Origin of the sequence: Paracoccus sp. MBLB3053 (genome assembly GCF_031822435.1) — a bacterium.
Classification (GTDB): domain Bacteria; phylum Pseudomonadota; class Alphaproteobacteria; order Rhodobacterales; family Rhodobacteraceae; genus Paracoccus; species Paracoccus aurantius.
The window spans coordinates 111,665-166,889 of record NZ_JAVQLW010000004.1; the positions used below are offsets into that span (position 1 = coordinate 111,665).

58 protein-coding genes and 3 pseudogenes (2 of these 61 cut by a window edge) are annotated in these 55,225 nt (G+C 60.6%); 35 read left to right on the forward strand and 26 right to left on the reverse strand.

What is annotated here, in order from left to right:
• The 5 genes from RGQ15_RS19090 to RGQ15_RS19110 all read right to left on the reverse strand — a co-directional run.
• Positions 1-204, reverse strand: the 5' portion of a protein-coding gene (locus tag RGQ15_RS19090) for a VirB3 family type IV secretion system protein (protein ID WP_311162376.1). It extends 84 nt beyond the left edge of the window; only the first 204 of its 288 coding nucleotides appear in the window; it begins with the start codon at positions 202-204; its stop codon lies beyond the left edge, outside the window.
• Positions 205-207: 3 nt separating this feature from the next.
• Entirely contained in the window at positions 208-531 is a 324-nt protein-coding gene (locus RGQ15_RS19095; RefSeq protein ID WP_311162378.1) for a TrbC/VirB2 family protein, read from the reverse strand.
• A gap of 13 nt (positions 532-544) precedes the next feature.
• Positions 545-1,195 (reverse strand): lytic transglycosylase domain-containing protein, encoded by a 651-nt coding sequence (locus RGQ15_RS19100; RefSeq protein ID WP_311162379.1) that lies wholly within the window; start codon positions 1,193-1,195, stop codon positions 545-547.
• Positions 1,196-1,229: 34 nt separating this feature from the next.
• Positions 1,230-1,604 (reverse strand): hypothetical protein, encoded by a 375-nt coding sequence (locus tag RGQ15_RS19105; RefSeq protein ID WP_311162380.1) that lies wholly within the window; start codon positions 1,602-1,604, stop codon positions 1,230-1,232.
• 257 nt (positions 1,605-1,861) lie between these two features.
• The gene (locus RGQ15_RS19110) at positions 1,862-2,098 is read right to left on the reverse strand and encodes a hypothetical protein (protein ID WP_311162381.1); all 237 of its coding nucleotides are present in this window, start codon (positions 2,096-2,098) and stop codon (positions 1,862-1,864) included.
• Between the two features lie 135 nt (positions 2,099-2,233).
• Between RGQ15_RS19110 and RGQ15_RS19115 the strand changes: the two genes are divergently transcribed.
• The 7 genes and pseudogenes from RGQ15_RS19115 to RGQ15_RS19145 form a co-directional block, all read left to right on the forward strand.
• Complete coding sequence (locus tag RGQ15_RS19115; protein ID WP_311162382.1) at positions 2,234-2,860, forward strand: helix-turn-helix transcriptional regulator; 627 nt, start codon at positions 2,234-2,236, stop codon at positions 2,858-2,860.
• A gap of 505 nt (positions 2,861-3,365) precedes the next feature.
• Complete coding sequence (locus RGQ15_RS19120; protein WP_311162384.1) at positions 3,366-4,217, forward strand: dioxygenase family protein; 852 nt, start codon at positions 3,366-3,368, stop codon at positions 4,215-4,217.
• A gap of 56 nt (positions 4,218-4,273) precedes the next feature.
• Positions 4,274-4,915 carry a glutathione S-transferase family protein gene (locus tag RGQ15_RS19125; RefSeq protein WP_311162386.1) on the forward strand — a complete coding sequence of 214 codons (642 nt, stop codon included), beginning with the start codon at positions 4,274-4,276 and terminating at the stop codon, positions 4,913-4,915.
• 29 nt (positions 4,916-4,944) lie between these two features.
• Positions 4,945-6,048, forward strand: coding sequence for a mandelate racemase/muconate lactonizing enzyme family protein (locus RGQ15_RS19130; RefSeq protein ID WP_311162387.1), 1,104 nt, complete (start codon positions 4,945-4,947; stop codon positions 6,046-6,048).
• 18 nt (positions 6,049-6,066) lie between these two features.
• A complete protein-coding gene (locus tag RGQ15_RS19135) occupies positions 6,067-6,837 on the forward strand; it encodes an alpha/beta fold hydrolase (RefSeq protein WP_311162389.1) in 771 nt (256 codons plus the stop codon).
• Between the two features lie 69 nt (positions 6,838-6,906).
• Entirely contained in the window at positions 6,907-7,791 is an 885-nt protein-coding gene (locus RGQ15_RS19140) for a LysR family transcriptional regulator (RefSeq protein ID WP_311162391.1), read from the forward strand.
• A gap of 117 nt (positions 7,792-7,908) precedes the next feature.
• A pseudogene (locus RGQ15_RS19145) lies at positions 7,909-8,004 on the forward strand (IS481 family transposase); the annotation flags it as partial.
• A gap of 165 nt (positions 8,005-8,169) precedes the next feature.
• Here RGQ15_RS19145 and RGQ15_RS19150 read toward each other — a convergent pair.
• Positions 8,170-9,323, reverse strand: a protein-coding gene (locus RGQ15_RS19150; RefSeq protein WP_311162393.1) for an IS3 family transposase whose coding sequence is annotated in 2 segments (ribosomal slippage) — positions 8,170-9,074 and positions 9,074-9,323 — 1,155 coding nt in all. Because the reading frame shifts where the segments join, the coding sequence is not laid out codon by codon here.
• Between the two features lie 77 nt (positions 9,324-9,400).
• Here RGQ15_RS19150 and RGQ15_RS19155 point away from each other — a divergent pair.
• The 7 genes from RGQ15_RS19155 to RGQ15_RS19185 all read left to right on the forward strand — a co-directional run bounded on the left by RGQ15_RS19155 (position 9,401) and on the right by RGQ15_RS19185 (position 13,543).
• Positions 9,401-9,652 (forward strand): hypothetical protein, encoded by a 252-nt coding sequence (locus tag RGQ15_RS19155; RefSeq protein ID WP_311162394.1) that lies wholly within the window; start codon positions 9,401-9,403, stop codon positions 9,650-9,652.
• Positions 9,637-10,350, forward strand: a complete 714-nt coding sequence (locus RGQ15_RS19160) for a maleate cis-trans isomerase family protein (RefSeq protein WP_311162395.1) — start codon at positions 9,637-9,639, stop codon at positions 10,348-10,350. Before RGQ15_RS19155 ends, RGQ15_RS19160 begins: the two co-directional genes overlap by 16 nt.
• A 393-nt stretch (positions 10,351-10,743) precedes the next feature.
• A complete protein-coding gene (locus tag RGQ15_RS19165) occupies positions 10,744-10,935 on the forward strand; it encodes a hypothetical protein (protein WP_311162397.1) in 192 nt (63 codons plus the stop codon).
• Between the two features lie 52 nt (positions 10,936-10,987).
• Complete coding sequence (locus RGQ15_RS19170) at positions 10,988-11,578, forward strand: hypothetical protein (protein WP_311162398.1); 591 nt, start codon at positions 10,988-10,990, stop codon at positions 11,576-11,578.
• A gap of 215 nt (positions 11,579-11,793) precedes the next feature.
• Positions 11,794-12,972 carry a replication initiation protein RepC gene (gene repC, locus RGQ15_RS19175; RefSeq protein WP_311162399.1) on the forward strand — a complete coding sequence of 393 codons (1,179 nt, stop codon included), beginning with the start codon at positions 11,794-11,796 and terminating at the stop codon, positions 12,970-12,972.
• Between the two features lie 71 nt (positions 12,973-13,043).
• Entirely contained in the window at positions 13,044-13,304 is a 261-nt protein-coding gene (locus tag RGQ15_RS19180) for a hypothetical protein (RefSeq protein WP_311162400.1), read from the forward strand.
• The gene (locus RGQ15_RS19185) at positions 13,301-13,543 is read left to right on the forward strand and encodes a hypothetical protein (RefSeq protein ID WP_311162401.1); all 243 of its coding nucleotides are present in this window, start codon (positions 13,301-13,303) and stop codon (positions 13,541-13,543) included. The genes RGQ15_RS19180 and RGQ15_RS19185 overlap by 4 nt, the downstream gene beginning before the upstream one ends.
• 7 nt (positions 13,544-13,550) lie before the next feature.
• On the opposite strand, the gene RGQ15_RS19190 is transcribed toward RGQ15_RS19185, so the two are convergent.
• On the reverse strand, positions 13,551-14,672 hold the full coding sequence (locus RGQ15_RS19190; protein ID WP_311162402.1) for a Fic family protein: 1,122 nt from the start codon (positions 14,670-14,672) through the stop codon (positions 13,551-13,553).
• A gap of 330 nt (positions 14,673-15,002) precedes the next feature.
• Between RGQ15_RS19190 and RGQ15_RS19195 the strand changes: the two genes are divergently transcribed.
• The gene (locus RGQ15_RS19195; RefSeq protein ID WP_311162403.1) at positions 15,003-15,227 is read left to right on the forward strand and encodes a helix-turn-helix domain-containing protein; all 225 of its coding nucleotides are present in this window, start codon (positions 15,003-15,005) and stop codon (positions 15,225-15,227) included.
• A 3-nt stretch (positions 15,228-15,230) separates the two neighbouring features.
• Positions 15,231-16,535, forward strand: a complete 1,305-nt coding sequence (locus RGQ15_RS19200; protein WP_311162404.1) for a HipA domain-containing protein — start codon at positions 15,231-15,233, stop codon at positions 16,533-16,535.
• A gap of 318 nt (positions 16,536-16,853) precedes the next feature.
• On the opposite strand, the gene RGQ15_RS19205 is transcribed toward RGQ15_RS19200, so the two are convergent.
• On the reverse strand, positions 16,854-17,144 hold the full coding sequence (locus RGQ15_RS19205) for a BrnA antitoxin family protein (RefSeq protein ID WP_311162406.1): 291 nt from the start codon (positions 17,142-17,144) through the stop codon (positions 16,854-16,856).
• Entirely contained in the window at positions 17,141-17,389 is a 249-nt protein-coding gene (locus tag RGQ15_RS19210; protein WP_311162407.1) for a BrnT family toxin, read from the reverse strand. The genes RGQ15_RS19205 and RGQ15_RS19210 overlap by 4 nt, the downstream gene beginning before the upstream one ends.
• 161 nt (positions 17,390-17,550) lie before the next feature.
• On the opposite strand from RGQ15_RS19210, the gene RGQ15_RS19215 reads away from it, so the two are divergent.
• Both RGQ15_RS19215 and RGQ15_RS19220 read left to right on the forward strand, forming a co-directional pair.
• Positions 17,551-18,183: a tyrosine-type recombinase/integrase gene (locus tag RGQ15_RS19215; RefSeq protein WP_311162408.1), complete on the forward strand. Its 633-nt coding sequence runs from the start codon at positions 17,551-17,553 to the stop codon at positions 18,181-18,183.
• 243 nt (positions 18,184-18,426) lie between these two features.
• Positions 18,427-18,822, forward strand: a complete 396-nt coding sequence (locus RGQ15_RS19220) for a RidA family protein (RefSeq protein ID WP_311162410.1) — start codon at positions 18,427-18,429, stop codon at positions 18,820-18,822.
• 54 nt (positions 18,823-18,876) lie between these two features.
• Here RGQ15_RS19220 and RGQ15_RS19225 read toward each other — a convergent pair whose 3' ends face one another.
• Positions 18,877-19,689: a class I SAM-dependent methyltransferase gene (locus RGQ15_RS19225; protein WP_311162412.1), complete on the reverse strand. Its 813-nt coding sequence runs from the start codon at positions 19,687-19,689 to the stop codon at positions 18,877-18,879.
• A gap of 441 nt (positions 19,690-20,130) precedes the next feature.
• Here RGQ15_RS19225 and RGQ15_RS19230 point away from each other — a divergent pair, with 441 nt between their 5' ends.
• From RGQ15_RS19230 to RGQ15_RS19245, 4 genes are all read left to right on the forward strand, one after another.
• A complete protein-coding gene (locus tag RGQ15_RS19230) occupies positions 20,131-20,547 on the forward strand; it encodes a transposase (RefSeq protein WP_311162413.1) in 417 nt (138 codons plus the stop codon).
• A complete protein-coding gene (gene tnpB / locus RGQ15_RS19235) occupies positions 20,544-20,900 on the forward strand; it encodes an IS66 family insertion sequence element accessory protein TnpB (RefSeq protein ID WP_134682484.1) in 357 nt (118 codons plus the stop codon). Before RGQ15_RS19230 ends, tnpB begins: the two co-directional genes overlap by 4 nt.
• Positions 20,901-20,967: 67 nt before the next feature.
• A complete protein-coding gene (gene tnpC / locus RGQ15_RS19240) occupies positions 20,968-22,533 on the forward strand; it encodes an IS66 family transposase (RefSeq protein WP_311162414.1) in 1,566 nt (521 codons plus the stop codon).
• 87 nt (positions 22,534-22,620) lie between these two features.
• Entirely contained in the window at positions 22,621-23,445 is an 825-nt protein-coding gene (locus RGQ15_RS19245; RefSeq protein WP_311162415.1) for an SDR family NAD(P)-dependent oxidoreductase, read from the forward strand.
• Positions 23,446-23,470: 25 nt separating this feature from the next.
• Here RGQ15_RS19245 and RGQ15_RS19250 read toward each other — a convergent pair whose 3' ends face one another.
• Positions 23,471-23,869 (reverse strand): dihydrodipicolinate synthase family protein, encoded by a 399-nt coding sequence (locus RGQ15_RS19250; RefSeq protein WP_311162416.1) that lies wholly within the window; start codon positions 23,867-23,869, stop codon positions 23,471-23,473.
• 87 nt (positions 23,870-23,956) lie between these two features.
• Between RGQ15_RS19250 and RGQ15_RS19255 the strand changes: the two genes are divergently transcribed.
• On the forward strand, positions 23,957-27,259 hold the full coding sequence (locus tag RGQ15_RS19255) for a calcium-binding protein (RefSeq protein ID WP_311162417.1): 3,303 nt from the start codon (positions 23,957-23,959) through the stop codon (positions 27,257-27,259).
• Positions 27,260-27,797: 538 nt separating this feature from the next.
• Here RGQ15_RS19255 and RGQ15_RS19260 read toward each other — a convergent pair.
• Entirely contained in the window at positions 27,798-28,688 is an 891-nt protein-coding gene (locus tag RGQ15_RS19260) for a LysR family transcriptional regulator (protein ID WP_311162418.1), read from the reverse strand.
• 103 nt (positions 28,689-28,791) lie between these two features.
• Between RGQ15_RS19260 and RGQ15_RS19265 the strand changes: the two genes are divergently transcribed.
• The 5 genes from RGQ15_RS19265 (at position 28,792) to arsH (ending at position 32,647) form a co-directional block, all read left to right on the forward strand.
• A complete protein-coding gene (locus RGQ15_RS19265; protein ID WP_311162419.1) occupies positions 28,792-29,688 on the forward strand; it encodes a DMT family transporter in 897 nt (298 codons plus the stop codon).
• A gap of 380 nt (positions 29,689-30,068) precedes the next feature.
• A complete protein-coding gene (locus RGQ15_RS19270; RefSeq protein WP_311162420.1) occupies positions 30,069-30,419 on the forward strand; it encodes an ArsR/SmtB family transcription factor in 351 nt (116 codons plus the stop codon).
• A gap of 2 nt (positions 30,420-30,421) precedes the next feature.
• Positions 30,422-30,847 carry an arsenate reductase (glutaredoxin) gene (gene arsC / locus RGQ15_RS19275; protein WP_311162421.1) on the forward strand — a complete coding sequence of 142 codons (426 nt, stop codon included), beginning with the start codon at positions 30,422-30,424 and terminating at the stop codon, positions 30,845-30,847.
• A gap of 16 nt (positions 30,848-30,863) precedes the next feature.
• The gene (gene arsB, locus RGQ15_RS19280) at positions 30,864-31,940 is read left to right on the forward strand and encodes an ACR3 family arsenite efflux transporter (RefSeq protein WP_311162422.1); all 1,077 of its coding nucleotides are present in this window, start codon (positions 30,864-30,866) and stop codon (positions 31,938-31,940) included.
• Entirely contained in the window at positions 31,937-32,647 is a 711-nt protein-coding gene (arsH, locus tag RGQ15_RS19285) for an arsenical resistance protein ArsH (protein ID WP_311162424.1), read from the forward strand. Before arsB ends, arsH begins: the two co-directional genes overlap by 4 nt.
• On the opposite strand, the pseudogene RGQ15_RS19290 reads toward arsH, so the two are convergent.
• Positions 32,617-32,982, reverse strand: a pseudogene (locus tag RGQ15_RS19290) (integrase core domain-containing protein); the annotation flags it as partial. The gene arsH and the pseudogene RGQ15_RS19290 overlap by 31 nt on opposite strands.
• A gap of 70 nt (positions 32,983-33,052) precedes the next feature.
• On the opposite strand from RGQ15_RS19290, the pseudogene RGQ15_RS19295 reads away from it, so the two are divergent.
• Positions 33,053-34,140 (forward strand): annotated as a pseudogene (locus tag RGQ15_RS19295) (IS3 family transposase).
• A gap of 381 nt (positions 34,141-34,521) precedes the next feature.
• Here the strand turns inward: RGQ15_RS19295 and RGQ15_RS19300 are convergent.
• The 9 genes from RGQ15_RS19300 to RGQ15_RS19340 all read right to left on the reverse strand — a co-directional run bounded on the left by RGQ15_RS19300 (position 34,522) and on the right by RGQ15_RS19340 (position 42,501).
• The gene (locus RGQ15_RS19300; protein WP_311162425.1) at positions 34,522-35,157 is read right to left on the reverse strand and encodes an isochorismatase family protein; all 636 of its coding nucleotides are present in this window, start codon (positions 35,155-35,157) and stop codon (positions 34,522-34,524) included.
• 100 nt (positions 35,158-35,257) lie between these two features.
• Entirely contained in the window at positions 35,258-36,289 is a 1,032-nt protein-coding gene (locus RGQ15_RS19305; protein WP_311162427.1) for a M29 family metallopeptidase, read from the reverse strand.
• An 11-nt stretch (positions 36,290-36,300) separates the two neighbouring features.
• A complete protein-coding gene (locus RGQ15_RS19310; protein ID WP_311162428.1) occupies positions 36,301-37,077 on the reverse strand; it encodes an alpha/beta fold hydrolase in 777 nt (258 codons plus the stop codon).
• Positions 37,077-37,829, reverse strand: coding sequence for a maleate cis-trans isomerase family protein (locus tag RGQ15_RS19315; RefSeq protein ID WP_311162430.1), 753 nt, complete (start codon positions 37,827-37,829; stop codon positions 37,077-37,079). Before RGQ15_RS19315 ends, RGQ15_RS19310 begins: the two co-directional genes overlap by 1 nt.
• A 69-nt stretch (positions 37,830-37,898) precedes the next feature.
• On the reverse strand, positions 37,899-39,095 hold the full coding sequence (locus RGQ15_RS19320) for an FAD-dependent monooxygenase (RefSeq protein ID WP_311162431.1): 1,197 nt from the start codon (positions 39,093-39,095) through the stop codon (positions 37,899-37,901).
• 22 nt (positions 39,096-39,117) lie between these two features.
• Positions 39,118-39,924 (reverse strand): ABC transporter permease, encoded by an 807-nt coding sequence (locus tag RGQ15_RS19325; RefSeq protein WP_311162432.1) that lies wholly within the window; start codon positions 39,922-39,924, stop codon positions 39,118-39,120.
• Positions 39,917-40,714, reverse strand: a complete 798-nt coding sequence (locus RGQ15_RS19330; protein WP_311162433.1) for an ABC transporter ATP-binding protein — start codon at positions 40,712-40,714, stop codon at positions 39,917-39,919. The genes RGQ15_RS19325 and RGQ15_RS19330 overlap by 8 nt, the downstream gene beginning before the upstream one ends.
• Before the next feature lie 36 nt (positions 40,715-40,750).
• Positions 40,751-41,494: an ABC transporter permease gene (locus RGQ15_RS19335; protein WP_311162434.1), complete on the reverse strand. Its 744-nt coding sequence runs from the start codon at positions 41,492-41,494 to the stop codon at positions 40,751-40,753.
• A gap of 5 nt (positions 41,495-41,499) precedes the next feature.
• Positions 41,500-42,501, reverse strand: coding sequence for an ABC transporter substrate-binding protein (locus tag RGQ15_RS19340; protein ID WP_311162435.1), 1,002 nt, complete (start codon positions 42,499-42,501; stop codon positions 41,500-41,502).
• 216 nt (positions 42,502-42,717) lie between these two features.
• Here RGQ15_RS19340 and RGQ15_RS19345 point away from each other — a divergent pair, with 216 nt between their 5' ends.
• On the forward strand, positions 42,718-43,404 hold the full coding sequence (locus RGQ15_RS19345) for a TetR/AcrR family transcriptional regulator (RefSeq protein ID WP_311162436.1): 687 nt from the start codon (positions 42,718-42,720) through the stop codon (positions 43,402-43,404).
• A 359-nt stretch (positions 43,405-43,763) separates the two neighbouring features.
• On the opposite strand, the gene RGQ15_RS19350 is transcribed toward RGQ15_RS19345, so the two are convergent.
• The 3 genes from RGQ15_RS19350 to RGQ15_RS19360 all read right to left on the reverse strand — a co-directional run bounded on the left by RGQ15_RS19350 (position 43,764) and on the right by RGQ15_RS19360 (position 46,668).
• The gene (locus RGQ15_RS19350) at positions 43,764-44,783 is read right to left on the reverse strand and encodes a DUF1214 domain-containing protein (protein ID WP_311162437.1); all 1,020 of its coding nucleotides are present in this window, start codon (positions 44,781-44,783) and stop codon (positions 43,764-43,766) included.
• A 369-nt stretch (positions 44,784-45,152) separates the two neighbouring features.
• A complete protein-coding gene (locus RGQ15_RS19355) occupies positions 45,153-45,302 on the reverse strand; it encodes a hypothetical protein (protein WP_311162438.1) in 150 nt (49 codons plus the stop codon).
• 172 nt (positions 45,303-45,474) lie between these two features.
• Positions 45,475-46,668 carry a Fic family protein gene (locus tag RGQ15_RS19360; protein WP_311162439.1) on the reverse strand — a complete coding sequence of 398 codons (1,194 nt, stop codon included), beginning with the start codon at positions 46,666-46,668 and terminating at the stop codon, positions 45,475-45,477.
• Positions 46,669-47,222: 554 nt separating this feature from the next.
• Between RGQ15_RS19360 and RGQ15_RS19365 the strand changes: the two genes are divergently transcribed.
• Positions 47,223-47,528: a hypothetical protein gene (locus tag RGQ15_RS19365; RefSeq protein WP_311162441.1), complete on the forward strand. Its 306-nt coding sequence runs from the start codon at positions 47,223-47,225 to the stop codon at positions 47,526-47,528.
• A gap of 790 nt (positions 47,529-48,318) precedes the next feature.
• On the opposite strand, the gene RGQ15_RS19370 is transcribed toward RGQ15_RS19365, so the two are convergent.
• A complete protein-coding gene (locus RGQ15_RS19370) occupies positions 48,319-49,221 on the reverse strand; it encodes a LysR family transcriptional regulator (RefSeq protein ID WP_311162442.1) in 903 nt (300 codons plus the stop codon).
• A gap of 189 nt (positions 49,222-49,410) precedes the next feature.
• Here RGQ15_RS19370 and RGQ15_RS19375 point away from each other — a divergent pair, with 189 nt between their 5' ends.
• From RGQ15_RS19375 to RGQ15_RS19390, 4 genes are all read left to right on the forward strand, one after another.
• Positions 49,411-50,133 (forward strand): isochorismatase family protein, encoded by a 723-nt coding sequence (locus RGQ15_RS19375; protein WP_311162443.1) that lies wholly within the window; start codon positions 49,411-49,413, stop codon positions 50,131-50,133.
• Positions 50,134-50,221: 88 nt separating this feature from the next.
• Positions 50,222-52,300, forward strand: a complete 2,079-nt coding sequence (locus RGQ15_RS19380; RefSeq protein WP_311162445.1) for a hydantoinase/oxoprolinase family protein — start codon at positions 50,222-50,224, stop codon at positions 52,298-52,300.
• A 12-nt stretch (positions 52,301-52,312) separates the two neighbouring features.
• Positions 52,313-54,097, forward strand: coding sequence for a hydantoinase B/oxoprolinase family protein (locus RGQ15_RS19385; RefSeq protein WP_311162447.1), 1,785 nt, complete (start codon positions 52,313-52,315; stop codon positions 54,095-54,097).
• 109 nt (positions 54,098-54,206) lie between these two features.
• Positions 54,207-55,225, forward strand: the 5' portion of a protein-coding gene (locus RGQ15_RS19390) for an NCS1 family transporter (protein WP_311162449.1). Its footprint extends 484 nt past the window's final position; only the first 1,019 of its 1,503 coding nucleotides appear in the window; it begins with the start codon at positions 54,207-54,209; its stop codon lies off the right edge, out of view.

Consider the following 55,225-nt stretch of genomic DNA (forward strand, 5'->3'; position numbering starts at 1 on the left):
ATTCGGATTGGCGGCGGCGGCAATGCGGGCAAACCCGTACCAGACCGGCCCGAGGGCAAGGAAGCTGAGCGACAGGATCAGGTGCTGCGAGCTCCACATGAAGGGCAGCACGGTGAGCGATGCCACCGCCAGCATATAGGGCATCGGCAGGCCCCAGAGCTTCGCCTGTCGCGTCAGCCCGAGAATGACCGGAGTGCGCTCCATGGCTCAGAGGAAGCTGTTGAGATTACTGACCAGCGTCGAAGCCGGCATGGCAATGATGGCGCCGATGATGATGTAGAGAAGCCAGGCCCAAGGCGCGCGGTTCAAGGCCGCCATGATGCCGACGATGACGAAGGCGGTGGAGAAGAACCAGACCACGGGATTGCCCATGATCCAGGTCGTCCAGTTGTTGCCGAGCGTATTGGCCTTGGTGAAATCGATGCCCTGATTGGCCTGAGCAAGGGCCCGTGACGCAAAGCCCGCGATAGGCAGCGACAGGGCAAGCGGGATCGCCCGGCGAAAGCGCCGGAGAGCAAGGTTCGGGAACATGAGGTGGATCCTTCTACTGCGTCTTGAGGAGGAGGCGGTTATGTTCGGAAAGCACCCGGATCACGTAATCGCGGGTCTCAGGATAGGGCGGTACGCCGCCGTATTTTTGCACGGCCTTGGGGCCGGCATTGTAGGCGGCGAGCGCCAGCATCGGGCTGCGAAAGGCCTGAAGTTGCGTCAGTAGATAGCGCGCCCCGCCATCGAGGTTTTGCATCGGATCGGAGGCATCGACGCCGAGCATCGAGGCGGTCCCTGGCATCAATTGCGTCAGGCCAAGCGCGCCTTTCGGGCTGCGCGCCTTGGGGTTGAAACGGGATTCCTGCCAGATCATCGCCCGAAACAGCGCATGCCATTCTTGCGGTGACAGTTCAGCCGCACGCAGAGCAGGGTGATGCTGGTAGCGCGACGCCACCCGGTCGATCCCGGGCATGATCGCGGTAGAGGGTCGGGAATGCCGGGAAGATGTGGTGGCGCGCAAAGCGGCGCGGATCAGATCCTCTTCGGCCTCGGCAGAAACATCTATGCGCTTCGCGGGCTTGGGCAGGATGCGTCGGCCCGAGGCGTCATAGCGCAAGACCGAGGAGGCATCGCTCTCGTGAACCAGGGCTGCCGCGGCAAAGCGAATTACATCGGCCTGAGTTGGCAGGGCACCGCCCAGCAGCATCAAAGGCAGCAGGGCGGCAATGAGGGCAGGGGGCTTATTCGGCCTTGCTGTCGATAATGACGGATTGGCCGGCGACCATGGGCGCGGCCGGGATGGTGTAGCCGAGCTCCTTGCACATGGTGAAGACGGTGCTGAGGGTGCGGATTTCTCGGAAGACGAGATCGGCTTGTGGCTCATTGCCAATGGCGGCGGATTGCCGGGCACGCCTGGTGCGCTGGGTGATGAGGGCGGCCCAACGCGAGCGTTCTTTCGGCTCGATCGCCAGCACATACCAGATGCCATGGTAATGCGGGCCGCGCAGTTCCGGCAATTCATGGCAATAGATGCAGAGCAACCAGCCTTCTTCCAGAAGTTCCTTGAGTCCGTCGACCGTGACCACATTCGGGGGCTCTTTTCTCAGATCAATCACCGGCCCGCGTCTCCATAGCATGGCCACGCAGCACCTTCCGAATGCCAGCGTGTCAAATTTGCAAATCTCGGTCAACATGCAAATTTAACACGTGCCGAGCTTTTCTCTCTGAGCTTTGTAAACGCTGGGCAGATGTCTTCCAAGGCCGAAGCAAGCTCCGGCCCTGGCGAGGTTCACGGGTTTTTCGGGCCCCTCACGCGGCATCGAGGGGGCCGTGATCCTGGCCGATCAGCGCTGCCAGGGATCAAGGACAGGGATCAGGAGGGCAGGCGCTGCCCATCCTGGCGATCTGCACGCTTTTCCATCGAGCCGATGAACATGCGCACACCTTCCTCGGTGACCGCCCAGATCCCGAAATCACGCAATTCAAGCGTGACCGGCCGATCGCCCTCATCCACCATCATCGACAGCATCTGCACCATTCCGGCATCGAGTCGCGCCGAGGCGCGCAGAGGGTTCTCGCGCAAAGCGGCCGTGGGGCTGCGCATTTTCATGAGGTCTCCTGCACAGATTCGAATTTCGGCAGAAGATAGCCGATCCGGCGCAAGAGGCCAGATACCTGTCTTTTTAGACAGGCTGATCAGCTATAGGTTGCCGGCGCCAGAAGAATGAAAAAATGAGGCAGCATCGTGCTTGAAACCGTCCTTCCCGATCATGAGCGCTATCTTGGCGAACTCGAAGAGCTCGCGCCCGGAGGGTTCTTCCTCGGTCTCGGGCTGCATCTCGGCAAGCCGCAGGTCATGGTCAATCGCTTTCCCGAGCCCTGGGTCCGACATTGGGAACAGGATGTTTTCCTGGGCCGCGATCCGATCGCCCTTTGGGTCATTTCCCAGGCGAATGACGCGGTCGCGAGATGGTCCGAGATCTCTGTTCCCGACAATTTCGGCATTCTCGAGAAGGCCTGCGAGCACGGTCTTTGCTACGGCGCGACGCTCGTCACCCGGATTGGCCGGCGACGCTCCTGCCTGTCAGCCGCCCGGCCTGATCGCGAGTTCACGGACGCGGAATTGAGCGAGCTTGGCGGAAGGCTCAACCTGCTCGCGCATCTCTTCGCCAAAAGCGATCTGGTCCTCACCGAGAAGGAGATCGAGGCCCTGCGCCAGATGAAGCACGGTCTTACCCATACCGAAGCAGGCGAGAGCTTGGGGATCAGCGCCTCGGCCCTGAAGTTGCGGCTCTCCAGCGCACAGAAGAAACTCGGCTGCCGCAATATCGTCTCGGCCGTGGCGCGGGCGGTCGAGGAGGATCTGATCTAGCCACAGCGCGAACAGGCTAGCGGGAGAGGGGCGCCGCTGCGGCGAACTTCTTGTGCAAACCAGCCTAAAGAATCCACATTTTCTGTGGGTGGATCTGTGGACAACCGGACGATCCTGTTGGATTCTCTGGCGGGGGCGAACTGCCTGCATTCATGGCAAGTTGCACGGACGGTACTGCGGCGTTCACTTCCGCACCGTCGATGTTCGTGCATGTAGCCAGCGCCGGTGCCACAGACCCGAAGCTGTTGCCGTGCGACGCTTTCGAACAAACAGAATGTGTCGGCGGGTGTCTTGCTGAACATCGTCGCGCTGAATGTCACGATTGCAATGGTACAAACGCGCATAGTCATTGACCGCTGACTCAAGGGGTCCATCGTCCAAACAACAGCAGCTTTGCGCGAAAAAGGTATGGGCCGATACCTAGACGGCCGAGGCCCATATCATTCAAATCGCCTCACTGATTTTCCCCGGTCAATCGGCCGGGGAACCCTGAGGAGGACCCCACATGTCAACAGTAACGATCGACAACGTCACAGACGTTGTCATTGCAGCCATGGGTCAACACGGCGACGTGACCCCGCGTAACCGCGAAATTTTGACCGCGCTAATCCGCCACATCCACGATTTCAGCCGCGAAGTGAAACTGCAGCATAGCGAGTTTCTTTATGCCTGCGACTTCCTTGCCCGCGCAGGTCAGCTTTGTGACGACAAGCGTCAGGAATTCATCCTACTTGGCGACATCATCGGCCTTGAGGTGCTGGTCGATATGCTGACCCACCATGCCGAGGCAGGCGCCAGCGAATCCACCGTGCTTGGCCCGTTTTATCGCGAGAACCCGCCCGTTTTGCCCAAGGGCGCCTCGATCGTTCAAATGCATTTCGACAATGAGGAAAGCATCTATTTCGAGGGCTTTGTGCGGGACACCGCCGGCAACCCGATCGAGGGTGTTCTGGTCGATGTCTGGGAAGACGCACCGAACGGGCTGTACGAAAACCACGACCCGAACCAACCCGACTATAACCTTCGCGGGCGTCTGCAGACCGATGAAAACGGCCACTATGCGTTCCGCGCCGTGCGCCCGGTCGCCTATCCAATTCCCGATGATCACACTGCCGGCGAACTTATCCGCGCTATGGGACACCACCCCATGCGCCCCAGTCACATGCATTTCATGCTGCAACGAGACGGCTATCGCCGTCTGATCAGTCAGGTCTTCGACTCACGTGATGAATATCTGGAAAACGACTCGGTCTTTGCCGTCAAGGAAAGCCTGATCGGGCAGTACCACCCCGCAGCAGCAGAACTGGGCGTCGATCTGCACATCAAGTTTGATTTCGTGCTGGCCAACGCCGCATAACCCCAGCGGCCCCGGACCTAGCGCCGGGGCCGCCTCCACGGGAATAAGGTGAAAATATGTCACTGACTCTGCACTGGTCGCCAAGGTCACCCTATGTCCGAAAAGCCATGGTCGCGCTGCATGAAAAGGGCCTTGCAGATCACGTCACGACAGTCCGCACAGCCGCCGATCCGCTGATCCCTCACGAGGGGCTGATGCGGACCAACCCGCTTAGCAAAATTCCGACGCTAGAGCGTGACGGTGCCAAGCCGATCTTTGATTCGCGCGTGATCATGGAATGGGCTGATGCCACCGGCACCCAGGGCCCGCGCCTTTTCCCGTCTGAGCCAGAGGCCCGCTGGCGCACGTTATCGCTTGAAGCGGTTGGTAACGGCCTGCTGGACATTGCCCTGCCGTGGTTGGTCGAGGTGCGGATGCGCCCAGAAAACCTGCGCTATGATGTCCAGATCGACGCGTGGCGGCGCAAGCTGAACAGCGTGGTCGACTGGCTCGAGGCCGAGATCCAAGCGATCGCGGAGCGCCCCTTTGACGCGGGCCATATCGCGATCGGGGTCGCTCTTTGCTATCTGGATTTTCGTTTTGACAGCGAAAAATGGCGGCAGACCCGGCCCCTGCTGACTGCTTGGCACGCCGAATTTAGCCTTCGACCTTCGGTTCTGGCAACCACGTTCCGCGATGATCCCCGCCCGACCGCATGACTAGCTTAAACTGCAAGGACTGATCTCCCATGAAAATTACCAAGGTAGAAGCCATTCCCTTCGCCATTCCTTACTCCCACCCGTTGAAATTCGCGTCGGGTGCGGTCCACATGGCTGAGCACATCCTTGTACGCGTTCATGGCGAAGACGGAATGGTCGGCGTGGCCGAGGCACCTCCGCGTCCGTTCACCTATGGCGAAACGCAGGCCGGCATCAAAGCGGTGGTTGAACAAATCTTTGCCCCCCAAGTCATCGGTCTTGACGTGTTCGAGCGTGAAAAGGTGCTAAGCCGTATGAACCGCACCGTCGGCAACCCCTGTGCCAAGGGTGCGCTGGACGTGGCCATCTGGGATCTAATGGGCAAAGTTCTGGGTCAGCCGGTCACACGCCTGCTGGGGGGCTATACCGACCGTCTCCGTGTAAGCCACATGATCGGCTTTGACGACCCTGCCAAGATGGTGGACGTCGCGCAGGAATTCTTGGACCGCTATGGCATCTCGACCTTCAAGGTCAAAGTCGGCCGCCAGCCGTTTATGCTGGATGTTGAGGTGTGTCGCGCGCTCAGGCAACATTTCGGCGACAAGGTGGACCTGTATATCGACGGCAATCGCGGTTGGACTGCCACCGATGCCGCACGAGCGCTGCGCGCGATGGAAGACCTGGACCTGCTGTTTGCCGAAGAGTTGAATCCGGCAGATGACGTGATGGGTCGTCGTTGGTTGGTCCGGCAGGCCAAGATTCCGATGTTCGCGGATGAATCCGTTTCCCGCCCGGCCGAGGTTGTCCGCGAATTGCTTAACGGCGGGGCAACGGCAATCTCTATCAAGACGGCACGTACCGGATTCAGCATGTCCCAAAGGGTGTTGTTCCTGTCTGAATCCATTGGGGTCGAAAACTATATCGGTAACCAGATCGACGGTCAGGTCGGCACCATCGCCTCGTTGGTCTTTGGCGCGGCTTATCAGGCGACATCGTCACGCGCGGCCGAGTTGTCGAACTTTCTAGATATGAGCGACGATCTGTTGGCCGATCCGCTGGTCATCAGCGGCGGCGAACTAAAGGTGCGCGACCTGCCCGGAACCGGTGTCGTCGTCGACGAAGAAAAGCTGTCTCATTTCCGCCTGGACAAATAGGAACTGGAAGGATCGGACATGAATAACCTCAAACTGTCCGCGACGGAGCTTGCGGGAAACGCGTCGATGCCACTACTGGTGGTCCTGCCCTCACTTGGAACCTCGGTTGCGGCCTTGTGGACGCCTGTGGCCGAAAGACTGGCGCATCGTTTCCATGTCGTGGGCGTCGATTTGCCGGGGCACGGGCAATCGGCACCGGCGACAGGACCGTTCCGCATGCCGGATCTTGCGCAAGCCGTCCTTGCAGCAGTCGAGCTGTTTTCGCGTGACCAATTCCGTATAGCCGGTGTGTCTATCGGGGGCTGCATCACCCAGCAACTGACGGTTGATGCGCCACAACGGCTTGCGAAGGCCGTAATCCTGAACTCTGCCGCCAAAATCGGTCAGGCCGAGGCTTGGGACCAGCGCGCCGCACTAGTCCTGGCCGAAGACACCGCGGTGCTGCGCGAAGGTTCTGCCGCCCGATGGTTTGCTCCGGGGTTCGCCGAACGGGACGGCAAACGGGCCGATGCTCTGCTGGCGTCACTGTGTGAAGCGGACGCAGCAAGCTATGCGGGCCTGTGTCGCGCCCTTGCGCAATTTGACCTGCGCTATCAACTTGGCGACATCACGGTGCCCATGCTTGTCATCGGTGGCAAGGATGATGTCGCCACCCCCCCCGAGCAGCAAATCGCTCTCGCGGCCGGATTTCGCGATGGTCGCGTACATATCGTGCCACAGGTGGGTCACCTAGCCCCGGCCGAACAGCCGGATCAGGTCGAAGAGCTTATCGCGGCTTTCCTTGATTGAGCCGGCGCGTCTGCGCCGCTAAACAAGAAAAGATCAAGACGCGACCCGACGGGTGTGACTGGAGGTGTGATGAATTTCCGGCACCTGACCTATTTTTTGGCGGTAGCAGAAGAGTTGCATGTGGGTCGCGCCGCTGATCGGCTGGGAATTGCCCAGCCACCGCTAAGCCGCCAAATTAAGCAGTTCGAAATTGAACTGGGCGTGCTGCTGTTTCATCGTGGGCGCAGCGGCATCAGCCTGACACAAGCCGGTCAGCGTCTGCTTGAGCGGGGCAACGAAATCCAGCGCATGGTCGCGGATAGCGAACGCGAAATTCGCCGTATCGGCCAGGGCATGGAGGGGCGACTGCGCCTTGGTTATGTCGGCTCGGCGGTCTATGGAATCCTGCCTGGCATCGTGAAATCGTTCAGGGCGAACTATCCTGATGTATTTCTAAGCATGATGCCGATGAACAACGCCAGCCTCAAACAGGGGTTGATACGACGCGAAATCGACCTTGCCATTGCCCGGCCGGACCTGCGGGACGGAGAAATTATTTCCCGTCCACTGATGATGGAACCGCTGGCCCTTGCCGCTCCTGATACGGTGTTCCCGGGCCGCTTTGCCATTTCGCCCGAAGAGGTTTCAGGACAGCTATTGATCCTTTACCCCGAGTATCCGCGACCCAGTTTCGCCGATATTGTCCTTGGCTGTGCGAAACGCCACGGGATCAGTGTTGACCGAACCATTTTTACGATGGACGTCAACACCGCCCTGGGATTGGTCGCGGTCGGTGAAGGGGTGGCGATCGTGCCGCATTCCGTCAGCAGCTCAAGGATGAACGGGATCCGCTTTCACCCCTTTGCCACCTCGATCGGGGAAACCGGCCTGTCCATCAATCACCGTATCGACGATCAAAGCATCCTCGTTAGCAATTTTGTCTCGATCGCGCGCACCTTGGTTCGCAAGCTCTGATCACACCAGTTTGACCCAGATCTGCAGTAACCGATCGAGAGAGGGGCGCATAAGCTCTAGGTGTTTGATCCCACGGTTTGATGGTGCGATCCTTTCTTTGGAATGGAAGGATGCCCTATGGGACAAGTTCGTCACGGAAGCGCCACGACCACGCACGCTGTCCGAGCAGCAATACAGCGATCGCAAGCTTCGCTCGCGCAACTAAGCACTCGCTTGCCATTTACCGCGACCATGATCCAGCCGTATCAGCGGGGACAAAACGCGGCCCTTTCGATTCGAGAATAGCCCGGAACCAGACGGGTTCCGGGCTATTCTAGGTATCTATTCTCGGGCAGGATCGTGCTATCCCGCCTGACCTGCCCCCCGGTCGTCCCTCGTTCATAACGAGAGTCCTTGGGGTTGATAGTGGTCGGCTTCGGGTTGGGCAAGCGCGCCGGGCGCGGAGCCCTCAGATTGCTCAAGCGCCCGGCGCGCTTCTGCCGGGGTCTTGTTTGCGAGCGAGGAATGCGGCCTGACGTTGTTGTAGTCGTAGCGCCAGAGGGCCAGCTTGCAGCGGGCATCGGCTAGGCTGTCGAAGATCTCCTCGTTCAGGCATTCGTCGCGCAGGCTGCCGTTGAAGCTCTCGATGAATCCGTTCTGCTGCGGCTTGCCCGGATCGATGTAGTGCCATTCGACGCCGTTCTCGTTAGCCCATTTGAGGATGGCCTTGCTGGTGAACTCGGTGCCATTGTCCGAGACGATGCAGGCGGGTTTGCCGTAGATCCTGACCAAAGCGTCCAGTTCGCGCGCCACTCTGGCCCCCGAGATGCTGGTGTCGGCGATCAGGGCAAGGTTTTCGCGGCAGCAATCGTCGTTGACGGCCAGGATGCGGAACTTGCGGCAGGCACCGAACGTGTCGGACAGGAAGTCCAGGGACCACCGCTGGTTCGGGCACAATGGCACCGGCATCGGGGTTCGGCTGCCGCGCGCCCGTTTGCGGCCGCGACGGCGGCGCACCGACAGGCCCTCTTCCCGGTAGATGCGGTAGAGCTTCTTTTCGTTCATGATCATGCCCTTGCGCTCCAGCATGATGCCGACGCGCCGATAGCCGAAGCGTCGGCGCTTCTCAGCAATCTTGTGCATCTCCTCACGGATCTCCGGATTGTCCGGTGGCCTCTCGCGCCGCACCGTCTTCGGATCGACACCGATCAGGACGCAGGCCCGGCGTTGAGAGATCGGATGATCCTTCATCGCCCGCAGCACCGCGTCCCGCCGCGCCATCGGTGTCGTCAGGGCTTTCCCAGGAGATCCTTGAGCACGACGTTGTCGAGCATCGCATCCGCCAACAAGCGCTTCAGCTTCGCATTCTCGTCCTCGAGCTGCTTCAGGCGTTTGGCATCGGACAGGTCCATCCCACCATACTTGGCCTTCAGCTTGTAGAAGGTTGCGGGGCTCAACCCGTGCTTCCGGCAAAGCTCCGAGGTCGGCAAGCCAGCCTCCTGCTCTTTGATCATCCCGATGATTTGCGCCTCGGTGAAACGGCTCTTCCTCATGTCGTCTGCTCCTTCAGGTTGGGCAGACTCTACATCACGGCGAGGGAACTTCCGGGGGGCAGGTCAACCCGCAGATCATGAAGGACTTCCCCCGCATCCGCGAGATCGAGATCTATACCCGCGTCGGCTGGCGTGAGGCCCTGCCGTGGCAACGTGTCGATTTCATGCAGCGCAACCGCCTGATCTTCGACAGTCCCGCCGCGCTGGAGGCCGCTCTGAACGGCGAGGTTCGCCACCGCATGCGCGCCGATTTCGAGGCATTCCCCCCGTTCAGCGGTGAAAACATCCATTATCCGATGCTGAAGGAGGACTTGTGTCTGACCACCTGATCGCGCGCCGCGTCGGCCATCTCTATCCTTCCGGCGGCATTTCGGACCATGAATTGCAGCGCATGGCCCCCGAGGGGCTTCGCTTTCTGGTGACGCGGATGCCCTTCCGCGATACCAGCCGCGAATCCGACATTCTGATGGCTCGCGATGTCGAAAGCCATGCCGGATTGCTTGCCGACGCGAAGGTCGAGTTGATCGCCTTCAACTGCACCGCCGCCAGCATGTTGGCGGGGCCGGGCGTGCTGGAACGCCGGATCGAGACGGCCACCGGCATTCCCGCGGTCACCACGATAGAGGCCGTGATGGCGGGGCTGTCGCGATTTGATGCCCGGAAAGTAGCGCTTTTCACAGCCTATGATCCGGATGTCGTCGAAGAGGAGCATAGGTTTCTTGCGACGCGCGGAATCTCGGTCGTTGCGGAGGGCCATGTTCCCTGCTCCGATCCGATCAGTCAAGGCAACATTCCGCCGCGCCGCTGGTTCGAGCTGGTCACAGGAACCGACTGCCGCGAGGCGGAGGCGATCCTCTGCAGTTGCGCAGGGATCGAGATCTCGCCTGTCCTCTCGGCGATTGAACACCTTACTGGAAAGCCCGTGATTGCAAGCAATGCTGCCTTGCTCAGGCTAATCCTGACAAGGCTAGCGTGGAGCTCGCCTGTGGAAGGATATGGTAGACTTTTAATGGAGAACAATGGGTAAGCGACATTTGCTTCGTCCATGGCTTGGCGCGGTTTCGACGTGCCTCGGCGAATGCGGTTTCTTGAATTCTTTCACCCCGTTGGCCGTCCGCGCGCGTATCGATCGAAGCAGAACTGAGCTTGAAATCGAAGCCCGATGGCAGAGGCGTCACGCCCCTCACCCGTGCCGGAGCGGGCGAGCCCTCGGGGAGGTCAGATTCGCCCTCAAGTTGCGGCGCGCGGGCACGCCTAGGAGATTCGGCTGCTGCAATGGATCAGCGGCAGGACTTCGGTTGATCGCGGAAGAGCTGAACTGGCTGATTAGCCAGCCCAATTCGACAGGATGTCACTTCGGGCTTTATTTTGTAACGGGCAGGCGCAAGAAGGTCCGGGAACGCATGAAGGGAGTTCCGCCATGGCCATCATGAAACAGGACCAGCGTCGCATTGCCCAACCTGTACAAGGGCTTGGCGGCACCGAAAGCCAGGTCTGGCTCTATTCCTGGAATACCGGCGAGCTCTCGGTTCTCGAACTTCCCGCCGGAATGAGCTTCGATCCGCGCGCCGATCTGCCGGTTGTCACGCCGGTTGCCCTGACCCTGGGTTGATCCCGCCAGTTCGGCTCTGTACATATTTGCAAATGACATATGGATTGCAAATATGTACAGAGCCCCCAGGAAGCTTCCGAAATCCTGCCGTCTCTCGGCTTTGGCCGCAGCCCTTGTGGCATCTTCGCTGAGCGCCATCCCGGCCAAGGCCTATCCGATCGATTGTGCCATCCTGCTTTGCCTGGCCGGGGGCTTCCCGGCTTCCCCCGAATGCGCGGCCGCCAAGGCCGAGATGATCCGGCGCGTCACGCCCTGGCCGATCGAGCCCCCCTTGCAGCTCTGGCGCTGCCCAATGGGTTCTCCGGGCGTGGGAGGCGCCGGGACCGCAATACAGGCCCTGCCGCCAGAGCTTGCGTATTATCGCGATGGCATCGAGCTCTATCACATCATCTACGGTCAGCGCCGGCATGACGGGACGACCGAGATCACCGACCGCTCGCGCATCGGCACCTATGCGAGGGACGGCCAATTCACCTGGAAAGGGACCCGGATACGGGATGCGCCGGACTGGGTCTTCTCCGCCAGCGGAGTCTCCAGAAACGCCGTCCTGGCCGAGCTTGGCTCGGTCCGGCTCTGGCGCGGCATGCTGCTGCGCTGGCGCGACCATCAGGGCAATACTTCGGAGGAATGGGTCCGCTACTGAGTGAAAAAGACCAGTCCAATAAAAACAAAAAACCCCCGCGCGGGGACCGCACGAGGGGATTTGTCAGGTTACGCAGGTCTAGCCACCTGCATCGCCGTCACCACATAGCGGCATAATCACCTGCTTCTCCCACGGATTCAAGACCAAAGCCGCAGTTTATGCGAATGGATCCGGCTGGCCTGCGGCCCTGCGCCTCGAAAAATGAGGAGCAGAAGATGAGGACCCCAATTGTCCGAGTGATCTACCCGGTGCTGCCCGATGGCATGACGCTCGGCCATGTCATCGAACTCGTCGAGCGCCTGGCCCGGCAGCTCGGCCTTGGCGCTGCGCGCCGCGCCGTGCTCTTGCGGATGATGCGGCACACGGCGCCGGCAGATTGGCGTGATCCCGGCTGTGATCCGGTCTGTTTCCGCGCCCAGCAGGACCTGGCGCGCGATCTTGGCGTCAGCGACCGGACATTACGTCTGCATGAGAAGGGGCTGGAAGCGCTTGGGTTCATTCGGGTCGATACTGCCGCCAATGGCCGGCGCTCCGGCCGGCACCTCTCCCATGGTCGGCGGCTCGGGATCAACTTTCGGCCGTTGCTGGAAAATCTCGGGCGGCTGCTCGAAATGGATGCCGAGCATCGCGAGGAGACGCATCGTATCTCTGTGCTGCGGCTCGAATGCTCAGCCGCCAAGCGAGACGCGAAGCAGGCGATCGGAAACTTGCTGGAGCAGGATCCGAAGCATGCCGCCTTGCCGGATCTGCTGCGACGCTTCTCCTCCTGGCCGCGTCGCTATGCCGGTTTCCGCTGCTCCGAGGATCTCGCCTGCCATCTCGCAGCTATCGACGCGCTTCTGGCCGAGGTGCGGGGCTATCTCGCATGTCGTCCAGAAACTTCCGCCATGGCGGAAGCCGAGCTTCCGGCAATAGGAAAGACAACTCCAAAGAATCTTGTAAGAGCGGGGTCAGATCAAGCGGCAGGACGACCGCCGGTCACGCCCCGACATTCGAAGAGGGGAAATGCAGAAGAAACAAGAGACAGGGATGATCTGAACTGGCTCACGCCGGAGATGGTCAGAGAGATGGCGGGATCGGATTTCCGCTTCTGTCTCGAGGCGCTTTGCCCGACCGGCGAAATCACCGGGCGCAGCTTGCGCAGCGCAGCGATCATGTTGCTGCGCGATCTCGGAATTACGGAGCCTGCTTGGGAAGAAGCCCTGGACCAACTGGGATCGCTTCGCGCGTCCCTCACGGTGCTGTTGATCGAGGCGAACCGGGACCATCCCCAGGCGCCGGTTCGGGTTCCTGGTGCCATGCTGCGCGACTTTGTCGCGCGGGACCGACGGGGCGAGTTCAACCTCTCTGGCGCGCTGAAAGGCTTGTGGCGGCGGAAGCGGGACGCAGCATGATCCGGACAGGTTTCCTAATGTGGGTTCTGGCCTCATGCCTCTGGTCTTTTCCGGCACTCGGGCAGGGGGCTGTGGCCACAGGCGACTGCCTGCCGCCAGAAGAGCCGTTCCTACCGGGAGATGATGCGGCACTGGCGCGCTATGCCGATCTCATCGCGGCAGATTTCGAGCGCTATTTTGCGGCGAGTTCGGATTATTTCGCCTGCATGGACGCCACCCGCCAGATCGAGTTCGCGCGGGCGCAGCAGGTCTCGGACCGGCACCGGCAATTTCTTGATCGGCTGGATCTGTTGGGGCTCAGTGCCAGGGCAGCACTGGGGCAGAAACCGTGAGCGACAGGCGCCACCCGACCGGTTTCTTCGTCAAGCCAGCCTATCGGACGAAATCCGGAAAGGTGCAGCTCGCGATCTATGTTCAGGCGTTGCCGCGGCGCGGCGAGAACGGCGAATTGCTGACCGTGCGCGCCATGCCGCTGCTCCTGGCCAGCAATGCCCTCGACGATCCAGAGCACTTTCTCGGCATCGTGGCGGAAATCCTGAATACGGTGATTTCGGAGGAGGGCGGGTGCTGACCGATTCTTATGCCAGTTTGGTCATGTCGGGGAGGTTCAGCCAATAGCGTGTATGCCGACGTTCGCCGGTTCGAAACAAAGCGCCTTGTTCGACCAGATCATGGAGGTCGCGGGTGGCGGTGGCACGAGAGGTCCCGGTGATCGAAAGGTATTTTTCGGCGCTGAGCCCCCCTTGAAACCCGGACGGGCCTTCGCGGAACATGCGCTCGATCGCTTTGCTTTGGCGATCATTCAACTGGTTCCGATGCAAGTCGTAGAAACGGGCTTTCGCAATATAGAAGTCGACACGATCGAGGGTGACCTTTTGGGCATCGAGAACCGTCTGCCCGAACCAGACCAGCCAGTCGGTGACCTGCAGCGTCTTTTGATGGGTTTCCAGTTGTCCGTAATAGTTCTTCCTGTCTCTTTCTATCGTATAGGCGAGTGCAATCAGGCTTGGCTGGCCAATGCTTTGCGCCAGCGATTTTTCCGCCAGAGCTCGGCCGATACGCCCATTACCATCCTCTAAGGGATGGACGCTTTCGAAATAGAGGTGCGCAAGACCCGCGCGTGTCAGTGCGGGCAGGGGTCTCTTCCCCTCTGGGCCCGTCTGATTGAACCATTCGATGAGGGTTTCCATTTCGCCGGCCATCTGACGCGAAGGCGGGGCCTCGAAATGAATGATCGGGCGCTCGGCGCGGCCAGAGACGATCTGCATCGCCTCGTCATGCCAGCGATAGGCACCGATCTTGTCCAGACCACGATCATGCGACAATAGCATGCCGTGCCAGCGCCAGAGAGTTTCGTGATCGAGGGGAGTTGCGAACTCGGAATAAACGTCCACCATCATTTCGGCGATGCCTTGCTCACGAGGTCTTGGCCGATAATTATCAGGTGCGAGTCCGAAGTGCCGACGTAGCGACGACTGAACGCTCGAACGATCCAAGACCTCGCCTTCGATCGCGCTCGTCCGCATCGCCTCTTCGCTCAAAAGCTCGATCCGTAGTCGGCTGCGGTCATCGCCCGCGACATGCTTGACTGCGCCCAGGATCTCGCCGGAGGCCAGCAGGAACTGCCTTTCGAGAGCTTCCATCGCGGGCGCATCATAGGCAAAATGAGGCCATCCGGGCTGGGCCCAGTTCCAAGGCATGACCAATAGAACTCCATTCTATAGCTCAAAATATCCATAAATCATGATTTATGGAAGATCTTCCTATCGCTCAGGAACGCGCCAGAAGCTGTCTCAGGCAGTTCGCCAGTGTGCGGCATCTTTCTCGGATCGGGAGATCGTCCATGCAGTTCCGCGCCTTGATTGTAAGGGCATACCCGGTCGGTGTCAGCTTCTGCATGGCTTGGCAAAGGCAAAAGGCATCTCGGTCGCAATTTGTTTCGATTCAATGAGGTTTTCAACGATCGTTGACGCCAAGCTGTATTCGTGCTCAAACTGCGCACCAACTTCAACGATCATTGATGACGCGCCATGGCGAGCACCTCACAAACCACGATTGCCTCTCCGTCAGATTTGGGGAGAGCGATCCGCGCAAGACGGTTACTGCTCGGCCTGACGCAAGCCGAAGTTGCGATGCAGAGTGGCGTCTCGATCCCCACTGTCAGCGCAATTGAAAATGGCAAGGAAACGGCTCACATCGGGCTGGTCATGCAAATCTGCCGGGATCTGGGTCTTCACCTCATGGCCGAGGGTTGATCCATGCCCCAGCTTGATCTTGCTGTCTTTCTGGAGACCCTGCCCGCGCCAATCGGAAGGCTGACGCGTTTCGATGACGGCTCGACTTCGTTTCGCTATCTCACGGACGCGCTCCCGCACCCTCTCTCGCTGTCCCTGCCTTTGCGCGAGGAGCCTTTCGATGACAGCGTGACGCGGGCCTTCTTCGCAAATCTCCTCTTCGAGAATGCACAGCGCGAGCAGATCATGCAGCGCTATGGCCTCGATTTCGGTGATGTAGTGGGACTGCTCGAACATCTGGGCAGCGACTGCCCCGGCTCGATTTCATGCGTCCCCCTCGGCGCTGGTCCGGCCAAGATGCCAGGAGACCTGCTGAGCGACTATGACGCCCTAGATGAGCAGGAATTGCAGCGCATTATGGCCTCGCTGCGCGATCGGCGGCGTCTCCCGGACGATGCCCGAGACCCCTCGCCCTTGGCCGGTGTTCAGGGAAAGGTCGCCTTGGCCAAGCTTCCCGATGGACGTTTTGCCATGCCAAAGCGCGGCCTCAACGTGCCCACCACGCATATCCTGAAAGTGCCGCGTCCGGCTGATATGGTCACGGTGGATCAGGAGCACATCCTGATGGGCATCATGGCCCAGGTCCAGCGCCACCCGGTCGCAACCACCGCCATCCTTGGGGAAGGACCGCTGCGGGGCCTGCTCATCACGCGCTTTGATCGCACCGTCGAGAGCACCTCCGTCCGACGCCTGCACCAGGAGGACTTCGCCCAGGCTCTCGGCCTCGGCCCCCACCTGAAATACGAGCGAAATGGGGTGGGGGAGCGACGCTTCTCAGCCGCGGCAATCCGCCGGATCTTGGCGCAAACCGCAAATCCTGGTCAATCACGCCAGGCCTTCCTTGAGGTGACTCTGACAAATATCCTGCTCGGCAATACGGATAATCACGCCAAGAACCATGCGCTGCTCTATGAGGGTTCTCGCCCGCAATTTGCACCAATCTACGACGTCGCCCCGATCCTGTTGGACGACCAAGTGACCCATCAACTGTCCTTCGACATCGGAAAGGCGCGCATTGCCGACGAGATCACGACCGAAGACCTGGCCACATTCATCACGGCTCTCGGCTTCCCACGCGTGACGCCGGGGCAGAGAAAGCGTCTGCGAGAGCTGGTGATCGGCGTGGCCGCCAAAATTCCAGAGATGTCCGGACCGATCCGGAAACGAATTGGCGACGCCATCGCAGAACAAGCACATGCACTGGCCGAAGCACTGGGTTTGGAGATGGACATTCCTGAGCGCGACGCCATCATCATCAATCGCCCCTGACCACGGTCATCGAAAATCTCAGCATCGTGTGAATGCGGCAGAGAACGACACGGCGGGTTGCCGCGCCGTGAACGACAGAAATTCAGGCTCGACCGGCATGGTTGGACCCGACGCCACTTTGCGCTACGTTCACCATGAATCGTAGACGAAGTGCGGGCCATTTGATCAGGGCGGCCCTTAGCCGCCTGTCGAGCACAGTGCATTCTTCGCGGCGGCGTTAGCCGAAGCGGCCCGTCAAACTTGGCGCAGCGAAAGCCGCGCAGCCGATAGGCACGCGCATTTGCAGTGAAGTCGGCCAATCACGCCATGGAGCAGACATTATAGTCCGGCCGCTGACCTTAGCGCCTCGTTCATTCGGCTCTGCCAACCAGGGCCCTGTGCCTTGAAGCGCGCCACCACCTCCTGATCAAGTCGAAGAGATACGGCCACCTTGGGATTTTCGGACCTTGGACGACCACCGAGATTCTTGCGCAGGTTACTTGCCAACTCGGGAAACACTTCCTGAAAAGGCTTCGCCTGGGCAATTTGGTCGTCCGTGGCTTCCGGAGCGTCAGGATCACTCGCGATCATGCGCTGGATCTGCTCTTCGGTCAGGTGCTTTTTCGTCATAGCAGGCTCCTTTCCTTTTTGCTCGCCGGGCGCATCGAAATCACTGAGACCCCCTCGCTACCCAATGTGGCAAAGACCACTGCGATCGTGCCATCAGAAAGTCGGCCAATTGCCATGTGCCGACCTTCCTTGCTTGGGACTACCATGGACGACAGAAAGAATTCTTCGTTCAAATCGGCAAAGTCCAACCCATGCTTTGCTAGGTTGATCTGCCGCTTTGGTTCATCCCAAACGATCATCAGCATATGTTTATGTATGTACGAAAACCTGAAACTGTCAAGGCATTGATGGGGGTCGTTCCAGACATAGCGCGCAAAATGAGGCGAAAGACTCGGAAGCTTGGTGGTACCTTCTTCCCTGTCGGATTAGCCGAAGCAGGGAGGGCAGGTGGTCAGGAGGTAACACCATGTCCACCGATTCACTTCCTGCTCTCCGTCCGGAGCGCCCGCCATGGAACAAGGGACGCATCATCGGTCAGAAGCGCCCTCTGCTGCCAAAGCACGTCTGGTCGATCCGCGTCCGTCTGGAGATGGCGGGCAACCAGCGGGATCTGGCACTGTTCAACCTGGCCGTAGATAGCAAATTGCGCGGCTGTGACCTTGTCTGTCTGAAAGTCCGCGATGTCTTCGCCGCGGGACGGGTGAAGGAGCGCGCCTCGGTGACCCAGAGCAAGACTGGTAAGCCGGTACGCTTCGAAATCACCGAGACGACGCGTCAGTCCCTTGAGCGCTGGATTGCCGACCCTGAGATGATTGGCCTCGAGTATTTGTGGCCCAGTCGCCTGCACCACAGCCCGCACCTGTCGACACGGCAATACGCGCGGATCTTGCGTGAATGGGTGATGTCGATAGGGCTGGAACCAAGTGCCTATGGCACCCACTCAATGCGACGCACGAAGGTGGCGCAGATCTACAAGAACACGGGAAATTTGCGAGCGGTGCAGCTTCTGCTTGGTCACGCAAAAATGGACAGCACCGTCCGCTATCTTGGCGTTGATCTTGATGACGCGCTCACCCTGTCGGAGGGGATTGATCTCTGAACCACAATACCGGCCGGCTGGCCGGACGCTTGTCGGCCGGCCCATGGACGAAGCCGCTCGCGCGGCAATCACTAGTCTTGCTGCATAACCTCATCTCCCCTAGCCGCCGTTCGGCCAGTGCGCGACGAACCCCTCGGTAGGATTGCATTGACGCTGCGCTAAGCGACCACCAATCTGTCATTCTGGAAGACCTGGACCGACTCCTATGTCAAAGTACACTGCGGAAACCTCCGAGGCGGCGGCATGGACCATAAGCGACGTCTGATTTCGAACGGCAACCCGATGGAGACAATCGTCGGCTTCAGCCGCGCGGTTAGGGTTGGCAATTTCATCGCGGTCGGTGGGACAGCGCCGGTTGATGCAAATGGTAAAACGGTCGGCGTGGGCGATGTTTTCGAGCAGACCAAACAGTGCTTCGAGATCATCAAGTCCGCACTGGAAAATGCCGGTTCGGGCCTTCAGGATATCGTACGGACGCGGGTCATTTTGACCGACATCGACAATTGGAAGCCCGCCATCGAGGCGAGGAAGCTCTATTGCCTGGATGCACGGCCCGTCGATACGATCATGGCAATAAACCGGTTCGTCAATCCGGAGTGGCTGGTCGAGATCGAGGTCGATGCTGTCGTTGCCGATTGAGTGCGACGGCGTCGTAGAACTTCCGAAGCTCACGCTCAACTGCGTGTCTGACCTTCATCTGTCTGCCCGGCGGGCGACGACCATCATCGGCACGAGTCGTCCTGCCTGCACCGATTGTGCGGCATTTGCGGTTCGGGCGGGCATATCATCCCCCATCGCCGGCGCCGCACCAATTGTGCCTGGCTGGGGCCCTCCGCCGGGTTTTGAGCGTGCTCGTCCGGCCCGGTCTTCGATGTCGGTAAAGCCAACCCGCGAAAGTGTTTCGAGCAGGTCTTGCGGCGTTCCAAGGAAGCTCGCCTCGGCCGTGAGCGCCCAAGGGAGCGGATAAACAGGCGGTCCATTCGGCCCCTCGGCAAGATGGGAGAGTGTATAGATACCGCCGGGTTTCAGAACGCGCAAGGCTTCCTTGGCCATGCGATCCTTGTCTGCAATGTTCATGCTGACGTTCTGGCAGAGTACGGCGTCGAAAAGTTCGGTTTCATACGGCAGATCCGTAACGCTTCCCACGGTCAGGGTGATCTTGCCGCTCAGGCCGGTCATTTCGTTCAGCCGACCGGCGACGTCAATGTATCCCGGAGTCAGATCTATGCCGTTCACTGTGCAGCCGTGGACTCCCGCGAGATAACGGCTTGGCCCGCCAATGCCGCAACCCGCGTCAAGAACTTGGCATCCGCGCGGAATTTCGGCCAGCTCGATCTGCGCCTCGGTGGTCGCGAACCCGCCGCCATGCAGATGATCCAGCTCACTGAGCATCTCGATAGAAGGCTTGTCCGGATCGTATCCGCGACGCATCAACGCCGCACGAATTCGCTCCATCAGATCGTCGCGCGTGTAGTGATCGATGACCGACGCTGCTTCACGTTTCATGCTGGAGCCCTCGCGCTTCCTCGGAGTTTAACATGGCGGTCGTCCTGTCGTATAGTTTGCGACGAGCAAGATACGCTCTGGGAATGGCTCGGCCCATTAGCCGTCATTCAAATCTGGCTGATCCCGCGAGGCGACAACCCCAAAACGGCTCTTCGGGCAGTTCGCAGCAAACCCAAACGTTCTGCAACAGAACCTTGCAATAGCAACTCACCCGCACAGCCGTGAGTCCCGGTATTCGTGGCGCTCTGTGCGCCGGGCGAGGCAAGCATTGCGCATGCCGCTTGAAAAATAGACGCGACTCTGGGGTTTGATCGAGTTGTTCCCTGTGGGAAGAGTGGTAAGCGCTACGCCGATCACCTCCTGCCGCATCGGCTCTGATCGATCCATTCTCCTTATGCATTTTACGCGTTGGAGGTGTTTGATTTGGGAAGAGACGGCAAAATGGACGCCCATTTGGACGCCTCATCCGGTGGCCTGGCGACCCGGCTGGATGTTCTCATGGGGCCCAGTGGTCGGCTTCAACGCTCGGAGCCGGAACGTGCTCGGATTGCCGCGGAAAGCCTGATGCCCGGTGTGAGAGTCGTCGACCTCGCCCGTAAGCATGGCACGACGCGCTGGCAAATCTACAATTGGCGCAAGAAGCTGCAGTCGGGTGAGTTGGCCTTGCCCGAGAGCGTGGCGGCCTTGCCGGTATTCGCCGAACTCCTGGTCGAGATGGCCCCAGCGGAGGCATCGGTGCCGCTCGCGCCCGCGGAAATCGAGATAGTCGTTGGCGATGTCGTGATCCGCTCCGGCGTCAGAACTGATGAGCAGCATCTGACACTGGTCATTCGTGCCGCGCGGGCCTCGGCACCATGATGCTCGGCCAAGGGGGCTCGCTGAAGGTCTTTGTCGCAACGCGACCGATCGATTTTCGCAAAGGCATTGATGGCTTGGCACTGGCGGTCCAGGAGATGTTTGGGCTGGATCCGTTCTGCGGCGCCATCTTCGTCTTCCGCTCAAAACGGGCGGATCGGATCAAGCTGCTGGTTTGGGACCAGACCGGTATGGTCCTGGTCCACAAGCGTCTGGAGGCGGGCAAGTTCGTGTGGCCGCAGGTGCGAGACGGGGTGATGAGAATATCGTCCGCGCAGTTGGCGGCTCTGTTCGAAGGGGTGGACTGGCGATTGGTCCGCCCCGAGCGGACACGCCGTCCTCTGGCGGCAGGATGATCGCGGCGAACAATGGAAATACCTGTTTTTGCTGGCAGGAAATGGTGATCCATGATTCAATTCGAGCATGGAATCCAAGGCGGCCGAGATCGAGAATGCCATTCTGAAAGCTCGCTTGGCGGATGTCGAAGCGGTGTTGGCAGAGATGCAGGAGGCCTATCGTCGGCTGGAAGACATCCTGCGCACTGTGCAACGCGAACAATTCGGCAAGCGCTCCGAGAAGCTGTCCCCCGACCAGTTCAACCTTCCGTTGGAAGATGCCGAACTGGCTCAGGGCGTATTTGACGCCGCACAGGACAAGGCCGAGGCGGCAATGCGAGAGCTGGGCAAGGAAATGCCGCGCCGGGCGCAACGCAATCGCGGTCATTTGCCGCTGCATTTCCCCCGGGTCGAGCGGATCATCGAGCCGGCAAGCATCCTGTGCCCCTGCGGCTGTGGCGAGATGGCCCGGATCGGAGAGGATCTCTCCGAGCGCCTGGACGTGATCCCCGCGCAATTCCGGGTGCTGCTGACGCGGCGGCCCAAATACGCGTGTCGTCGCTGCTCTCAAATCGTGGCGCAGGCGCCTGCTCCCGAGCATGTGGTGCCGGGTGGGCTGCCCACCGAATTGCTGATCGCCTCGATCATCGTTTCGAAGTTCGGTGACCACCTTCCGTTCTATCGACAGGCCGAGATCTTCCAACGGCAAGGGATCAAGCTGGATCGTGGCACGCTCGGCAACTGGGTCGGGCGCGCGTGTTTCCACCTGATACCTGTCATCGATCACATGCGGGCTCATCTGCGAAAGGCGGATCGCATCTTCGTTGACGAGACACGTGCGCCGGTGCTGGACCCGGGCCGCAAAACCACGAAAAGCGGCTATTTCTGGGCCGTCGTGTCTGACGACCGCGGACATGGAGGTGTGGGTCCGCCCATCGTGCTGTTCCATTACGCGCCAGGCCGGGGCCAAGAGCATCCGCTGAAATTCCTCGCCGGATACCGCGGTCGGTTCCTGCAATGCGATGCCTATCAGGCTTACAACGCGATGCCCGAGATCCCGCGTGACAGCGGCCCGTGGCAGTTGGTCTATTGCTGGACCCACGTCCGCCGTCGCTTCGTGAAGCGCTTCGAGAACGACCGCTCACCCATTGCCCAGGAGATGCTGCGCCAGATTGCGCTGCTCTATCAGGTCGAAAAGATGGTTCGGGGCAAGGAGCCTGCGCTACGTCTGACCGCGCGGCGTGAGCACGCCGCCCCGATCATCGCAGCACTCAAACCGTGGCTGGAGGCCAAGCTCTCCCACATTCCGCAGAAGTCCCAACTCGCCGAGGATATTCGCTACACGCTGGCACATTGGTCCGGCCTGATCCGCTTCCTCGACGATGGCACGCTCGAACTGGACACCAACCCTGTTGAAAATCAGATCCGCCCCATAGCCCTTACCAGAAAGAACGCACTTTTTGCCGGCAATGAGATCGGCGCCGAAAACTGGGCGATGCTGGCCTCGCTGATCGCCACCTGCAAGATGTCCGGCGTGAACCCGGTCGACTATATCGCCAACACGCTTCGCTCTATCCTCGACGGCCATCCAAAGTCCCGGATCGAGGACCTCATGCCTTGGCGTTTCAATCAGCCGTCAAGCCTCGCAGCGTAGGGTAACGAGGTCGCGCTTACGAAGAGTGCCCGGATGCAATCTGATCAACGCTCCGATAGGCAGCGTTCTCGCGTTTGGGAAAGTGACATGGCGAATTGGTTCATAACTGGCATTTCTCGCGGTCTGGGCTTGGCATTGGCAAAGGCGCTCTTGGCCGAGGGGCATCATGTCGTTGGAACTGTGAGAACTGGCCTACCGCAAGTTGGGCCATCCGCCGGAACGCTCCGCGTTCTGACTGCAGATATGGCTGATGGAACCAGTGTCGAAGCTGCCGTTCATGCGGCTTTTCGCGAGTTGGGCCGGATTGATGTCGTCGTCAATAATGCCGGATACGGGCTTCTAGGTGCCGTCGAAACCTCGACCGAGGACGAGTTGCGCAACCTCTTCGAGGTGGATGTGTTCGCGCCAATCCGTGTCGCACGCGTGGCTCTACCCTATTTGCGCGCGCAGAGCTCCGGCCATATCATCAACATCACTTCAATCGCGGGGCGCGCACCTGGACCGGGCATCGCGCTTTACGCCGCCGCGAAGCATGCGATGGAAGGGTTTTCGATTTCGCTGGCTCAGGAGGTTGCGCCGCTTGGCATTCGGGTAACCGCTGTGGCCCCGGGCCAGTTCAGAACCGATTTCCTGGCAGATAGCTCGATCAGTATCAGCGCTAAGGAGGATCCCGCCTATGGCCCGAGTGTCGGTGCGACACTTTCGGCCTTGTCGCAGATCAACCAGAATCAATTGGGCGACCCGGAACTGGCCGCAGCCGCAATCCTCGCGATGGCCAATGCCGAGATCCCGCCCGTGCGCCTTTTGCTCGGTAGCGATGCGGCGAAACGCGCCCGCGCCAGAACTGACGCGGACACTAAGGACATGGATCTATGGTCCGATCTCACGGCCAGCACGGATTTTGCGTCGTAACGCCAACTCGCGGATATCGGCTCGATCAGAGCCACTCGTCGGGCAGGCCACGCACAACCTCCGCGATCTCTTGTTTTGCCGCGTCGCAGACCGGCAGGATCGGGCGCGGCGGCAGGACGTGACAAAGGTCCAGTCGCGCCGCCATTTCATGGACGACGCGGTAGCTGGTATATTTGCGGAACAGATCCCAGATCGGCTGTAGATCGTGGTTGATCCTGAGGGCTTCTCCCATATCGCCACTTTGCGCCGCTCGGACGAGTTGCAGGCAAGGCTTAGGCATCGTGCCGCCAAGAACGCTATACCAAGCACTTGCGCCCGCGATCATGGCCTCGGTGTTTTTGCGTGGCAGCGCAGCGCCGATCCCTTGCGAAGGCGATACCGGTGGGATGGCCCGATTGAGGATGCTCCCGCGGAACCCTGACATTTATTTTGAACCGTTTTTCCTCCCGAGCCGACTACGCCATGAACCCGACGCCTGTCGGGGGATGAAACCAGTTTTGGAGGATTTGACATGGCAACCGACCCGAACAATCCGACTCTCGTGCCCCTGACCGAAGTCTTGGCATTGGCGGCGCCCGAAGTTTTATTCAACGGCATCAGGATCGACGGCACGCGGCGCGCTGACCAGATCGAAGGCACATTGCTCAATGACGTGCTTTCAGGCGCTGCCGGAAATGACCAGATCACTGGCGGCGCGGGCGATGACATCATCAATGGCGGTAATGGCAAGGACACACTGCGCGGCGGCGATGGCAATGATTTCGTCGATGGCGGCGCCGGCGATGACGCGATCTTTGGGGGCAATGGCAATGACTTGCTGACCGGAGGCCTCGGCGCGGACACGATCCTGGGCGATGGCGGCGACGACTTGATCGAAGGCGGTGCCGGTGCCGACAGCCTGAATGGCGGCGACGGTATCGACACGCTCGTCTATGCCGGGTCTGGGGCCGGGGTGTCGGTGAATCTTGCGCTTTCCACTGCCAGCGGCGGCGATGCCACGGGCGACCGGTTCGAGCGGTTCGAGAACATTGTGGGTTCCGGCTTTGCCGACACATTGATCGGCAATTCCGGCGCCAACGAGATCCACGGCGAGGCGGGCGATGACGTCATCCAACGGGGCGGCGGGCGGGATCGCCTGTTTGGCGAGGCGGGCGACGACCTGTTCGAGGTCGATACCAACCAAAACGATGCCGGTGTGGTCTATGACGGTGGCGAGGGGGTGGACACGATCCGCGTCTCGGGGGTCGGCAATACCGAGACATTCAGCGACGACCAGATCACCGGGATAGAACGGCTGGAGGTAGATGCGTCAGTCAATCGCACCCTCCGCTTCCTTGCCGATCAGGTACAGTTCGACAGCATCGAGATCTCATCCGTCGCGGAATTTCGCCCGACCGCGATCACCTTCGAGGTCACCATGGGGACAGCCAACCTGCTGGACATGTCCGACATCGATATCACCGGCGCATTGCCCTCGGACTCATTCCTGGTGCTGGGCGACAATGACGCCGAAACGATCATCGGATCAAAGATCGCGGACCGGATCGGCGGTCGCGGCGCCAATGATACGATCCTGGGCGGGACGGGCAACGACACCATCTTTGGCGATGACGGCAACGACTTCATCGAAGGCGGCATGGGGGCCGATGACCTCTATGGCGGCAACGGAAACGACATCGTGTCCTATGCCGGATCGGCCAGCGCGGTCACCGTGAACCTTGCCACCGGCTTTGCCGCTGGCGGCGACGCCACCGGCGACCGGTTCCAGAGCATCGAGAACCTGACCGGCTCGCAGCATGACGACCTGCTGGCGGGGACGCGGGGGGTCAACCTGATCCGTGGCGGTGCAGGCAATGACGTCATCGCCGGAACGGGCGGGGCCGACCAGCTCTTCGGCGAAGCCGGGGCCGATGTCTTCGAGGTTGACGACGGCCTCGACAATCGCGGTACCAGTTTTGACGGCGGCACTGGGCTGGACACGATCCGGCTGGCCGGGGCCGGCGGTTTCGAGGGGTTCGACCAGACCCGGATCACTTCAGTCGAGCAATTCGTGGTCGATGCCTCACAATCGCGGACCATGCGTTTCCTTGCCGAGCAGTTCACCTTCGACGAGGTTGTGTTCGAGGGGTCGGAAACCCGCTCGACCGGGATCAGAACCGAGGTCATCATGGGCGCGGCCACCAGCCTGGATCTGGATCGGGTCGAATTCAGCGGCATCACGTCCGCGGATGTGATCCAAGTCATCGGCGATGGCGATGCCGAAACCGTGCTGGGTTCAGGCCATGCCGACCGCGTCGCGGGCAATGACGGGGCCGATCGCGTCAATACGCGCGGCGGCGATGACATCATCTCGGGCGGGAACGGCAATGACACGCTGAACGGCGGCGATGGCAATGACCAGATCAATGGCGACAATGGCAATGACAGCCTGATCGGCGGCAAGGGCGCAGATGTCTTGCGCGGTGGCGACGGCAATGACCTGCTTGAGGGAGGTGCCGGCGCGGATGTGATCGACGGGGCGAACGGCAATGACGTGGTCAGCTACAGCGCCTCGAATGCCGGTGTCCAGGTCAACCTTTCGGCGCGGACTGCAAGCGGCGGCCATGCCACGGGTGATACGCTGAGTGGCATCGACGGGATCATCGGCTCGCGCCATGGCGACATGCTGACAGGCTACAATGGCGCAAACCTGATCGAGGGCGGCAGGGGCAACGACACCATCGCCGGAAACGATGGCAGCGACATCCTGCGCGGAGGAGACGGGCAGGATCTGTTTCTGGTCAATACGCAGCACGGCAATGCGGGCGTCACATTTGACGGCGGTGCCGGATTGGACAGTATCCGGCTTTCCGGGAACGGCAATATCGAGAACTTCACCAATGACACGCTGATCTCGGTCGAAACCATAGAATATGACAGCACGCTGGACCGCCGGGTCCAGTTCAGCGCAAGCCAGTTCGACACGATCCAGACCATCTCGGTGGACACGAGTGACCGGACGACGACCATGCGGACCGAGGTTTTCCTTGGCAATGCCGCAGAGGCCGATCTGTCGGACATTGCCTTCGTCAACACCGCGACGAACGACCACGTGGTCATCGTCGGAAATGGCCAGTCCAACACGATCACCGGCTCGAACATCGCGGACGAGATCCGTGGCGGCAATGGCCACGATATCCTGAAGGGGGGCGATGGCAATGACACGATCCTTGGCGGCGACGGCGGCGACGTGATCGAGGGCGGCGCGGGCGCGGATCTCCTGGATGGCGGCAATAACGAGGATATCGTCAGCTACGCCTCGTCGGACGCGGCAGTCAGCGTCAATCTGAGCACCCGCGTGGTCAGCGGCGGCCATGCCGAGGGCGACATCATCCGCAACCTGGACGGGGTGTACGGTTCGGTCCACGACGATGTTCTGGTCGGCGATGGGCGGGGCAACGTCTTTGACGGCGGTGCGGGCGATGACACGATCAACTCCGGGGTTGGGGGTGATCGCGTGACGGGCGGCACTGGCAATGACGTCATCGATCTGGGCTTGGATGGCGACCGCGATGTCTTTGTCTTCAACCTCGGCGACGCGGCCGATCTGGTCACCGGGTTTCAGGACGGGCGAGACCGGGTCGAATTGGACACAGACCTGTTCGCAGGCAATGCGGATATCCAGGACGGGCGCGACGTGGTCGAAACCTTCGGAACCTTCAGCGCGGATGGCACGACGCTGGTGCTGGATTTCGGCGCGGAAGATGTTTTAACGCTGGTCGATGCAGGTGGCTTCAACACCGCCGGTTTCGGTGCAGATCTGCTGTTGGTCTAAGCGCGAAGACATGAGACACGGCGGCCTATTCCGGCCGCCGCGTTTGCGGTCTCAGTCCAACCGTAATCCGAAGCGACAAGTTAACCCTTTCAACTTGTCATAGGTTGTTGGACCGGCCCTGCGGGCTTCAAGGCGAGGTTGGCCCCATTTGATGAGCAGGCCACCGGCTTTTCGAGGCCGGTTCGCGTTTGAGCCTCGACATTGCCGTCAGGCTGGTGGCCGTCCTGATCCAAGACATACGCGAAGGGCTAGTCGGCTGAGGCCACCTGTCTGCAACATAGTTAGAATTTCCGAGCCCGTTGTCGAAGCTCAGACCAAACGCCGCGAAAACAGCTAAATCAGGTCGCAAAAGCGCGGCCGGGACAGTGCAGACATTCGCTGCCGCAGCATACGAGTCCGTCCTTTTCTTACGGCTCACTCCTCCGTGTTTCGAGCCGTGTCGAATAAATCAGACAAGGCTCGAAATGCAGACGATAAGAGGGGGCGCTCATTTTGGGGGCAGGTTAGGAACCTTCGTCCTGTCCAGAACGGTGGTTAGTCATCCCCTAGCAAGCACCGAAAAATCGTAACCGCTGATATGGGCGCGGAACGCGGCCTGCGCGCTGGATTGGTTCTTCAGATTGGGGAACAGCAGCATCATTTCGTGGGGCGGAATCGTCCAGTCGGCCAGCAGGTTCACAAGGCAGTTGGCCGCGAGGGCAGGCTGGCAGACATAGGCAGGCAAAAGGGCAATGCCGTTGCCGGCCACCGCGGATTGCAGCAGGAAGCCCATCGAATCCGATATTGTCGCGGCAGGCGGGCGCACTGAGCAGCGCAAATCGCCGGCCTGAAAGACCCATTCCGGTTGGGCTTGCTGCAGCATGCACCGGTGCTGCAACAGATCGTCGGGCTCGCGCAGCGGCGGCGCGGTTTCCAGATAACCGGGCGCTGCGACCAGCACCCGCCGGATCGAGGAGAGCCGTCGCAGGATCAGGTCCTGCCCCGTGACGGTCCCGACGCGAAAGGCAAAATCGATCCGCTCCCGGATGATGTCCAAAGGCTGGTTGGTGGCGATCAGCTCGACGTTGATCCGGGCATAGCTCTGCGCGAAGTTCCGCAGGAAAACCGGCATGAAATGGCTGGCCGTCACTTCGGGACAGGTTATTCGCAGCACGCCCATCGGCTGCTCCTTGAGATGGCCCATGGCGATCGAGGCGGCCATGGCCTCAGCCCGAATGCGGCGGCAATGGTCCAGGTAGACCTGCCCGGCACTGGTCAGGCTGACATGTCGGGTCGAGCGGTTCAGCAGCCGCAAGCCCAGCCGCGCTTCCAACTGAGAGATGCGCTGGCTCACAGTGGATTTCGGCATTCCGAGGCGCAGTCCGGCTCGCGTGAAGCTGCCGGCCTCGGCGACCTCAGCCATCAAGATCATGTCGTCCGCACTGTCCATCGCACCTCTCTGTCCGGAATATGGAACAGTATGTCCAGATTGTCTGGATTATAACAGACCCAGCCGCAATCTAATCTTTGCCTCGAATGACATGGAGGCAGACATGACGGTTGGGGCAAAGGCGCGGGCAGACCGGACAGAGCTTGCGGTTGCGGTAATGGTGCTCACCGACCTGACGCTTTCGGTCGCCGATGCGATGATCAAGGCCACACTCGCCGAGATGCCACTGTCGCAATTTGTCTTTCTGCGATCTTGCATCACGCTGCCCTTGCTGATCCTGATCCTGAAGTTATGGTTCCCCCAGGTGAGTTTGCGTCCCGCCCGCCCCGGCTGGGCGCTACTGCGCAGCGGCCTTCTTCTGGCGAGCCTGCTTCTTTACTATGCCTCGCTAAATAGGCTCGACCTGTCGATGGCCGCAGCGATCTATTACACGATCCCGCTGTTCATCACCCTGTTCAGTGCCGTTCTGATCCGCGAAGCGGTGGGTCCTCGGGGTTGGACGGGGGTGGTACTTGGTTTTGGCGGCGTGCTGCTGATGCTCAGACCCGAGGCGAGGGATCTGAACCTGTCCGCCCTGATGCCTTTGGCATCGGCAACCCTTTACGCGTTGGCCATGGTCCTGACGCGCTCGCGGGCACGGACGGAGAACCCGTTCGTGCTGGCGCTGGTCTTCAACCTGCTCGCGATTGCGCTAAGCGGTATGGCCAGCCCTTCGGGTGCCGGAAACGCTCCAGACCAATCGACGGGCACCTGGCTGCAGCTCGACCCCGAGGACTGGGTACTTTTGGTGCTGCTGAGCGGCATGATGCTGATCGGAAGCGTTGGCACAGCCATTGCGTATCAGTCGGGGCCACCTGCGATTGTCTCGACCTGGGATTTCTCCTATCTTGCCTTTGCAGTTCTATGGGGAGTGGTGCTGTTCTCCGAGCAGCTCGATCTGGCATCCATACTGGGCATCAGCTTGATCGCACTCGCCGGGATCGCGGTCATCCGACGTTAGGTCTTCCCGAGGTAAACCGTATGGCAAGGGCCGGCCGTCACCGCCCCTTGACCACCAGCTTGCTGCTGGCCTGCATGCTTGGCCGCCGTTCAGGCATCGCGCAGCGAAGTCCTTGATGAGATGCAAGCAATGCGATTTCGCTGAGGTCTAATGAATGAAAAAGTCCGAACCACCGGCCCATTACAGCCGCTCAGCCATGACAAATGCCGCATCGCTGCATGCGTCGAAGCGGTCGCTCGGTGATACCGCAACGAACTCCTCGACGAGGTCGCAGCGAAGTGGGACAAAGCTGCCGGTCGCAGGTGCAGCACTGTTCATCTTGGCTTGACTGATGGGAGATGACAAATAAATATATCAACTTCTATTGAGGTGTTGATTCGATGGACGAACCACAGGCTCTGGCGGCCTTTGCGGCCATGTCTCAGGAAACGCGGCTGCGTGTTGTTCGGCTGCTGGTTCAGGCCGGCCCGGAGGGGATGGCGGCGGGTGCGATCGGCGAGGCGTTGGGGGATGCGACGACCTCGCGGCTGTCGTTCCATTTAACCCATTTGGAACATGCCGGGCTCATCCGGTCGCGGCGCAACGGACGTTTCATCATCTACAGCGCAGTATATCCCGCCTTGGGCGGGCTGATTGGCTTTCTGATGAAAGACTGCTGCCAAGGTCACCCCGAGATTTGCGCTCCGGCGCTGGCATGCGCCTGCGACCCCGCCGCGACCCGAAAGGCCTGAACATGGACATCGTCATTTATCACAACCCCGACTGCGGCACCTCGCGCAATACGCTGGCGATGATCCGCAATGCCGGTGTCGAGCCGCATGTCGTCGAGTATCTTAAATCCCCACCCTCCCGGCTGCTGCTCGAAAGGCTCATTGCCCGCATGGGCATTGCAGCGCGCGATCTGCTGCGCGAGAAGGGCACGCCTTATGCCAAATTGGGGCTGGATGATCCGAGCCTGAGCGATGCCGCGCTGATCGAAGCGATGATGGCACATCCGATCCTGATCAACCGTCCCATCGTTGTCAGCCCGCAGGGCGTCCGGCTTTGTCGTCCGTCGGAGCTGGTCTTGGATCTGCTGCCACCGCAGCAAGCCGCTTTCAGCAAGGAAGACGGCGAACAGGTCGTGGATGCCGACGGCAACCGCAGCCGTTCCGCCTGATCGGAAGAGAATTGTCATGACTGCCCTTCGCCCGGTCAAGCGGCTTTCGTTTCTCGACCGCTATCTGACGCTCTGGATCTTCGCGGCCATGACGCTTGGCATTCTGCTTGGCTGGACTTTCACCGGTCTGCCGGATGCTCTGAACGCCCTGTCCATTGGATCGACCAACATACCCATCGCGATCGGACTGGTCCTGATGATGTATCCGCCGCTGGCCAAAGTCCGCTACGAGGAACTGCATCAGGTCTTTGCCGACAAGCGTGTGCTTGTGCTGTCGCTGGTCCAGAACTGGCTGATCGGGCCCGTTCTCATGTTCGCCTTGGCCGTGATCTTCCTGCGCGACCAGCCGGAATACATGACTGGCTTGATCCTGATCGGGTTAGCCCGCTGCATCGCCATGGTGCTGGTCTGGAACCAGCTTGCGCGGGGCGACAACCAGTATGTCGCGGGGTTGGTGGCGTTCAACTCGATCTTCCAGATCCTGATCTTCTCAACCTATGCATGGCTGTTCCTGACAGTCCTGCCGCCCTTCTTCGGACTGGAGGGCAGCGTGATCGATGTAGGCTTTTGGACCGTCACCGAGGCGGTGTTGATCTATCTGGGCATTCCCTTTGCGGCCGGTTTTCTGACACGGCGTCTGCTGATCGCGCGCAAGGGCGAAGTCTGGTATCGCGAGGTGTTCCTGCCGAAAATCAGCCCGATCACCCTGCTGGCACTGCTCTTGACCATCGTCGCCATGTTCAGCCTGAAAGGCGGCGACGTGCTGCGCCTGCCGCTGGATGCAGTCCGGATTGCCATCCCGCTGGTGAGCTACTTTGGCATCCAGTTTCTCGTCAGCTTCGCACTGGGTCGGCTGGTCGCCCGCGACTATCCGCGCACCACAGCCATCGCCTTCACGGCGGCTGGCAACAATTTCGAACTGGCGATCGCCGTCGCAATCGCCGCTTACGGCCTCGCCTCGCCGGTGGCATTTGCCGCCGTCATCGGTCCCTTGGTCGAGGTTCCCGTCCTGATTCTGCTGGTGAATGTCGCCCTGCGTCTTGGCGCAAGCTGGTTTCCCGAAGACGTCGCGCCGAAGGAGGCCCGCGCATGATCCCCGACCTGCCGAACCTGTCGCCCGGTACAGACCAGATACCGGAGCTGCCCACTGTGGCCCACTCCAGTCATCCGCCACGCATGCTGCTGCTTTACGGCTCGCTCAGGGAGCGCTCCTACAGCCGCTTCGCCACGCTGGAGGCGGAACGTCTGTTGCGCCATTTCGGCTGCGAGACACGGGTCTTTCATGCCAATGGCCTGCCGCTGCCCGATGATACGGCGGCGGATCACCCAAAGGTGCGAGAGTTGCGTGACCTCTGCCTCTGGTCCGAGGGACAGGTCTGGACCAGCCCCGAGCGGCATGGCGCGATGACCGGGGTAATGAAGTCGCAGATCGACTGGATTCCGCTGGCCATGGGTGCGATCCGCCCGACGCAGGGCCGCACGCTGGCCGTGATGCAGGTCTCGGGCGGTTCGCAATCGTTCAACGCCGTGAACCAGATGCGCGTGCTTGGCCGTTGGATGCGCATGTTCACGATCCCCAACCATCCCTCGGTCGCCAAGGTCTATGACGAGTTCGATGAGGCCGGACGGATGCGCCCGTCGAGCTATTACGACCGCATCGTCGACGTGATGGAGGAGTTGGTGCGGTTCACGCTGCTGACCCGCGATGTCTCGGGAGTCCTGACCGACCGCTACTGTGATGCAATGAAGGCTGCGAGACACCCGCCCGCTTATGATAGCCGCTCTTTGAGCGCCTCATAAGGCGTTTTTCCTTTGAAAGCCCCGTGAGGTCTGGCGAGGTTATAGAAACGCTGCCACTCGCCCAACTTGGCTTCGAGATCCACGTCGTCCTTGTAGATGAGGAGTTGGTAGAACTCTTCCTGGTCGGAGCGATGTGATCGCTCGACCTTTCCGTTCAGCTAGGGTGACGCTGGTTTGATGTAGGCATGGCGGATGCCCTTGTCCTCAACATGCCAATGGAATTTGGCTTGGAACTCGTGCCCGTTATCGGTCCGCACCTCGCGGATGCGGAAGGGAAACTTGTCGATGACATGGTCGATGAAGTCGATGGCGTTGGCCTGGGTATGCCGCGCATAGGTAATCCTCCCCATGGTTAACGGGATGAGATTGTAGAATTTTCTCGTGGCGAGAGCCGAGGAGATTCGAATGAGGAAGAGCCGTTTCACTGAACCGCAGATCATGGCGGTGTTGCGCCAGGCCGAGAACGGGGTGTCTGTGCCGGAACTATGCCGGGAGCACGGGATCAGCACCGCCAGTTTTTACAAGTGGCGCGCCAAGTATGGCGGCATGGACGCGTCGATGATGAGCCAGATGAAGGCGCTGGAGGATGAGAACCGGCGACTGAAACGCATGTTTGCGGATCTCTGCATGCAGGCAGATCTGCTGAAGGAGGCTCTGGGAAAAAAATGACCCGTCCAGCTCAACGCCGCGAGTTGGCCGAGAAGGCTTTGGGGACAAGAGGGGTCAGCATCGCGCTGGCCTGTCGGGCATTTGGCGTCAGCGAGACCTGTTTCCGCTACAGCCCGAAGCGCGACGAAGAGAACGAGACGATCGCTGACCTGCTGCTCGGGCTGACCACGACACACAAGACCTGGGGTTTCGGCCTATGTTTCCTGCACCTGCGGAACGTGAAGGGGCATGTCTGGAACCACAAGCGCGTGCGCCGGATCTATTGCGACTTGGAGCTGAACCTGCGGATCAAGCCGCGACGTCGGCTGAGACGCGAAAAGCCCGATGAGCTCGCCGTGCCGGGAGCACCTAACATGGTCTGGTCAATGGACTTCATGGCCGACCGCCTGTCCGACGGGAGGCAGTTCCGGCTGCTGAACATTCTGGACGACTTCAACCGCGAGGGCCTGGGGATTGAGATAGACTTCTCACTACCCTCCGAGCGTGTCGTTCGGGCCTTGAACCAGATCATCGCCTAGCGTGGCAAACCTCTGGCAATTCGGGTCGATAACGGCCCGGAATATGTCAGTTCCACCCTGATGAATTGGGCCGAGAAGCGGGGCATCGCCCTGACCTACATCCAGCCCGGAAAGCCACAGCAGAACGCCTATGTCGAGCGCTACAACCGGACGGTCCGGAACGAATGGCTGGACCTCTACATCTTTGACACCATCGAGGAGGTGCAGCAGATCGCAACCGAATGGCTATGGACCTACAACAACGAGCGTCCCAACATGGGGATCGGCGGGATCACCCCTGCCATGAAACTGAAAACGGCCGCGTGAATTCTACGAAACCACCCCGCTAAAACGGGGAGGATTACCCTTGGTCAGCCATTAGCCCGTCGAAATACTCATATGACTTGGTGATCTTTGGCGACGCTCCGGCCGACGAGGCGGCGGCTAGGCACAAAAAGATTCCGACAGATACAGCGACGCGCAGTAACCGCCCGATTTCCACCGCCTGCCTGAGCGTGGGGGTGATCGGCTAAGACACGTGCATAGCGACGTCGTTAACGACGTGCACCGAGCACCAAGCAGGGGGGCAGCATTTGGCAGGCGTGGGCGAAATGGGCGTCGTTGGCGCGGGTTCGGGAGTAGAGGGGCCAATGTTTCAGCCCAGTCGATCAAGGCGCGCGCCTTGGAAGAGAGATTTGGTTGTTGGGGTCAGATGCCGCTCATACTCAGATTGCGCAGCCAATCCATGACTTCGTTCGCGTCTGTCACATCCGCGTATTTCTGGTTCATGTCATAGAGGTTTGCCTCATGCGGCGCCTGCGCGCGATCGGCGCAGCAATCGGCAGGGACCAGCACGTTGAAACCGGCTTGAACCGCGTCGACCACGGTTGCCCGCACGCAACCAGATGTCGTGGCCCCGGTCACGACCAGCGTATCGACCTTTGCTCCTGTCAGCAGGGCGGAAAGGGTCGAGCCGAAAAAGGACGATGCTCCCTTCTTGGTCACGATGGCATCTTCTGGCTGGATGCCGGTTGCCGCATTGATCTCGACAAGACGCGTGCCCTCGGTCAGGGCGGCCATGCCGGTGGCCTTCTTCAGCCAGGGCAGCTTGTCCACTTCGCCGGGGTGATAGGCTATGGTGGTAAAGATGACGGGAAATCCTTTGTCGCGTGCCAGATCGCAGATCGCCCGGGTGCGCCTCATCTGCTCGTGTGCATCTGACGCGGTGGGATATTGCGGGTCGGTAAAGCCGTAGCTGAAGTCGACAACGACAATGGCGGGACTGCTGCCGCGCGGGACGGTGCGTCCGAAACCCGCGCTTTCATAAATCTGTTCCTGGGACATCCGTGTTCCTTTGAAGAGGGGGCGATCGCGGACGCACCGCCCGTCATGATGCGCTGGAGGCACAGAAGCGCCTCCGGCAATGACCACGAGGTGGGGCGCGTCAGGCGCGCGCCATCTGGATTTCCTTCACCACCACGTCACCATCAATGACGATCGCCTCGTCATCCAGAAAGAGCGAGCAGTTGCGCATTGGAATGTCCAGGTGGCAGGCAGTGTCGTTCGGTCCGCCCAACTCGTTATTTGGGCCGGTCGAGAACATGACGTTGCCGTAGAAGCTGCGGGGCTCCATCCCCATGCCGCCGGGGAACTCTCCCGGCACGAAATTGTGCCACTTGGCGTTCGGGTTCATCCCCCAGCCGACATGGCTCATGCCGTAGCCGCGCCTGTCATTGAAGGCGTCCATGTATTCCCTGACGATCTGCGCCTCCAGTCCGCCCCGGATATCGGTGATCCAGCCCTTCTCAATGGTGTAGGTGATCGGCTCGCGCACCATCAGGTTCTGTGGCAGCAGGATGTCGCCCGGCGCCACGATGATGGTTCCGTCGACGCCGTCATCATCGCCCCCCGTGAAGACGAAGCCGGAGGGCCAGTGATCCCAACGGCCCGGCGTGTCGTTGCAGGCATATTCCGGCACAGTAGGATAGGTATTCAGCCTGTAGGTGACATCCGTTCCATGCGGGGAGGTGATGCGCATGACCTTGGCCCGCTCGAGAATGGCGGCGGCGATCTCGACCTTCTCGCGCAGTTCCGGATAGGGCAGCATCCTCGCCAGCAACTCGGGCGGCTCGACGGCGGTCAGGATGCGCGTGCCGGCGGCCTGGATCGCGAATTGCTCGGGGCTGAACAGCAAGAAGATGCAGTCGATCAGCATGTCGCAGTTTTTCAGCGCCTCGACCGCGTCGGGCATCGCGGCAAGGCCGGTCTGGCCGACTGCCCAGCCGGCGGTCGGTAGCGGTGCGGGCAGGCGCATGTGATACATCCTGGCGCCAAGGCGCTGGCCTGCAGCCATGAAGGCATCCGCATAGTCCAGCCGATCATTGCCCTGGGTCAGCACGATCAGCTTTTCACCCTCGTGCACGCCTGACATTTTCAACTGGTGCAGGCAAATTTCGGTGAAGCTCGTATGGTCCATCGTCTTTTCCTTTAAGCCTTGAAGTCCATGACGGCTGCCAGAAACCCGTCGAGGTCGTCCCACGGGATCATGTGACCGGCACCATTGACGGTGCGGATCTCGATCGCCGGGGATAGTTGGCGGATCTCGGCCACGTCCTCGGCTGCGATGACCGGAGCGCCGCCGGCTACGACCAGCCGCATCGGCAGGCCCAAATGAGGCAGGTCCGCGTGGATGTCGTCGGTGTGAAAGCCGTCGAAGGCGGTCTTGATCGCCGTATACTGGCAGGTGTGCAGCCATTCGGCGCGGAGCGCGACCTGTTCATCGGTCCAAGTGGGGCAGAACCCGCGCATCTCGGCGACAGAGATGCCCGTCTGCGCCAGCCGGATCGAGTCACCATACCAAGGCCATGCCGAGGGGTAGGGCCTCCGTCCGGGACCGCTGACCGGCGGATCGACAAGCACCAGACCGCCGAATGCGCCTTGGTTCCTTCGCGCCGCCCGGATGGCGATGCGCGCACCCATCGAATGACCCAACACCAAGGGCTTGTTCAGGCCCTGCGCAAGCGCCACCGCGTCATCGGCCATCGCGTCCAGCGAATAGTCCAGATCGCCCGCCTGACTGAGGCCGCGCCCGCGCACGTCAAGAACATGCACGTCAAAACGCTCGGCGAGGCGCTCAGCGACGAAGCCCCAGGTGATCGCAGGTGAGGTGATACCGGGGATCAGCAACAATTCCGGACCTGGGCCGGCATGATGCAGAAGGTGCTGGCGAATGCCATTCGCGCGGACGTGATACCCCCGTGCCATCAATAGGCCCCAGACAGAAGCGCACCGCCCCCCGGCACGCGGGTCGGCAACTCCAATGCGTTCAGCATCTGCCAGGTCGTTGCGATGGCCGCGGTAACAACGGGCTTGCCGGTCTGGGCCTCGACCGTCTGGACAGCCGCAAGCGAGGGCATCTGCACGCAGGCCGAAAGCACGATAACATCGGCGTCGGCGACTTCCATGCCCGCGACGATCGCGGGCAGGTCCATCGGATCATGCGCGGCGACCGCTAGGTTGTCCTGTATCTCAAGCGCACGGCAGTCGACGACCTCAAACCCCTCGTTGGCAATATAGTCGAAGACCATCTGCGCCAGCGGCTTCATGTAGGGGACAACGACCGCGATCTTTCTGGCCTTCATCGCATGAAGCGCGTCAATCAGAGCCCCCGCCGAGTTGACGACCGCGCCTTGGGAGCCGTTCCCGCGCACTACCTCCGCCAACCGCTCCTTCGAGCTGCGGTGATAACCCAGCCCCATCGACATGATGGCGACAAGGCAGGCATATCCCATCACGTCCACCTTGGCGTCCGACAGTTCCAGCGCACAGCGATCGGAAGCTGCGTCCATCGAAGAAAGCTCCTCCTTCGTGACATGTTTCATCCGCATCCGCGCGGAGTGAAAGGTGAAGCGCTCCGGTGCCACCATTTCCCGCGCCTTCAGCAAAGCCGGAATCTCGGTCTCCATGGTGATGTTGGAACTGGGGACGATCTGACCGATCCGGATCGACTTATTCATGGAATGCTCCATATTATCTATTCGAGTGATTAATTAATTGCTCAGGAGAACGCATGACCGCACATGGTGTCAGGCCGCTGCCAGACGGTCGGCGAAGCCGCGCGGGTCGTAGTCATAGACCCAATCGGTATTGATTCCCGTGGTCCGCGGGTCTTCCTTGGCGCGGCGGGCATATTCGGCATCACGCGCTGCCATCTGCTCCTCGGTGGGCAGGTGGTAGGTGCGGCCGCGCTCGCGCGCCTCAAGCTGGACGCGACTCGTGCGGGGCAGGCGTTCCGCCTCGTAGCCGGCCAGCGCGGCGCCCAGATCCTTGGGGTTCAGCGCCAGAGACTCGGCCAGCACATAGGCGTCCTCGATCGCCATCGCCGCGCCTTGCGACAGGAATGGCAGCATGGGGTGGCAGGCGTCGCCCAGCAGAGTGACCGCGCCCTTTGACCATGTGGCCATGGGATCGCGATCGAACAGGCCCCAGTTGTAGACATCGGTAACGCCCGAGAAGAGCTTCTGCAGATCGGGATGCCAGCCCTCGAAATCCGCCAGCATCTCGGCGCGGGTCACGCGGGTGCTCCAGCTTTCGGTGACCCATTCGGCGGCCTCGGTGACGGCAACGATGTTCACGGCCTCGCCGCCCTTGACGTAATAGGTCACAACATGCGCCTTGGGACCCATCCAGAACGAGCTTGCTGGCGCGACGTAATCAACCACGCCTCCGGTCGGAACCAGCGCGCGATAGCATTGATGTCCGGTCCAGCGCAGGTCACCCGCCCCGAACATCGCCTCGCGCACGACAGATCGGACACCATCGGCACCGATGATCAGGTCGGCCTCGAAGGTCGATCCGTCCTGAAAGCGCGCTTGGGCGCCGGTCGGGGTATTGGAGATTCCCGTGCATTTCTGGCCGAAGCGGCAGATCTCGCGCGGAATGTTCGATACGAAGACGTCCAGCAGGTCGGCGCGATGGACATGCACGAAGGGGGCCTGGTAATGGGCGCGGAAATCACCGCCAAGGTCGATGCGGAAATTCTCGCGCCCGGTCTTCCAATGCCGCCCCGTTACCGCACGGGGATAAAAGGCCGTCCTCATCAGGTCGCTTTCCAGACCCATTCCGATGATGGACTTTACCGCGTTGGGCGTCATCTGGACGCCCGCCCCGACTTCGCCAAAGGCTGGGGCCTGTTCGAAGATCGTGACATCGAACCCTTTCCGCAGCAGGGCGCATGCGGTCGCGGTTCCACCGATGCCACCGCCAATAATGCCAATTTTCATGTCGGTATCCTTGTCGTTCTTGTCAGTCGCGCCAACGCAGCAGACGCTTTTCGACCCGGCCGAGAACGCCGCGTTCCAAAAGCTGCATGGCGATGATGAAGAGGATCGCGACGGCCGCTACTTCGCGCATCCGAAGCTGCCGGAAGCTGTGAAAGATGGAGGCGCCGATACCCTCGGGTTGGCCGATGGCCTCGACCACGACCACAAGCTTCCACGACAGCGCAAAGGAGAAGCGCATAGCGGTCAGCAGGGCCGGGACCAGTTGCGGGATCAGGACGGCCATGATCCGGACAGGGGCGGGCAGGTGATATATCTGCGCCATTTCGTCCAGCGACCTGTCGCGGGCCTGTACGTTTGACCGCACGATATTTGCGACGAAGGGCAGGACGGCGATGGTCAGTGCGACAAAGCCCGCAGTCTCTCCAGTGCCCAAAGCGAGGATCGCGAAGATGATGTAGACCGGGTCCGGGACCGCCAAGGCAAGCGCCAGCAGAGGCTGGAAAAACGCTTCGGTTCGGGCGTTGAGGCCAATGATCAGTCCCAAGATGGTGCCCGCGACCGAGGCGGCGGCGAAGGATGCCAGCACACGGCCCAACGTCAGGACAAAATCGTTCCAGAATGCCTGCGATCCAAGCGCCGCCTGCATGGCCTGAAGCGTCGGAACGATGCCTGGCACCCAGGGGCGAAAGTTCAGCGCCATGAAATGCCAGATCAGCAGCATCAGTCCGATGGCGACGATCCCGGCCCCCGGCTTGCCCAGCGAGAGGTTCTTCACAAGCTGCATCAGCGTAGGAAGGACGGAACGGTTTCCAAAGTCGGGATTATGCAACGGCCTGCTCCGTGGTCGCGGACAGGCCCCACGGCGCCTGCACCCGGCGGATGATGTCGCCCTCGATCTCCGAGATGCGCGGGTCGTCATAGTCCCGCGGACGCTCCAGCGGGACTATGTAGTCCTCGTGGATTCGTGCCGGGCCCCGGGTCAGGATCAGGATCCGGTCTGCCAGATAGACCGCCTCGCGGATCGAATGGGTGACGAAGACAACGGTGGCGTTCGTCCGCTGGCAGATGCCGGTCAGTTCTTGCCGCAGCGCGCGCGCGGTGACTTCGTCCAGGGTCGAGAGCGGCTCGTCCATCAGGATGTAGGACGGGTTGACGATCAGAGACCGCGCGATCGAGACACGCTGCCGCTGGCCACCCGACAGGCGCATCGGCCAGGAATCCTTGAATTGCGAGATATGCAGGATCGAGAGCAACTCGTCGATCCGCCTTTCCCATTCGTCGCGCGGCACGCTGGACGCAGCCAGCGTCATCTCGAGGTTCTGCCGCACACTGCGCCAGGGCAGCAGGCGATGGGACTGGAAGACATAGCCAAGCCGTGGCGGCTTTGACTTGGGCCCAAACAGTTCCTGATCCTCTACGAACACCTTGCCCCGGCTTGGGGGATTCAGTCCCGATATGACATTGAGCATGGATGACTTGCCGCAGCCCGAAGGGCCGAGGATTGCCACGAATTCGCCACGGCGAATGTCGAAATCTAGTTTTCTGACGGCCTCGTACTTGCCGTAGGACACGCCAAGATCTTCGACACGCAAGACCGATGAACGAGCGTCTGTGGTCATTCGGATCTTCCTTTCTGGGATGGTTCGCGGCAGCCCTCAGCGCCAGCGGAACGTGTATTTCTCAAGATTGCGGATGAGGCCGTATTCGGCGAGCAGCACGATCACCATGAACACGAGCAGCCAAAGATGAACCTCGATCATCAGCATGTATTCCCACGCGTGATCGAATTTCGCACCGAACCCCATGCGCGCGGCCCCGAAGATTTCGGCCACGACGATGACCTTCCATGCAAGCGCATGGGCGTTCCTCAAGGCCGCGAAGACATAGGGGGCGACGAAAGGCACCCAGATATGGCGCACCTTGGCGAGCAGTCCCAGATGGTAAATCTGGGCCATCTCATCCAGTTCGCGGTCGGCGCTTTTCAGGCCGTCGCGCATCCCCACCGCCATGTAGGGAAAGGTGATGAACGCCACGACCAGAACATATCCCGCCTCGGAGCCCTTGAAGATGGCGAGTGCGAGGATCGCGGCAATCGCGCTGGGAGTGCGCAACGCTGCAGTGACGTAATAGCCCAGAACCTCACCCAGGAAGGCCGAGCGGGCCATGATGAAAGCCGCGACAAATCCGGCAGCTATGCCCAGTGCCAGCCCGCCCAGAACACGCGCGAGCGTGATGCCGATATTGGACCAGGTATCTGCACTGGACAGGAAATGCGGTAGCGCCTTCAGCACCGTGCCCGGAGATTCGATGAATGTCGCCTGAGCTGCCGCCAGATACCAGAGTGGTATCAGCAGCAGCAGCGCCAGCACCGACCAGGCCGATTTCTCGATCCTGCTCATGTCGATCAGCTCCGCGGTCCTGCGACTTCTTCCAGCGTGACCAGCGTGCCCTCGGGAACGCTTTCAATGACCGTTCCATCCTCCGCCAATTTGTCCAGGAATCGGGTGGCGGCCTCTCGCTTCTCGGCTGACCAGTCGTTCGAGAAATAGTCATAGCTGCGACCATTCTCGATGATCTTGTCCAGCACGGCCGGATCCGTCAGCCCCAGTTTTTCGGTGACATAGGGCTTGCGCATGATCTCATAGTCACTGTCGCGAAGCAGGGCGATGGCCTCGTCATAGGCGTCGCGCACGGCATAGGCCAGTTCCGGGTTCTCGCGCAGCCAATCGCCATGAGCCGCCATGTTGGTGATCCAGGGGGCGAACCCATCATTGAATTTCGCATAATCCGCATGAGCCTGCAGCAGATAGCGCCCGTCCGTCTTGACCATGGCCTCGGAGGCGAAGGATTCGAAGTTAAAGATCGCGTCCACCTCGCCCTGAGCGAGCAGGGGAACAAGTGCGCCCGGCCCGACCTGCGACAGTTCGTATTCCTTCAGAACGTCGAAGCCGTACATTTCCTGGACGATGAGGCGGATGAAGGAGGTGGTGCCGGACTCGGCCCCGAAATGCCCGACTTTATGGCCTTTCAGGTCTGCAGGGGTCTTGGCCTCCGACGAGCCGGGCACGATGATGCCGAGATAAAGGTTTCCGACGGGATAGAAGGCAGACACGTCGAACCCCTCGGCGCGGGCAAGCGCGATGCCCAGCAGATCGTTGTCCATCGCGATGTCGGCATTGCCGATCAGGAAGTTCTGGAACAGGCCAGCATCAGGCAGGTATTCGAACTTGCCGTCGAATCCGTGTTTCTTGTCCAGTCCCTCACCCTGGATGATCATCATCGGCAGGCCGCCGATGCTCCCGGCAACGGCTTGCATGGTCACATTCGGCAGATCATCGGCAGACGCAGAGAGCGCAGTCGAAATCAGCGTCGCGGCAAGCATGCCGCGAAATACGGTCTTGTTCATGGGTCATCCTGTTGGGTTGTTTTCTCGCGATTGAGGATGACGATATCGAGTCGAATTAATTAATCAAGCACATAATTAATTAACTTTGACCTCGGTGCTCTTACTGTGAAATATGCTCGGCATAGACGCTTCGTCAGGCGAGAATTGTGGACATATGCTCAATCGTGAAGCATCCGGTCGCGAGGCTCGGCTCAAGATCAAGGAACAAAGACTGTCATGTCCAACTCTCAGACTACTGCCAGCGACAAGCCTGCCCGGAGGACACGCCGCCCCGGCAGACCCGAAGGGCAGACGAACCTGGCCGACGAGATTCTGGATGCGGCCGAAATCATGTTCGCCGAACTTGGCTATTCAGGCACCACGCTACGTCAGGTTGCCGAAAAGCTGGGCGTGACGCCCGCCATGATCGCCTATTACTTCCAGAGCAAAGACAACCTGTTTCGCGCCGTTTTCTTGCGGCGTGGCCAAGGAATATCGGACAGCCGGATGGAACGGCTCTCCGAGCTTGAGGGAAAGCCGGGCAAGATTGTCGAGGATCTCGTCCGTGCCTTCATCGAACCTTCGGCCAGGCTTTATGGCGATCAACAGGGCAGGGCATTCCTGCGCCTTCATGCACGCCTGCATATGGAGCCGGAGGCGCTGTCATTCGAGTTGCGAAGGACCGTCTATAACGAGTCGACGCGCGCCTATGCCCGCGCTTTCGCCGAGCTTCTGCCGCAACTATCCGAGCGCGAGATATACCAGCGGATGTCGCTGCTGATCGGCGCCTATCTCTACGCATTCTCGGGAACAAGCCGGTTGGGCGAGTTTCTGGTAACGGACGAGGGCGAATCGACCCGAGGTCTGACTGAAAATATTATAGCTTTCGGAACCGCAGGCATGATGAGCAGGTCCAACGTTTAGGTGTTTGATCCCACGTTCGCGTAGTAAAATTTATGGCCAGATAACGTCAGTTGCCGGTCGCCCGCGGCCTAGAGTGGAAGACCTGATGTGGGACGCCCGAACGGAAGCTAATGCGCTCCGAGCAGCATGTTGCGGAGTACAAATTGGAAGGCTTGGCTGAGGCGGGCGACCTGACCCTCGGGTATGGCGGGTCGGCCCTTACCTGCCGCTCGGCCTGCCACCATGCTGCGCGACAGCACCCGCCGAAGCAGCCCCTCAGGCACCGCGCAGCGAAACCCGTGATGAGATGGCAACGATGCGGACGAAGCGGACGTGCGCTGCTTGCAGGGACGCTGCCGCTTCGCGCCCGCCCTCCGGCTTCAGTCCTTAACTATGGCCGTGGGAAACACCCAAGTTCCGTCCAGTATCTCCTCGTGAGGCCGATACATCCGCACCAGATAGTTCCACCCTGCTGAGATTGGAAGGCAGTTCGGCACGCCCTCCTTACAGTCTCCGAACTGCACCGTGACGGAGCCATCTTCCGACTTTGAAGCTGTTACATTGTTCAGAGAATAACGGTTGAGGTCATTCTTCTGAAAATAGCCGTCAGCGTTATAAACACTGATCGACCAAAAGCCGTCGACTGGCACCTTGCCCACAGTCAGGCGATACGTTGTCTTCCCGTCGTTATGCTCCGGCGTGACACCGGCATAGTAGGCGTCCGTGAGTGGGTTGCCCCCCCAGCCGCTGGCTGTTCCGATCAGGTGCTGAACCTCATCGACCTTCTCTTTTGGACCAAACATGCGGGCTGAGTCGATTCCGCCGTTAGCCGCGGCCAATGCGTTCAAGGCGTTTCTCAACCCCGTCGCCTGCTCCCGGTTCCAGTCCGGGATTTCGAACACGGCTCCCTGTCCTTGCTCGATCTGCATCGCGTCCTGAGCCCGATGAACCGCAGCCAGATCATCCGGATTTTCCGGATCAACAAAGGTGCGGATGAGGAACAGCACATAGCGGGTTCCGACCTGATCCTGCGTGAAGTGGTGAACTCCGGAATCGTAGATGACTGCGGGCGTATAATGATCCTCGTTGATCACTTGCAGACTGCGAAAACGGCTGTCAGCCGCAGGCAGCGTCACGGTGGCAGGACCGGCCCCAAGGTCAGCGATGGCATAGGAATAGAGCGTGTCCCGGTTCATTCGGATGACATCCTGCTTTTCCACCGGCACAGGCTCGCGAGCGTGAAGGAAACTGCCGAAAGCGCCCGAGGCGACGAATTTGGCGAAGTAAAGATCACTCTCCACGCGGGTGAAGTTGTCGACGGTCACGCGATCCGCAGCAGATGCGGGGATGCCCACGCCGATGCAAGCCGCACACAGAAATCCGAAGCAAAGCTTAATCATGGGAGAACTCCGAAACATCGACGGAATGGATCGCTCGAACGGTATCTCTAGTCGTGTCTATTCCGCATCATTAAAATCCCCTCGGTCAGAAGGGGCAAGGAATGATTTTCCTTTCGACATGGTTGCTGGTCTTCCAGTCGTATCAAAACGTGCGGCCTGCCCAAGGCCGCACAAAAATAAACGGCCCCGGCCAAGGCTGCCGCACCGCAAGTGAGTGGCAGCTAAGGGCTCCGAGTATCAAGCTGTGGTGCGGAAATTAGCAGATTTGGCTGAGGCGGGCGTCCCGCCGTTCGGATAGGAATGGCCGGCCCATTGCTGCCGGTCGAGCATCGCCGTTGCCCGCACCGCGGTGCTCGCGGAAGCCGCCGCTCAGACGCCGCGCAGCGAAAGCCTCGATGGAATTTCGGCGATGCGGGAAAAAGCATACACCCAATTATCACCGAGATCTTTCAGAACGGCTGCAGCCAGAATCTCGATGCGCTCCTCCCGCTGTTGTCTGGCCTCAGGGACTGATTTCATGGGACCCCCGAGGTCAAAGCGGCGAGCGGTGTGCTCTTCTCATATGGAATTCAGTCCTCCCTCGTTCCCCAAGGAACAGTGACCGGGCAACCTACCGCCAGCAGGCACCTGGAGTTTTCCGGCAAGCGGGTTTCATCTCGGTGTAAATGGCATCAATCGTTCAGGGCGGACCTCACCTCTCAGGGAAAAGCCCGGGCATCCAGCTGGAAGCCAAACTAGCGGGGAAATGCACCCTGAGCGGAGCGCGCGGGCTATCTGACTTAATCGCTTCTAGCTCCAAAAGGCGCGAGGTAACTTTCCGAGCCTGCCGGTCGCTCACCCCCAACATGTTCGGAATGACACCGCGATCGATCTCGCCCTCCATCAGCAATGCGCCAAGGATACGGTCGCTGCCTTTGAGCACTTCGCCACGGCGTTCCTCCCGGACGGCCCACTCCATTACCCTGCCGCGCAGTTCGGCTGGCCGCATCAGGGCGTGCATGAACTCCACCTGGTCGATGCATTTCTCCAGGAAGAAGCTCGCGAATTCTGCCAGTCGCGCCTCCGAAAGCGCGCCACGCCCATCGGCCCCACCCGGCCGGGGTGCGTCTGCGGCTGCAAGCCGGCGTTTGTATTCCTCGGCGTTGCGCCCGAGGCCCCGCGACGCCGACCAGAGGCCCGCGGAACTCACGCTCTCGGCCAGCATGGCATGGGCGACCATGCGGGAGACACGACCGTTCAGATCCGGGAAGGGATGGATCCAAACCAGGCGGTGATGCGCACATGCCGCATAGATTATCTTCCCCGTTTTTCCTTGGAAACCGAACATCCGGTGCAGGTGATCGAGCAGGCGTGGCACAGCACCCGGGCTTGGCGGGATATGCGCACCAACTTGGACAAAGCCGTCTCTAAAGGCGCCGGGAATAATCGGGATCAGCTTCCCGTCAAGGCCCTCCTGAACCAGCAACTCTTCCGGCAGCCCCTCGCAGAAACGTGCATGGATCTCCTTCAAGCTTTCAGGGTGCAGCGGGCTTTCGGTGAGCCCGCCGCCATCGATCCAGCTTTGCACCAAGATATGGGAGACTGCTTCTCGCTGAAGGTTGCGTTTCTCGGGGTCAGCGCTGAAATCTTGCCGTAAGGCGCGTTCGATATCGATCGGATGAGTGTTATGCCCCTCGATCAGGTTGGAATAGTAGCAGTTCATCGAGCGGACCAGACCAGCCAAGGCAGGTCGCATCCCCTCCGGAAGGCTTGCCGAAAGGGCCGTGGACTTCATCGCGAGGTCGAGCGAAAGATCGGTCAGCACCGACCGATGGCGCGAAGCTTCCTCCGAAATGAGCGGCTCCATACTGGCACCGGTCTCTCCTCTGTCCTCTAGCTTCGCCATCAGGCCTCCACTTCCTCGCAAAATTCCGCACTGAGTTCCGCTTATGGTTCCGACACGTGCTTCTTCGGAAGTTCGCCGGGAGCAATTTTAAACTTATTGCTGATGTTGACGCAATCTGGAAAAATAGGAGCCAATTTTTAGGAACATTGGGCTCCAGAATTCCTCATTTAGTTCCGCTTTGTGTTCCGCTTTCTATGCCGCTTCTCGGATCTCCATGTTCAACAAATGGTGGGCTTTCTACTGCGCAACTGGTGGGAGTTGCTTAATCGCCCTGAGCCGCTCCAACTGGTCGGTCGAGCACCGCCGATGCTGCGCGGCGTCGTTCCCCTGACCAGCCGTTCAACCAGCCTCGCAGCGACCCCCCGCTAGCGCGGGGCGCGATGCGGGGCATTGCTGCGACGGCTTATTTTCGCCTCCTTCTCTACCGGTGTCTGGTTGTCTGGCCTAATTGATGGGCGTTGTCCCCGTCGGCGGTAGTCTTACCCAGGCCAGTTGCTCTACTAACGACGCACCAGAGTGACCACATGCATTGGGGCCATATGTGGAGGCATCAGATGTTCAGGAAACTCTCTCTCGTCGCATTGGTTTTCTCTGTTGCGACGGGATCGGCTCTTGCAGATAGCAAACCGCTGTCTCCGGGCCATGTCCAAGAGGCTGCGATCATGGGTCTCAACCCGCATGTCTTCAGTCGCATGGATATCGCTCAGATCGCAGCTGAAACGACCTGCCGCGACCAGCGCGAACGGGTGCGCTATATTCTTGAGAAGAAGGAGAAGGCTGGAGAGGAGATCTCTAATCCTTTCACCTCGAGCCGATGGCTAACGCCTGGTGGATGCAGAGTAACGGGCGAAGACCGGTGATGGCCTGAAGGGTGTTATCCCGCCACGATACCTGCGCAAGACGAAATCGGTCGAGGAACTGCTGCCCTGACTTTACCTCAATGGCGTCAGCACCGGCGATTTCAGCGAGGCGCTGGCAGCGCTTCTCGGTAAGGGGCAGCCTCGGAAACTGGCGCAGTTGGCTAGGGCTGACCGCCAGTTGAGGCGTTTCTGAATTCGCAGCAACCACATTGGCTGCGCCTCGCATCAATGGCCGCAATGGAGAATACCGCCGAGCCGCATTAGGCAAGTCCGAGCGGCCGCTTCGGATCACGCGCGATGCTGCACCTGCGAACAGCCGAGTGTCGTCGCCCCCGCTCTGAATGGCGGCGAAGGGCTCCCGCCCAACATGCTGTGGGACAGGAAATGGCGGCCGTAGCTGGTCCGGACCTCAACCTCCCGCGCCGGATAGAGCGGCCCATTGCGGCCGGTCGGCTTCGCCCAATACTACGCGGCAGCATTCCCCGAAGCCGCCGTTCAGGTTACCCGCAGTGGGTTTCGTATGAGACAGCGAGTTTGCCGGGCCTTTTTGTCATGAGCTACACCACCATTTATGGAGATCCGGAACGGCTGTGCTTGGCGTATGCTCTGGGCGCTACTGGTATCAGGCCAGATCCAAATGCGGAAGATCGACGGCTAGGAAACCATCTCTTAGCCTCTCGAGCCGATGACGATTGACCTCGCAGCTTAACTGGAGCCAATTTCACACGCCCGGAGCGGGCCGCCAAGGAATTTCCACAGCATTCGCGACACGACCCAGGGTCTCGATCGTTCATTCTCTACCCAAACCGTATGTTCCAGCAATTTCGACAAAATCCCTAACCTGTCTTGAGCGATTTGATCGTTTCCAGACTAAGACTGTTCGGTTCCGAAACAATGGATGCATTATTTGACGTACCTCAACGTTGCGGCCGAGAAAACCGATCAGACTTTCGGGATAGACCGTCACTCCCAGCCCGGCAGCGACAAGGCCAAGCAGCGCAAGGGTGCTGGACGCCTCCAACGTCACTTTCAGCGTCACGCCCTCGGCGCTGAACAGGTCATTCAGTCGCCAGCGATATTCGTCCCACTCGCGCATGTCGCCAAGGATGACATCCTGTCCGGACAGATCGCCAGGAGTTACCATAGGCAGGCGCAGCAATGGGTGATTGCGCGGCGTCACGACATAGAGCGGCTCGGCCGAAAGCGTCAGCGTGTGGTAGTCGGAGTGATCAAACGGTCCGATCAGGTAGCCAAGGTCGATCTCGTCATTGGCGAGCGCGATCTTTTGGCCCTGCGTGCGGATATAGCTGATCTTCAGGTCGACATCCGGATGCCTCCGGCGAAAGCGCGACACGGCCGAGGGCATCAGTTCGGTCGCGGCAAAGGCCATGTAGCCGACGGAAAGCGCGCCCGCCTTGCCCTCGGCGATGCGCCGCGCGGCCTGCACCGCATCGCCGTAGCGGCGCATTAGATGGGCGTTCTCGTCATAGAAGCTACGGCCGGCCTGCGTCAGCGCCACCTCACGCGTGGTGCGCTCCAGCAGGCGGAATCCCACCGCCGATTCCAGTTTCTGGATGCGGCGGCTCAGCGCCGACTGGTCAAGGTTCAGGCGCTCAGCCGCGCGACGAAAGTTGAGTTCTTCGGCAAGCGTGATGAAGGATTGCACATTCTCGATCCCCAAAAGGTCATTCATCGGATCGCCTCGCCTTATTGATGCAGATTGCGCATTAATAAATGTTGAATCGCCATTTCCCCTTCGTCAAGCCCACGTTGATCATGAGGACAGAGCTGTGGATCGTAAGGCTTTGCTGGCTTTTCGAGCGGCTCGACAGAAAAGGTGAGCCGCCGGCAGCCTGCATCAATGAGACAAGGAAACGCGAAGATGAGCGACGTTGACACCAAGGAACTGGACCGCCTGCTGCAAGAGGCCTTCGACACCGCGACAAAGCTGTACAAAGAGCGCGGCTTCCAGCGCCGCGTCGGCTTTGGCAAACGTCCGGCGCTGGTCAGCGTCGATCTGGCCAATGCCTGGACCCGGCCCGGAAACCCCTTCACCTGCGATCAGGAGAAGATGGACAATGAGATCATACCGGGGATGCAGAAGCTTCTGACGGCCTTCCGCGCCGCTGGGCTGCCGGTCATCCATGTCACCACTGCCTATGAGATCACCGACCGCAATGCCGATTTCACCGATATGGGCCTGTGGCACAACAAGATCCCGGTCGATGTCGTCGACATCAAGGATACCGAGCTTTGGGCCATCGACAGCCGCATCGCCCCGGTCGAGGGCGAATATACCCTGTTGAAGAAACGCGCCTCATCCTTCCACGGCACGGAACTGGCGGGCATCCTGCGCGCGAATAACGTGGACACGATCCTTGTGACGGGCGTAACCGCCTGCGCTTGCGTGCGTCAGACCGTTTGCGACGGCATCGCCGACGGCTTCCGTACCATCGCGGTCAAGGAATGCATCGGCGATCGCGTACCGGGGGCGGTGGCGTGGAACCTGTTCGATATCGACGCAAAATTCGGTGACGTGCACACCGTCGACGAATGCGTTGCCTATATCGACAGCCTCGCGGCGCAAAAGATCGCGGCCGAATAAGGCCGCTCTGCCTTGCCCGCCAAAGGCGGGCGAGGCCTTGGAATAAAGAGGGCCGACAGATAGGGCCGCCAGCAACAGGAGAGACGACATGGCCAGAATTGGCGTCGATGTGGGCGGGACGAATACCGATCTCGTTCTGGAATGCAGCCACGGGGTCTTTTACCACAAGGTGCCGACTACGCTGAAGAACCAGTCCATCGGTGTGGTCGATGGCGTTCAGGGCATCTGCCGCAAGGCCGGGATCGCGCCGTCCGAGGTTCAGATGATCGTCCACGGCACCACCACCGCGACCAACATCACCATCGAGCATAACGGCTCGGAATGCGGGATGATCACCACGCAGGGTTTCCGCGACATCCTGCATATCGGTCGGCACAAGCGGCCCTATAACTTCTCGCTGCATTTCGACGTGCCGTGGCAAAGCCAGCCGCTGGTCAAGCGTCGCAACCGCATCGCCGTGCGCGAGCGTATCCTGCCCCCTTCCGGCGAAGTTGCCGAGCCGCTGGACGAACAAGCGGTGCGCGAGGCCTGCGCGCTGTTTCGCAAGCGGGGTATCAACTCCGTCGTCATCGGCTTCATGTTCGCCTTCCTGAACGACAGCCACGAACGCCGCGCCAAGGAGATCGTGCTGGAGGAAATGCCCGACGCCTATGTCACGCTCTCCTCCGAGGTCGCCAATGTCATGCGCGAGTACGAGCGGTTCTCGACCGCCGCGATGAACTCCTATGTCGGGCCGAAGACGGCCTATTATCTGCGCGACCTCGACGCCCGCCTGCGCGAGGCGGGGGTCCTGTCCAAGCTGCGCATCATGCAGTCGAATGGCGGGGTCTCGACCGTCGATGCCTGCGCGAGAAAGCCGATCCGTATCCTGATGTCCGGCCCGGCCGGGGGTGTGATCGGCGGGGCCTCGGAGGGGGAAATGGCGGGCACGCCCAATATCATCACCGTCGATATCGGTGGCACCTCTGCCGATGTGTCCACCATCCCGGGCGGAACGGTCAAGATCATGAACCCGCGCGATACCTATGTCTCGGGCCATCCGGTGCTGACGCCGATGATCGACCTGATCACCATTGGCGCGGGCGGTGGATCGGTCGCCCATATCGACGCGGCGGGGGCGTTCCATGTCGGCCCACGCTCGGCCGGGTCGGAGCCCGGTCCCGCCTGCTATGGCCGGGGCGGGACCGAACCCACGGTGACCGATGCCCAGATCGTCCTTGGCAGACTCGACCCCGACATGGCGCTGGGGGGTGACCTGAAACTTGACCCGGCTTTGTCCTTCGCGGCGGTCGAGACGATGATCGCAGAGCCCCTGGGTATGACCGTGATCGAAGCGGCGCTGGGGATTATCAGGATCGTCAACAACAACATGGCGCTGGCGATCCGGTCGAACTCGGTCGCGCGCGGCATCGACCCGCGCGAATTCTCAATCATGCCCTTCGGCGGCGCGGGTCCCCTGCATGGGGTGGCGCTGGCCGAGGCGATCTCGGCCCGGGACGTGATCGTGCCTGTTGCCCCCGGCATCACCGCCGCTGTCGGCCTGCTGAAGACCGACCTGCAATATGAACATACCGAGGCGGTGATCGTGGAACTGACCAAGGCTGGTGTCGCGGAAATTGACCGCATCAATATGGCACTCGAAAGCCTGCGCGCCGCAGTCCGGGCGGAACTGGACGGGGACGGTATCCCACGCGAGCAGCAGCAGATCACTGTGCTGGCCGAATGCCGCTATCACGGTCAGGGCTTCGAGCTTCGCGCAACCATGCCAGATGGTCCGGTAACAGAGGCGAACCGCGCCACCATCCTCGACAGCTTCCATGACCAGCACCAGCAGGATTACGGCTACAGCTATCGTCAGGCCGAGGTGGAATTGATTACCTTGCGCGCCATCGGCTCGGCCTCGGTCCCAAGGATCGTGATCCCGAAGATCGCACCGACGGACGGTTCATCCATCGACCAGGCGCTGATGTTCGTGCGCCCCACCACCTTCGATGACGGTCGCACGCTCGAAACGCCGCGTTATGACCGGGACAAGCTGCTTGCAGGCGACCATGTGCCGGGTCCCGCGATCCTGCATCAGCACAATGCGACCACATTGGTCCCGCCGGGCTATGTCGCCGAAACGCTGGACCACGGCAATACCCGCATCCGCGCCATTAGCGCCTGAGAGGACATAACGATGAACCAGATGTCCAAGATGAAACCCACTGTAGATCCGATCACCCTGCAAGTCATCCGTGGCAGCTTCGAGACAATCGCAGAGGAAATGGGCCATGTGCTTTACCGCATGTCGTTTTCCTCGATCATCCGCGAAAGTCAGGATCTGGGCGCGGGGCTGTTCGACCTCGATTTCAACACGCTTTGCGAGTCGGAATCGACACCCATGCATATCGGCTCGATCCCCGGCTATCTGCGCGGCATTGCCGAAACGCTGGAGGATGGCGAGTGGTATGAGGGCGATGTAGTCGTTCACAACCACCCCTATCACGGTGCCAGCCACACGCCCGACCTCGCGATCGTGGTGCCGGTCTTTTACCGCGACCGTCTGGTCGGCTTTGCCGGAAATACCGCCCACCACGTCGATATCGGCGCGGCAACGCCCGGCCTGATCATCGACGTTCCCGATGTCTATGCCGAGGGGATGCTGTTTGCGGGCACCAAGCTTTACCGCAAGGGCGAGCCGAACAATGCGATGTGGAACTATATCCGCCGCAATTCGCGTGCCGCACAGCAGCTTGTCTCGGATATCGAGGCGCAGATCGCTTCGGCCCGGCTGGGCGCGCGGCGCTTTGCCGAGTTGCTGGAAAAATACGGCGAGGAGACGGTCTTCGCCGCCGCCAATCAACTGATGGACTATGCCGAGCGAATGACCCGCCAGCGCATCAGCGAGATTCCGGATGGCGATTATACCGCCGAGGGTTGGCTGGACGATGATGGCCGCAACCGTGACCAGCGCCTGAAGATCAAGGTGACGATCCGCGTGCGCGGCGACGAGGTCGAGGTCGACCTGACCGGCTCGGCCGACCAGACGCCCACCGCTTATAATGTGCCCTTCGAGGGCTCGACCAAGGTTGCGGCCTATGCGGGTTTTCGCAAGCTGCTGCTGGACGCCGCGACATCGGACACGCGGGCTCCCTCGAATGAGGGATCGTTCCGTCCGATCACAGTGACGGCGCCGCTGGGTTCGATCTTCAATCCGCGCCCGCCTGCCTCGGCCGAGGCGCGTTTTACCCAATGCAACCGCATGATCGACCTGATCATCCGCGCCCTGGCCCCGGTCATGCCCGAAAAGGTGATCGCGGGTTCCTCGGCTTCAATCAGCTTCGCGGCCTATTCCGGGTTACGGCCCTCCGGCGATTACTGGGTGTTTCTTGAGGTGAACGAGGGTGCCTATGGCGGGCGGCCACGCTCGGACGGGCCGGACAGTATCGACAACCTGATGGCCAATACCCGCAACAACCCGCTGGAAGATCTGGCGATGCATATCCCGATGATCTGCGACCGCTATGAGCTACGCGACGACGCCATGCCCGGTGCGGGCGAGTACCGGGGCGGTATCGGGGTGGTCAAGGCGCAACGGGTGCTGACGCCCGCCTTCATCACCCACGAATCCGAACGCCACAGCGAATCGCCATGGGGCATCTTTGGCGGGACGGATGGAACCGTCGGGCGCTGCACGATCAGCAATCCGAACCGGCCGGGAGAGGAACTCGAGATGTATTCGAAGTTCTCGGGCCTCGCGGTCGGGCCGAATGATGTGATGACCTATTACAGTCCGAATGGTGGTGGTTACGGTGATCCGCTAAACCGCCCCGCAACGAAGGTGCTGGAGGATGTGCTGGACGGCTATTGTTCGGTCGGGCATGCGCGTGAGGTCTATGGCGTGGTGATTGACGCCGAGACCGAGACTGTCGATCTGGCCGCAACCGAGCGGCTACGGCTGGCAATGCGGAAACATTCCTAATATTGGGGGGCCGCGTCACAGCGGCCCCTGCCATCTCGGCAAGAAGACCGCGCGCGAGCCGCAAGGCCGCGTGCCGGTTTCGTTCAGTCAAACGACAGGGAATTTCAACATGACCACAACCGAAGACGCTGCGGCGGCTTGTCACCAGCGCACCGGCCTGATCGAGGAGAGCATCCTGCCCACAAGAGCAGCCGAGCGTCCGATCGGCGCGCTTGGCTATGCCTGGATCTGGGTCGGTATCGCCGTCATTATTGCCACCTATTCGCTTGGCGCGACCGGGGTTCAGGGCGGCTTCAGCCTGACCGCCACCGTGCTGACGATCATGCTGGCGAACCTTGCCATCGGAACGCTGATGTTGCTGACCGCCGATATCGGCACCGAGCACGGCCTCTCCTTTGCGGTCTATCTGCGCGCGCCCTTCGGCCTCCGTGGCACGCATCTGCCCGCCGTGTCGCGTGGCGTGGTCGCGGCCATGTGGTTCGGCATCCAGACCTATCTGGGGGCTTTGGCGCTGAACGGGATCGGCGAGTATTTCCTCGGCTTCTCGAATTGGTTCCTGTGGTATGCGCTGTTTGCCGTACTTCAGGTCGGCAATACCATGCTGGGCATCCGATCGGTCGAACGGCTGGCGGCACTGGCCGCGCCCGCGATCATCGCGATTTCGGTCTGGATGTATTTCACGCTGGACGGCATCGCCCAAACCAAGGGTATGAACATCTGGACCTTCCAAGCTGAGGGTCAGGCCTCGCTGCTGGTGTTGTTCATCGCGAATATGAGCTTCTGGTCCACGATGGCGATCGACATTCCGAACCTGACCCGCTTTGTCCGCACCACGACCGGAACGCGCAGCTATTTCGCGCGCAACCGCGCCATCTTTGTCGCCCAGCTTCTCGCCCTGCCGCTGACACAGGCAATGATCGCGGGGATCGGGGCGGTTTCTTTTATCGCGACCGGCAACTGGAACCCGATCGAGGTTATTCAGGGTGACGCGCAGGGCATTGCGCTGCTTGTCCTGCTGCTGCTGATCGTCATGGCGCAATGGTCCACCAACAACTCGGCGAACCTGATCCCGGCGGCGCTGACCTTCGTGAACCTCGCGCCGCGCCTGATCTCGTATCGCAGCGGCGT

Bases quoted from the DNA above. Each gene is read 5' to 3' on its own strand.
- RGQ15_RS19095 (WP_311162378.1), bottom strand. From the start codon at position 531: ATGTTCCCGAACCTTGCTCTCCGGCGCTTTCGCCGGGCGATCCCGCTT.
- RGQ15_RS19100 (WP_311162379.1), bottom strand. From the start codon at position 1,195: ATGCTGCTGGGCGGTGCCCTGCCAACTCAGGCCGATGTAATTCGCTTT.
- RGQ15_RS19110 (WP_311162381.1), bottom strand. From the start codon at position 2,098: ATGAAAATGCGCAGCCCCACGGCCGCTTTGCGCGAGAACCCTCTGCGC.
- RGQ15_RS19120 (WP_311162384.1), top strand. From the start codon at position 3,366: ATGTCAACAGTAACGATCGACAACGTCACAGACGTTGTCATTGCAGCC.
- RGQ15_RS19125 (WP_311162386.1), top strand. From the start codon at position 4,274: ATGTCACTGACTCTGCACTGGTCGCCAAGGTCACCCTATGTCCGAAAA.
- RGQ15_RS19130 (WP_311162387.1), top strand. From the start codon at position 4,945: ATGAAAATTACCAAGGTAGAAGCCATTCCCTTCGCCATTCCTTACTCC.
- RGQ15_RS19135 (WP_311162389.1), top strand. From the start codon at position 6,067: ATGAATAACCTCAAACTGTCCGCGACGGAGCTTGCGGGAAACGCGTCG.
- RGQ15_RS19140 (WP_311162391.1), top strand. From the start codon at position 6,907: ATGAATTTCCGGCACCTGACCTATTTTTTGGCGGTAGCAGAAGAGTTG.
- RGQ15_RS19155 (WP_311162394.1), top strand. From the start codon at position 9,401: ATGAAGGACTTCCCCCGCATCCGCGAGATCGAGATCTATACCCGCGTC.
- RGQ15_RS19165 (WP_311162397.1), top strand. From the start codon at position 10,744: ATGGCCATCATGAAACAGGACCAGCGTCGCATTGCCCAACCTGTACAA.
- RGQ15_RS19170 (WP_311162398.1), top strand. From the start codon at position 10,988: ATGTACAGAGCCCCCAGGAAGCTTCCGAAATCCTGCCGTCTCTCGGCT.
- repC (WP_311162399.1), top strand. From the start codon at position 11,794: ATGAGGACCCCAATTGTCCGAGTGATCTACCCGGTGCTGCCCGATGGC.
- RGQ15_RS19190 (WP_311162402.1), bottom strand. From the start codon at position 14,672: ATGCCTTGGAACTGGGCCCAGCCCGGATGGCCTCATTTTGCCTATGAT.
- RGQ15_RS19195 (WP_311162403.1), top strand. From the start codon at position 15,003: ATGGCGAGCACCTCACAAACCACGATTGCCTCTCCGTCAGATTTGGGG.
- RGQ15_RS19200 (WP_311162404.1), top strand. From the start codon at position 15,231: ATGCCCCAGCTTGATCTTGCTGTCTTTCTGGAGACCCTGCCCGCGCCA.
- RGQ15_RS19205 (WP_311162406.1), bottom strand. From the start codon at position 17,144: ATGACGAAAAAGCACCTGACCGAAGAGCAGATCCAGCGCATGATCGCG.
- RGQ15_RS19210 (WP_311162407.1), bottom strand. From the start codon at position 17,389: ATGCTGATGATCGTTTGGGATGAACCAAAGCGGCAGATCAACCTAGCA.
- RGQ15_RS19215 (WP_311162408.1), top strand. From the start codon at position 17,551: ATGTCCACCGATTCACTTCCTGCTCTCCGTCCGGAGCGCCCGCCATGG.
- RGQ15_RS19220 (WP_311162410.1), top strand. From the start codon at position 18,427: ATGGACCATAAGCGACGTCTGATTTCGAACGGCAACCCGATGGAGACA.
- RGQ15_RS19225 (WP_311162412.1), bottom strand. From the start codon at position 19,689: ATGAAACGTGAAGCAGCGTCGGTCATCGATCACTACACGCGCGACGAT.
- RGQ15_RS19230 (WP_311162413.1), top strand. From the start codon at position 20,131: ATGGACGCCCATTTGGACGCCTCATCCGGTGGCCTGGCGACCCGGCTG.
- tnpB (WP_134682484.1), top strand. From the start codon at position 20,544: ATGATGCTCGGCCAAGGGGGCTCGCTGAAGGTCTTTGTCGCAACGCGA.
- tnpC (WP_311162414.1), top strand. From the start codon at position 20,968: ATGGAATCCAAGGCGGCCGAGATCGAGAATGCCATTCTGAAAGCTCGC.
- RGQ15_RS19245 (WP_311162415.1), top strand. From the start codon at position 22,621: ATGGCGAATTGGTTCATAACTGGCATTTCTCGCGGTCTGGGCTTGGCA.
- RGQ15_RS19250 (WP_311162416.1), bottom strand. From the start codon at position 23,869: ATGTCAGGGTTCCGCGGGAGCATCCTCAATCGGGCCATCCCACCGGTA.
- RGQ15_RS19255 (WP_311162417.1), top strand. From the start codon at position 23,957: ATGGCAACCGACCCGAACAATCCGACTCTCGTGCCCCTGACCGAAGTC.
- RGQ15_RS19260 (WP_311162418.1), bottom strand. From the start codon at position 28,688: ATGGACAGTGCGGACGACATGATCTTGATGGCTGAGGTCGCCGAGGCC.
- RGQ15_RS19265 (WP_311162419.1), top strand. From the start codon at position 28,792: ATGACGGTTGGGGCAAAGGCGCGGGCAGACCGGACAGAGCTTGCGGTT.
- RGQ15_RS19270 (WP_311162420.1), top strand. From the start codon at position 30,069: ATGGACGAACCACAGGCTCTGGCGGCCTTTGCGGCCATGTCTCAGGAA.
- arsC (WP_311162421.1), top strand. From the start codon at position 30,422: ATGGACATCGTCATTTATCACAACCCCGACTGCGGCACCTCGCGCAAT.
- arsB (WP_311162422.1), top strand. From the start codon at position 30,864: ATGACTGCCCTTCGCCCGGTCAAGCGGCTTTCGTTTCTCGACCGCTAT.
- arsH (WP_311162424.1), top strand. From the start codon at position 31,937: ATGATCCCCGACCTGCCGAACCTGTCGCCCGGTACAGACCAGATACCG.
- RGQ15_RS19300 (WP_311162425.1), bottom strand. From the start codon at position 35,157: ATGTCCCAGGAACAGATTTATGAAAGCGCGGGTTTCGGACGCACCGTC.
- RGQ15_RS19305 (WP_311162427.1), bottom strand. From the start codon at position 36,289: ATGGACCATACGAGCTTCACCGAAATTTGCCTGCACCAGTTGAAAATG.
- RGQ15_RS19310 (WP_311162428.1), bottom strand. From the start codon at position 37,077: ATGGCACGGGGGTATCACGTCCGCGCGAATGGCATTCGCCAGCACCTT.
- RGQ15_RS19315 (WP_311162430.1), bottom strand. From the start codon at position 37,829: ATGAATAAGTCGATCCGGATCGGTCAGATCGTCCCCAGTTCCAACATC.
- RGQ15_RS19320 (WP_311162431.1), bottom strand. From the start codon at position 39,095: ATGAAAATTGGCATTATTGGCGGTGGCATCGGTGGAACCGCGACCGCA.
- RGQ15_RS19330 (WP_311162433.1), bottom strand. From the start codon at position 40,714: ATGACCACAGACGCTCGTTCATCGGTCTTGCGTGTCGAAGATCTTGGC.
- RGQ15_RS19335 (WP_311162434.1), bottom strand. From the start codon at position 41,494: ATGAGCAGGATCGAGAAATCGGCCTGGTCGGTGCTGGCGCTGCTGCTG.
- RGQ15_RS19340 (WP_311162435.1), bottom strand. From the start codon at position 42,501: ATGAACAAGACCGTATTTCGCGGCATGCTTGCCGCGACGCTGATTTCG.
- RGQ15_RS19345 (WP_311162436.1), top strand. From the start codon at position 42,718: ATGTCCAACTCTCAGACTACTGCCAGCGACAAGCCTGCCCGGAGGACA.
- RGQ15_RS19350 (WP_311162437.1), bottom strand. From the start codon at position 44,783: ATGATTAAGCTTTGCTTCGGATTTCTGTGTGCGGCTTGCATCGGCGTG.
- RGQ15_RS19355 (WP_311162438.1), bottom strand. From the start codon at position 45,302: ATGAAATCAGTCCCTGAGGCCAGACAACAGCGGGAGGAGCGCATCGAG.
- RGQ15_RS19360 (WP_311162439.1), bottom strand. From the start codon at position 46,668: ATGGCGAAGCTAGAGGACAGAGGAGAGACCGGTGCCAGTATGGAGCCG.
- RGQ15_RS19365 (WP_311162441.1), top strand. From the start codon at position 47,223: ATGTTCAGGAAACTCTCTCTCGTCGCATTGGTTTTCTCTGTTGCGACG.
- RGQ15_RS19370 (WP_311162442.1), bottom strand. From the start codon at position 49,221: ATGAATGACCTTTTGGGGATCGAGAATGTGCAATCCTTCATCACGCTT.
- RGQ15_RS19375 (WP_311162443.1), top strand. From the start codon at position 49,411: ATGAGCGACGTTGACACCAAGGAACTGGACCGCCTGCTGCAAGAGGCC.
- RGQ15_RS19380 (WP_311162445.1), top strand. From the start codon at position 50,222: ATGGCCAGAATTGGCGTCGATGTGGGCGGGACGAATACCGATCTCGTT.
- RGQ15_RS19385 (WP_311162447.1), top strand. From the start codon at position 52,313: ATGAACCAGATGTCCAAGATGAAACCCACTGTAGATCCGATCACCCTG.